The following is a 56,284-nucleotide window of genomic DNA, read 5'->3' on the forward strand; positions in this document are numbered from 1 at the left end:
CGGCACGCTCGCAGGCAGCACGCTGACCATGGATCAGGCGCTGCGCAATCTCGTCTCGCTGGGCATTCCGCTCGCGGACGTTTCGAATCGCTTGTCGCGCTATCCCGCCGACTATCTCGGGCTCGAAGACCGCGGCCGCATCGCGCGCGGAGCGTGGGCCGACATGGTCGTGCTCGACCGGGATTTCGCGCTGACCGCCACTTATGTCGAAGGAGAATCGATTGTCGAATATGCTCACTGAGGCGCTGGAGTCCGCGGACGTCGTCGCGGCCCAACTCGCCGACACCTCGCGCATCGAGGCGCTCGCCGTGAAGCTCGCGGAGCAGCCGCGTCATGTCGCGTTGACCGTCGCTCGCGGCAGTTCGGACCACGCCGCGAGTTACTTCGCCAGCCTGACGATGAGCCGCATCGGCGTGCCCGTCGCGTCGCTGCCCATGTCGGTCGCCACGTTGCAGCAAGCGCCGCTGCGCGTGTCCGGCCAACTCGCCGTCGCGTTCTCGCAGTCGGGCAAGAGCCCGGACCTCGTCGGCACCATGCAGGCGCTGCGCGAAGCCGGCGCGTTCACCGTCGCGGCGGTCAACGTCGCGGGCTCGCCGCTGGAAACCGCCTGCGAATACTATTTGCCGCTGCTCGCCGGACCGGAGCTTTCCGTGGCCGCCACGAAGAGCTATATCGCGATGCTGTCGCTGTCGGCCATCGTGATCGCGCACGTTCAGCGCGACCCCGAACTGCTGAACGCGCTGAAGACGCTGCCGGACGCGCTGCGCGCGGCGGGCAAGCTCGACTGGACGCGCGCCGTCGACGAACTGAAGGGCATCGACCGCATGATCGTCGTCGGGCGCGGGCTCGGGCTCGCCATCGCGCAGGAAGCGGCGCTCAAGCTGAAGGAAACGTCGGGCATTCAGGCCGAAGCGTTCTCGAGCGCGGAAGTGCGTCACGGCCCGATGGAAATCATCGACCGCGACTATCCGCTGCTCGTCTTCGCGCCGCGCGGGCCGGAGCAGGCGGGTCTCGTCCAGTTGGCTTCGGACATGCGCGCGCGCGGCGCACGCGTGCTGCTCGCAGCACCTGACGACGTGCCGGGCGCCGAGTTGCCGCTCATCGCCACCGATCACCCGGCGCTCGATCCGATCGCCGCGATCCTTTCGTTCTACGTGATGGCCGCGGGTCTCGCCGCCGCGCGCGGGCGCAACCCCGACGCGCCGCGCCACCTGAACAAGGTCACCGAAACCCATTGAGTGAGACAGACAATGCGCCGTGCCGAGGAGTCCGTGTTGAACCATTCCACCGATAACGCGAGCGATATCGTTCTGCTCGCTCCGTTTACCGGCCCCGTCGTGCCGCTCGCCGACGTGCCCGACCCCGTGTTCGCCGAGGGGATGTTCGGTGACGGCATCGGCATCGATCCGCTCGATAACGTGCTTCTGTCCCCGTGCGACGGCACGGTCACGCATCTCGCGCGCACGCATCACGCGGTCACGCTGCGCACCGCGCAGGGCGCGGAGATTCTCGTGCATATCGGCATCGACACGGTCGAGCTGGGCGGCGAGGGCTTCGCGCCGATGGTCGAGCAGGGCGCGACCGTGCGCGCGGGCCAGCCGCTGATCGAATTCAACGCGGACTTCGTCGCGCAGCACGCGCCGAGTCTCGTTTCCGTGATCGCGGTCGCGAACGGCGACGCGTTCGAAGTCGCCGACCGCGCGGGCCGTGGCGTGCTGAAGGCGGGCGCGCGCATGCTGGTGCTGCGCGCGAAAGACGGCGCGGCGGCGCACGTGGCGCGCTCGTCGTCGAACGTGATGACCGAAGCGCGGCGCACCGTCACGCTGGCGCACGCAGGCGGCTTGCACGCGCGGCCGGCGGCGCGGGCGCGCGAGGCGGCGCGCGGCCTCGACGCCAAGGTCGAAGTGCGCTTCGAAGGCCGCAAGGCGCCGGTCGAAAGCGTGGTCGGCCTGCTCGGGCTGGGCGCGGGCGAGGGCGCGACCATCGAACTGGTCGGCATGGGCGCACAGGCGCAGGAAGCGGTCGATGCCGTCGCCGCCGAACTGCTGCGCGCGGCGCAAGGCGAAGTGGAAGAAACGCCGGCGCGCGAAAAATCGCCCGCGCCGGTCGTGGCAGCCCGTGCGTCCGCCGGTCCGTTGCCGCCGAACACGCTCGCGGGCGTGTGCGCGGCGCCGGGCATCGCGGTCGGCAAGCTCGTGCGCTGGGACGATCAGGAAATCGTGCCGCCGGAGCAGGCGAGCGGTCCGTCGGCGGCGGAGAGCCGCGCGCTGGACAAAGCCATCGCGCAAGTCGACACCGAACTCGAAGTCACCGTCCGCACCGCATCGCAGCGCGGCGCGGTCGGCGAAGCGGGCATCTTCGCGGTGCATCGCGTGCTGCTTGAAGACCCGACGCTCGTCGATGCGGCCCGCGATCTCATCAGCCTCGGCAAGAGCGCGGGCTTCGCGTGGCGCGAGGCGATCCGCGCGCAGATCGCGCTGCTCAACAACGTGAATGACGCGCTACTCGCGGAACGCGCGGCCGACCTGCGCGACATCGAAAAGCGCGTGCTTCGCGCGCTCGGGCTCACGAACACGGCGGCGCGCGCGCTGCCGGATGAAGCGGTGCTCGCGGCCATCGAATTCACGCCGTCCGATCTGGCGTCGATCGACCGCACGCGCGTCACCGCGCTCGTGATGTCGCGCGGCGGCGCGACCTCGCACGCGGCGATCATCGCGCGGCAGATGGGCATTCCGGCGCTCGTCGCAATCGGCGATGCGCTGCACGCGGTTCCCGAAGACGCGCAGGTGGTCGTCGACGCGTCGGCGGGCCGCGTCGAATATGCGCCGAGCGCGCTGGATGTCGAGCGTGCGCGTCACGAGCGCGAGCGTCTCGCGGGCGTGCGCGAGGCGAACCGCAAGATGTCGCAGGAAGCGGCATCGACGCGCGACGGCCGGCACGTCGAGATCGCAGCGAACATCGCCACGCTCGACGACGCGAAAGCGGCTGTCGAAAACGGCGCGGACGCCGTGGGCCTCTTACGCACCGAATTGCTGTTCATCCATCGCCAGGCTGCGCCGACGGTCGCGGAGCACGCGTCGAGCTATCAGGAAATCGTCGAGGCGCTGGCCGGACGCAGCGCGATCATCCGCACGCTGGATGTCGGCGCGGACAAGGAAGTGGACTATCTGACGCTGCCGCCCGAAGAAAACCCGGCGCTGGGCCTGCGCGGCATCCGCCTCGCGCAAGTACGCCCCGATCTGCTCGACGACCAGCTGCGCGGTCTGCTCGCCGTCAAGCCGGCGGGCGCCGTCCGCATTCTCCTGCCAATGGTGACGGACGCCGGCGAACTGCAACGCCTGCGCGCGCGCATCGACGAACTGGCGCGCGAAGCCGGACGCACCGATCCGGTGGAAGTGGGCGTGATGATCGAGGTGCCGTCGGCGGCGATGCTGGCCGACCAGCTCGCGAAGTACGCGGATTTCTTCTCGATCGGCACGAACGATCTGACGCAATACACGCTTGCAATGGACCGCTGCCAGCCCGATCTCGCCGCGCAATCCGACGGCTTGCATCCGGCCGTGCTGCGGCTCATCAAGATGACGGTGCAAGGCGCCGAAAAGCACGGCAAATGGGTCGGCGTCTGCGGCGCGCTCGGCGGCGATCCGCTCGCGGTGCCGCTGCTCGTCGGCCTCGGCGTGACGGAGCTGTCGGTGGATCCGTCCTCCGTGCCCGGCATCAAGGCGCGTGTGCGCAATCTCGATTACCACCTTTGCCGTCAGCGCGCGGAAGACGTGCTCGCGCTTGAATCGGCGCAGGCAGTGAGAGCGGCCAGCCGCGAAATCTGGCCGCAGGACTAGACGCTTCACGCTTCATTTCTGGCAACAACCCGAGCAGCAACGACAAGACCTATATTTTTTGGAGAACCCCCGATGGACGCTAACCCGTTTGCAAAGATGCAGCGCCTAGGCCGCGCCCTGATGCTGCCGATTGCCGTTTTACCGGTGGCCGGCCTGCTGTTGCGTCTAGGCCAGCCCGATGTCTTCAACATCAAGATGATCGCCGACGCGGGCGACGCAATCTTCTCGAACCTGCCGCTTCTCTTCGCAATCGGCGTGGCGGTGGGCTTCGCGAAGGACAACAACGGCACGGCGGGTCTCGCTGGCGCCATCGGCTATCTGATCGAAACCGCCGTGATGAAGGACATCAACGACAAGCTCAACATGGGCGTGTTGTCGGGGATCATCGCGGGTATGGTCGCGGGGTACATGTACAACCGCTTCAAGGACATCAAGCTGCCCGAGTATCTGGCGTTCTTCGGCGGCAAGCGGTTCGTGCCGATTGTCACGGGCGTCGCGTGTCTGTTTATCGGCATTGTGCTGGGGTACGTCTGGCAGCCGGTGCAGTCCGGCATCGACGCAGCCGGCACGTGGCTGACGACGGCCGGCGCGCTCGGCACGTTCGTGTTCGGCGTCCTGAACCGCATTTTGCTGGTGACGGGCCTGCATCACATCATCAACTCGCTCGCATGGTTCGTCTTCGGGTCGTTCACCCCGCCCGATGGCGGCGCGGTCGTACACGGCGACCTGCATCGCTTCTTCGCGGGCGACAAGACGGCGGGTGGCTTCATGACCGGCTTCTTCCCGATCATGATGTTCGGCTTGCCCGCTGCGTGTCTCGCCATGTTCCATGAAGCACCGAAGGAGCGCCGCGCGGTCGTCGGCGGCCTGCTGTTCTCCATGGCGCTGACCGCGTTCCTCACGGGCGTGACCGAGCCGATCGAATACAGCTTCATGTTCCTCGCGCCGGTTCTCTACGGCATCCACGCGGTGCTGACGGGCCTGTCGCTCGCGATCTGCTCGGCGCTCGGCATTCACCTCGGCTTCACGTTTTCGGCTGGCGCGATCGACTACGTGCTGAACTACGGCCTGTCGCAGCGCGGCTGGCTGGCGATTCCGATCGGCCTCGTGTACGGCATCGTGTATTACGGCCTGTTCCGCTTCTTCATCCGCAAGTTCAACATGGCGACGCCGGGCCGCGAGCCGGCCACGACCGACGCGCAAACGGATGCCACGCCCGTCGGCGGTTTCGCGCCGGGCAACGTCGCGCCGGCAGCGGCAAGCACGCGCGCAGCGAAGTACATCGCGGCGCTGGGCGGCGCGTCGAACCTGACGCTCGTCGATGCCTGCACGACGCGTCTGCGTCTGTCGGTGGTGGATACCGGCGCGGTGTCGGAGCCGCAACTGAAGACCATCGGCGCGCGCGGGGTGTTGAAGCGCGGCTCGACGAATGTGCAGGTCATCATTGGACCGGAAGCGGACCTGATCGCCGATGAAATTCGCGGCGAACTCGAGCATTCGTCGACGCGCGGCGCGACGCCCGCATCGTCGGCTCCTGCGCAGCCCGCGGTTGCGGCGGCAGGCGTTGCCGATCAGACGGCGGGCCCGCTCGATCCGGACCCGCTGCGCTGGCTGGCGGTGTTCGGCGGCGCGACGAACGTCGTTTCGCTCGATGCGGTCGCGCAGACGCGCCTGCGCGTGGTCGTGCGTGATCCGTCGTCGGTGGATCGTCAGCGTCTGTCGCAACTGGATGTCGCGTGGGTGTCGGCGGATACGTTCCACATCGTCGTCGGCTCGGCGGCGCAGCGGTACGCGGCGCAGATGGCCACGCGTCTCGCGGGCAATGGCGGCGGCGCAGCGCCGATGCCGGCCTGATGCGCGTGATGAGTTAAGCGGTTGTTCATGGAAACGGCGCCTTCGGGCGCCGTTTTTATTTCCGGCGCGCGTGCTCAGGCAAACAAAAACCCCGCTGTCTTTCGACAACGGGGTTCGAACACACTGGCGACCGTTTCGCCGCGGCGTTACGCGTAATCGTGCAGCGCGGTACGCATCTTCTTCATCGCGCTCGCCTCGATCTGGCGAATGCGCTCCGCCGACACGCCGAACTCGTCGGCCAGTTCGTGCAGCGTCTTGCCGCCCGATCCGTCGTCCTGCACGTCAAGCCAGCGCGCCTTGATAATGCGGCGGCTGCGTTCGTCGAGCGATTCCAGTGCCGTCGAAAGGCCGTCGCTTTGCAGCTTGTCGAACTGGCGCGAGGCGATCACGTTCGTCGGCTCGTTATGCGAGTCCGCCAGATAGGCGATCGGTGCGAACGCTTCCTCGCCGTCTTCCACCTGGCCTTCCAGCGCGATGTCGCCGCCCGACAGCCGCGTTTCCATCTCCGCGACTTCCTCGCGCTTCACATTCAGTTCGCTCGCCAAGCCCTCGATCTCGTCCGGCGTGAACGCCGCGTGACCGGTCTTGTGACTGCGCAGGTTGAAGAACAGTTTGCGCTGCGCCTTGGTCGTCGCGACCTTCACCATGCGCCAGTTGCGCAGGATGTACTCGTGAATCTCGGCCTTGATCCAGTGCATGGCGTACGACACGAGGCGCACGTTTTGCTCAGGGTCGAACCGCTTCACGGCCTTCATCAGACCGATATTGCCTTCCTGGATCAGGTCCGCATGCGGCAGGCCGTAGCCCAGATAGTTGCGGGCGATGGACACGACGAGACGCAGGTGCGACAGAACGAGCTGCCGCGCCGCGTTCAGGTTGCCGTGCTCGCGAAATTCGGTGGCGTACTGACGTTCCTCCGCCGGCGAAAGCATCGGAATACGGTTCACTGCTTGTATGTAGGAATCGATGTTGCCGATCTGGCCGGTCAGCATCGACGACTGTGCGTACGTCAGCGCGCCTGCCGAAGATGCCTTGGCAGGTGCCGAGCCTACAACATTCGGAAGGGTCATCGCATTGGTCACGCTCATAAGCTCCTTGTCAACAAACGCCTGCGGCCGCAAGGGCGGCGGCAGGCCAGTCACGATATTAGCACTCCGTTCATCTGAGTGCTAAGTGTTAGAGGGGAACGACGTGTGAGAGTTCCCACATAACTATCGATTTTGTGGGTCTGATAGGCGGCAAGACCTGAAGAACAAGCCGAAATTACCGGAGAAACGCGTTTGATCGAATGAATTACCGAAATCACAGGGGAAAGCAACGGATTATTCAATCAAACGGACGAGAAACGCTGGATTGTGCAAATATATGTCAGCGGAAATACAATGCGCCGACAACCGCTCGGCGGGACAACCACACCCTCATATGAGGCGCTCATGCAGAAAAACCAAGCTCTTTGGCGCAGTTTTTTGTCTCACGGCGCCATCGCTCTTTCGCTCGGTCTTGTTTCGGCGGTGGCGCATGCCGACCGTTTCGGTCTTCAGATAGCAGGCGGGGTCGCGAATCACGACTTCAAGAAAGCGGATCTCGGCGTGGTTTGGGATCCCGATCTGACATGGTGGGAAATCGGCGGCTTTCACTTCACGCTGCTCGGCGAAGGACACGTCGCCTACTGGCATACCAAGGAAAGCAACGCGGTAAATCCGAACATCTGGGAATTCGGCGTGACACCAGTGCTGCGTTTCGTGAAAAGCTCAGGCTATATTCGGCCGTTCTTCGAGGCGGGCGTCGGCGTGCGGCTGCTGTCGCACACGCGCATCACGGAAAACTTCACGGTGTCCACTGCGTTCCAGTTCGCCGATATGGTCGGCGTGGGTGCGATCTTCGGCGAGAAGCAGAACTACCAGGCCGGTTTTCGCTTCCAGCATCTTTCGAACGCGAGTATCAAAGAGCCGAATCCTGGTATAAATTTCAGCCAGCTATATCTGCAATACAACTTCTGACGGGGCCCCGGCGCATCGGTTCCCCGACACAAGGGGGACCGACAGATGCCGGCAAGAACCTTTGAGGCCATCCGCGGCCTAGAGCGCGACCGTTTCCGGGCGATGGTCGAGAGCGACGGTGCCGCGCTCGAGGCGCTGCTGGCCGAGAACGTCAGCTACGTCCACACCAACGGCAAGCGCGAGACGAAGCGTCAGTTCATCGACGCGATCACCGCCGGGCGCCGCCGCTATCGCCAGATCGAGATCCAGACGCAAGACGTGGTGTCCGCCGGCCCCGAGACCTGTCTCGTGTCGGGGCGCGCGCTGGTCGAGATGGAATCGAAGAACGGCGCGCTGCTCTTTCCCATTGCCTACACGGCGATTCACGTGCAGACCGGCGGCCAGTGGCAACTGCTCGCGCTTCAGGCGACGCGCGTGGCGCTGGAATAGCGCGCCGCCGCCGCATCGTCAGGCTTCGACCGCCTCGTCCTCTTGAATCTTCCGCGCGATTCCCTTTGAGCGATTCACCGCGCTCACGACTGCATCGACGACCGCGAGCGCTGGGTTCGCATGCACCGCGACGCCGAAGCGCATCGGTTCGTCGGCGACGCGGCAGCCCACGAAGACCACGGTCTCGCCGTTCGCCGTCACCGTCGATTCGAACCAGTTCGCGCTCGCGCCGACGTCCAGGCTCGATGCGACCGACTGCGCGTAATGCTCCTCGCTCGCGGCGCTCGAAGCGGGCGGCATCGCGATGTTTCGTCCGAAGACCGAAAGCGCCGCCGCGTCGACGCGCGAAACCGGCCCGCCCGCGTCGAAGTATTCGCGTTTGAAGAGGGCGCAGAGGGCTTCGCCGCTGATTTCCTCGCCCGATTCGTCCGCGACCGCCTGCACCGCATGACTGAACTCGATCTGCACGCGGCGCGGCGGCGTGAACCCCAGCCCGCGTTCGAGCAGATACGTCGCGCCGCCCTTGCCCGATTGGCTGTTCACGCGAATCACGGCGTCGTAGCTGCGGCCGAGATCGGCGGGATCGATCGGCAGATATGGCACTTCCCACGGCGTGCCGGGCACGCGCTGCGCGAAGCCCTTCCGGATGGCGTCCTGATGCGAACCGGAAAACGCGGTGAACACGAGATCGCCCGCGTACGGATGGCGCGGATGCACCGGAAGCTGATTGCAGCGTTCGACGACGCGCCGCACCGCGTCGATGTCCGAAAAGTCGAGACCGGGATCGACGCCCTGCGTGTAGAGATTGAGCGCGAGCGTGACGAGATCGACGTTGCCCGTGCGCTCGCCGTTGCCGAAAAGACAGCCTTCCACGCGATCCGCGCCCGCGAGCAGCGCGAGTTCCGCCGCCGCGACCGCCGTGCCGCGATCGTTGTGCGGATGCACCGAGAGCACGATGCTGTCGCGATAGCCCATGTTGCGGTCCATCCATTCGATCTGGTCGGCGAAGACATTCGGCGTGGCGGATTCCACCGTCGCCGGGAGATTGACGATCATCTTGTGATCTGGCGTCGGACGCCAGACTTGCGCGACCGCGTCGCACACTTCACGCGCGAATGGCAGTTCCGTCATGCTGAACGTCTCGGGCGAATACTGGTAGATCCAGTGCGTGTCCGGCCGCGCCGCCGCGCATTCCTTGATGATGCGCGTGCCAACGACGGCAAGCGCCTTCACGTCTTCCTTCGACTGATCGAACACGATCCGGCGAAACGACGGCGCGATCGCGTTATAGAGATGCACGATGACCTTGCTCGCGCCTTCGACCGCTTCGAACGTGCGCTCGATCAGCTCGCGCCGCGACTGCACGAGCACTTCGATGGTGACGTCGTCGGGAATGCGCTTCTCGTCGATCAGCTTGCGCACGAAGTCGAAATCCGTCTGCGACGCCGACGGAAAGCCCACCTCGATTTCCTTGAAACCCGTCGCCACCAGCATCTCGAAGAATTCGAGCTTCGCTGCGATGCCCATCGGTTCGATCAGCGACTGGTTGCCGTCGCGCAGATCGGTGCTCATCCAGATGGGCGCTTTCTCGATCGTGCGATTCGGCCAGCGTCGGCCATGAAGACGGACTTGCGGGAACGGGCGGTATTTCTCGGCGGGGCTCGGCATCATGATCGTCGATCTCTTTCAGGACGGTTTGCGTAGCGCCTGCGAGAGCGGCTGTCGCCGGCGGCTGGCCGGCTGTGGCGCGATGCACGAAAGGCCAGGCCGCGCGCACGGTCCCATTGCGCACCGGCGACGGCGACGCCTGTGACCAACGTGAACGTGCGCGAAGCAGCGTGCATGTGACCCTCGCGATTTCGTTTCGCGGGATGCGCGAACGAAACACTGACGACTACAAGGTGGTAAGGAAGGAACTGCGGGAACGGCTGGCAGGAGCGCGCGCCTGGCGACGCGCGTCGCTACGTCTGGCGACTTACGCTAGACGTAGCGATAGGGGCCGCGCTAGGCGGCCCGAAATAATTCGGAGGGAGGAGACTTGGGCGAAACGCATTTGCCTACTGTAAACCAGCGTTGAAGAACGTGTCAAATGCGGATTTTCCTATTGCGGCGGCGAAAGCGTTGGCTGGCTATAGCGGCCGGCGCACGACCTCGGCGATCAGTTCCACCTGTCGCGCGATGGCGGGCGGCACGGGCACGTCGCCCCGCATCACGTCTTCGATCCAGCGCGCGGTGGTCGCGGCATCCAGCGATTCGGGCAGCTCGACGGCGGGCGCATCCGCCTGCGAACGCTCGGCCGAGACGAGCGTCTCGGCGTGGCCGTCGTGGAACCAGTCGATCTGCACCTGGCGGCGCATGTCGGCGACCGCCTCGCCTTCGGTGCCGCGCGCGAGCAGCGCGCCGCCCTGCGCCGCCTCCGGATGTTCGGTGAAGAGCGTGGTCAGGCTGTCGCGATACTCCGGGTGCGTGTAGTTGACGAGCCGCAGGCCCGGCTCCGCGAACGGCTGAAGAATCTTGACGAGCGTATGCGTCGAATTGCGCACGCCCATCACGCGCCGAAGGTCCAGTAGCCGCGCGAGCTTCGGCGCAAGCGATGTTATCGGCGCGAACGCGAGGCGGCGCGAGGCGAGGCTGTCTTCGATCTCATCGGGCGACGCGGCGTGCGGAATACCCACTTCCGCGAAGATCGCGGCGCTCGTCACGCGGCCCGGATCGTCGACGACGCCATGCACCAGCACCGGCACGCCTTCGCGCGCGAGCAACAGCGCAAGAAGCGGCGTGAGGTTCGGCTGCTTGCGCGCGCCGTTGTAGCTCGGAATCGACACGGGCCGCGCGTGCTCGCGGCCTTCCTGCACGTGCAGCGGCTCGAACGAGCGATGCGCCGCCGCGAGCATCGCGGCGAGCTCGGCGGCAGTCTCGCCCTTCACGCGATACGCGAGCAGCACCGCGCCGAGTTCGAGGTCAGAGACGCGGCCATCGAGCATGGCTTCATAGAGCGAATAGGTATCGTCACGCGACAGCGCACGGGCGCCGTTCGGGCCGCGCCCGATTTCCTTGATATAGCGCGCGCAGGAGAAAGAAGGAGGTGGAGTGTCGGTCATCGGAAGCGTGCGCAAAGCGGGCGTTTCATTTCCGTGGTCCTGAGCGGCGCCGTCGCGGGTTGAGATGCGGTCATGACACTCAGTATCGCATTTAAGCGCCGCTTGCAAGTTCGGGGAAAGGCGTCCGATGAAATTTCGCGGCGGTCCGAAGGATTGCCGCAGGGCAGGCGAAAGCTCGCACGCCCGCGCCGGACAAGGCTCGCCACGATTCGCGCGGGCACGTTACACTCGCTTTTGCGGTCGGCTGCGAGCGCCCGATGCGTTCATAGCGTTCAATGCGTTCAATGCGCCGGCTATCGAATAACACCAAACAGGAGAGCGGGATGACTTACGTGTTTCCCCCGGCGCCGGCGACGGCCGTTCCGGTCGCGGGTTCGAACGAGCAATTTCCCGTGCGCCGCATTTACTGCGTCGGGCGCAACTACGAAGCGCATGCGCGGGAAATGGGCCACGATCCCGACCGCGAGCCGCCGTTCTTCTTCAGCAAGCCCGCCGATGCCGTGTTGTACGTCGCGCCGGGTTCCACCGGCGAATTTCCGTATCCGCCGCAGACCAAAAATCTGCACTTCGAAATGGAACTGGTCGCGGCCATCGGCAAGCAGGGCAAGGACATTCCCGCCGAAAAGGGTCTCGACTACGTGTACGGCTATGCGCTCGGCCTCGACATGACACGTCGCGACCTGCAAGCCGAAGCGAAGAAGCTCGGCCGTCCGTGGGATACCGCGAAGGGCTTCGATCATTCGGCGCCGCTCGGCCCGATTCATCCGGTGTCGACGGTCGGCCATCTGGAAAAGAGCGCGATCTGGCTCACCGTCAACGGTGAGGAAAAGCAGCGTTCGGACATTTCGCAACTGATCTGGTCGGTCGGCGAGACGGTGGCGTATCTGTCGACGCTCTTCGAGCTCTTCCCCGGCGATCTCATCTTCACCGGCACGCCCGAAGGCGTCGGCGCGGTCGTGAAGGGCGACTTGCTGAAGGGCGGCGTGGACGGCATCGGCGAATTCTCCGTGCGCGTGGTCTGAGGCGGCGTGCGGACAATGAAGCTCTACAGCTATTTTCGAAGCTCGGCGGCGTATCGCGTGCGGATCGCGCTGAATCTGAAGGGCCTCGACTACGAGTATGAGGCCGTTCATCTGCTGCGCGAGGGCGGCGTGCAATTGAAGCCCGACTATCGCGCGCTGAATCCGGACGGCATCGTGCCGACGCTGGTCGTTGACGGCGACGTGCTCACGCAATCGCTCGCGATCATCGAATATCTCGACGAGACGCATCCCGAGCCGCCGCTTTTGCCGCGCGGCGCGTCGGACCGCGCGTTCGTCCGGTCGGTGGCGTTGCAGGTCGCGTGCGAGATTCATCCGCTCGATAACCTGCGCGTGCTGAAGTACCTCAAGCATCAGGTGAAAGTGCCGGACGAGGCGAAGGACGCGTGGTACCGGCATTGGGTCGAGACGGGCTTCGAATCGCTCGAAAAGCGGCTCGCGGCGGATTCGCGCGTCGGCACGCTGACGTTCGGCGACACGCCGACCATCGCCGATCTCTGCATCGTGCCGCAGGTGTTCAACGCGCGGCGCTTCGGCATCGATCTCGCGCCTTATCCGACCATCGCGCGTATCGCCGATTCCGCGAACCAGATCGACGGCTTCATGCGCGCCGCCCCCGCGCAGCAGCCGGACGCCGAATGACGGCGGCCGTATCTGCGGGAGCCCTGTCGAGTTACTTGTCGGGTGCGGGACTGGGAGCGAGCCTGATCGTCGCGATCGGCGCGCAGAATGCGTTCGTGCTGCGGCAGGGGCTCAAGCGCCGCCACGTGGGCATCGTGGTGGCGATCTGCGCGTTTATCGACGTGATGTTGATCGCGCTCGGTGTCGGCGGGATGGGCGCGCTCATCGCGCGCGCGCCGTTTCTGCTCGACGTGATTCGTTGGGCGGGCGCGGTCTTCCTGTTCCTCTACGGGCTGCGTGCGTTCATCGCGGCGTGGCGCGGTCCCGGGCATCTGAACGCCTCCGACGGCGATTCGCAGACGGCGCTAGCGGCGGCGTCCACCGTGCTCGCGCTCTCGCTGCTGAATCCGCACGTTTATCTGGATACGGTCGTGCTGCTGGGCGGCATCGGCGCGCGGCACGCTTGGCCGGGCAACGCGTGGTTCGCGGCGGGCGCGATGTGCTCGTCGATCGTCTGGTTCACGGCGCTCGGCTATGGCGCGCGTCTCTTGGAGCCGTGGTTCGAGAAGGACGTGTCGTGGCGCGTGCTCGACGTGATCGTCGGCTGCGTCATGTGGTGGATCGCCGGGGCGCTGGTGTTTTCGCGCTGAGGAGTCCGGCTACGGGATGTGGCCAACGAACTGGTTCGATGAATCGCCCGGTTACACGAGCCGACTTAGCCGACGGTAAACGCTCCGCAGTATGTCGACCGTCTCATCGCCCATGAACACAACGGCTGACTCGCCGTTCCGCTCGGACGATGCGAAGAGCGGTTCAGCGTCCGCGACGGAAAGAAAAAGGGCGCCTCGCGAACGCCCTTTTTTCCTCGCAAAGATCAGCCGAGCAACGCGTCGGCGAATTCGTCCGCCTTGAACGGCTGCAAGTCCTCGACTTTCTCGCCCACGCCGATGAAGTACACCGGAATCGGCCGCTGCCGCGCGATTGCCGCGAGAATGCCGCCTTTCGCCGTGCCGTCGAGTTTGGTGACGATCAGGCCGGTCAAGCCGAGCGCATCGTCGAACGCCTTCACTTGCGCGAGCGCGTTCTGACCCGTGTTTGCGTCGATCACGAGCAGCACTTCGTGCGGCGCGTCCGGCATGGCTTTCGCGATCACGCGGCGCACCTTGCGCAGTTCTTCCATCAGATGCAGCTGCGTCGGCAGACGGCCGGCCGTGTCGGCCATCATCACGTCGATCTTGCGGGCGCGCGCCGCGCCGACCGCGTCGAAAATGACGGCGGCCGCATCGCCGCTTTCCTGCGCGATCACCGTCACGTTGTTGCGCTCGCCCCAGACGGTGAGCTGTTCGCGGGCGGCGGCGCGGAACGTGTCGCCGGCAGCAAGCAGCACCGACTGGTTGAAGCTCTGCAGATGCTTCGCCAGCTTGCCGATGCTCGTCGTCTTGCCGACGCCGTTCACGCCCGCGATCATCATCACGAGCGGCTGAGCGCGGCCGAGCATCAGCGACTTCTCGAGCGGACGCAGCAAATCGACGAGCAGGGTACGCAACGCAGCCTTCACCTGTGAAGCGTCCGTCAGCCGGTCGGCGCGTACCTTCTCGCGCAGCGATTCGAGCAGGAATTCGGTCGCGTCGACGCCCGCGTCGGACATGAGCAGCGCGGTTTCGAGTTCTTCGTACAGGTCTTCGTCGATCTTCGCGCCGACGAAGATGCCGGTCAGGCTGGAACTCGTCTTCGAAAGACCGTTCCTTAGCCGCGAGAGCCACGACTTCTTCGCGGCGGCGTCGGGTTCGGGCGGCGGCAGGACTTCTTCGCTCGCCTCGTCGGTTTCCGGCGCGCGGAGCCACTGCGATTGCGTGCGGCCTTGCCAATACGGCTTGGCTTCCTCACTCGCCGCGGGCTGCGCGGGCGCGTGCGGCTGTTCGGGCTCCGGTTCCTGCTCCGGTTCCGCAGACGGCGCTTCGGACGGAATCGCAGCGTCGACGGCGGGCTCGCGCTCCAGTTCGGCCTCGATGATGGGAGCGGACGCTTCTTCGTCCTCGACGGCTTCGGGCGTGTCCTCGGCGGATGGGTCGAGCGGCGCGTCAGCCGGCTTTTTGAATCGTTTGAAGAAGCTGAACATGATCTCGGACGATGATGCGCGCGTCTTTCGACGGCCGGCGCGCTCGAAGAAGAACGCCGCGCGATGGCCCGCGCAGGAAGAAGTAAGCCGCGTATTTTATCAGGCGTGGCCTGATGCGCTTGTGCGCCAGCCGCCTGTGGTAACGTTGGCTCTCATTACACGCGCCGCTCATTCGAAGCGCGCGCGTCCGATTCCAACGCTCCTTTTATGCCCCGTTCCTCCGCATCACGCCCGGCCGCTTCGGCCACCTCTCGCCGCGCGCCTTCGCACAGCGGCAAGCCGCATACCATCCGCATCATCGGCGGCAACTGGAAGCGCACGCCGCTGCCCGTGCTCGATCTCGAAGGTCTGCGTCCCACGCCGGATCGCGTGCGCGAGACGCTTTTCAACTGGCTCGGCCAGGATCTCGACGGGCAGCGTTGTCTCGACCTGTTCGCCGGGAGTGGCGCGCTCGGATTCGAAGCCGCGTCGCGTGGTGCGTCGCGCGTGCTGATGGTCGAGCGCAGCGCGCGCGCCGCCGCGCAACTTCGCGCAAATCAGGACCGGCTCGCCGCGCGCAACATCGAAATCGCCGAAGCGGATGCGCTCCGGCTCGCCGCTGGCCTCGCACCCGGATCGTTCGACGTGATCTTTCTCGATCCTCCGTTCGGCGATCAGGCGCTGCTCGCGCGCGCGCTCGAACTCGCGGCGCCGCTCGCCGCGCCGGATGGCGCCATTTACGTCGAATGCGGCGAGCCGCTGGAGCCCGCCGCCATCGAAGCGTTAGCGGGCTGGATCGTGGCGCGGGAAGGCAAGGCGGGCGCCGTTCGGTATCATTTGCTGCGCCGCCAAAATGAGGAATAATGCGCCTGCCGCATCCGGGCGCCGAGGCGTATCGGAAGGGGTATCGAGCGGAAATGGCGGTCGCGCCCACGCGGCCCGAAGTCAATAAAAGAGGAGAAGCTCATGGTTGTCGCCGTGTACCCGGGAACATTCGACCCGCTGACGCGCGGGCATGAAGACATCGTGCGGCGCGCATCGAGCATTTTCGATACGCTGGTCGTGGGCGTGGCCGACAGCCGCGCGAAGAAGCCGTTTTTCACGCTGCAAGAGCGGCTCGATATCGCGCATGACGTCCTCGGGCATTATCCGAACGTACAGGTGAGCAGCTTCACCGGGCTACTGAAGGACTTCGTGCGCAAGAACAATGCGCGCGTGATCGTGCGCGGTTTGCGCGCCGTGTCGGACTTCGAATACGAGTTTCAGATGGCCGGCATGAACCGCTATCTGTTGCCCGACGTCGAGACCATGTTCATGACGCCGTCCGATCAGTACCAGTTCATCTCCGGCACCATCGTGCGCGAGATCGCGCAACTCGGCGGCGACGTCAGCAAGTTCGTGTTTCCTTCGGTCGAGAAGCGGCTGATCGACAAGGTCGCGGGCGCGCCTCAAAAGGATGCCGCCGCGCCGTGAGCGCAAGTGCGGGCCGGTTACTTCGGCGCGCTGTCCTTGTTCGCTGCCTTGACGAAGGCTTCAGCGAGCTTGTCGAAATGGCGTAGCGCGCCGGGCGTCAGCTCGATCTGCTTGCGGCGCGCGTCTTCGGTATCGGTCAGGACGATCCAGCCTTTCTCGCGCATCGACGTGATGCGCGCGTGCAGCGTCGCGGGCGATCCGAACTGGTGTTGCGCCATCATGTCTCGCACGGAGAGCCGCTCTTTTTGCTGGCTCATGCGCGCGACGAAGTCGAGGATGCGCTCTTCCAGCGGATCGAGCGCGGGCAGGCCGCGCAGCGCCTCGGCAAGCTGAAGGAATCGGAGATAGATATCGGCAGGGCGGGTCATGCCTGTGCATCGTCCAGTGTGACGGCTCGCTCGGGATCAACCGCGTGAGCTAAGATGCAACCCGATAACAACGGGTGGCGGCCATTTTACTCCCATGTCCAATCTGCGCTTGCACGTCGTCTCCGTGATCGGCACTGCGGCCGTGTTCGTGCTGTCTCTATGGCTCAACGAACGCGTCTTCGCGCACACCGAGTTCGTCCGGGGCGTCAACTGGATCTATCTGCCGTCGGGCGTCAGGCTGCTGAGCACGCTGCTCCTCGGCAGCGACGGCGCGCTCGGCTTGCTGATCGCGAGCTGGCTCGTCGACTTCTTCTACTTCTTTCCGCACGACCCGGTGCGCTCGTTCGCCGGCGGCATCATCGCGACGGTGGCGCCTTATGCGGTGTATCGGCTCGCGAGAGAGTGGTACGGGCTCAAGGCGTCCTTGGCGAATCTCACCGCGAACCGTCTGCTGATCCTCGCGCTCGCGTATTCCATCGCGAATCCGCTTCTGCATCACATCTGGTTCGCGCTGCGAGGGGACACGCAGAATATCGTCGAGCGATTCTTCGTGATGGTCGCAGGCGATCTCGCTGGCGCGTTGATCGTGCTGTACGCGGCAAAAGCGTTACTGGCCATGCTATTCAGAAACGGCGTGCCTCGCGGCGGACGGCTCGAAGAATAGTGCGCGTCGCCGTTATCCCGCGTGATGCATGAACGCGCTCGGGTACAAGAGAGACAGCGCGATGACCACGACGCAAAACACCCAGCAGACGAGATAGAGCGTGCTGCCCAACGCCGTGAGCGTGCGTTTGCGATTCGACAACGTGATGACGGTGAAGAGTCTCACTCCCGGCTGGCGGCATGTCACGCAGACCAGAAGCAGCGAAAAGCACCCAACCAGGCCGGGAAGCGCAAGCATAAGTCGCTCAAACAGTGATGAAATTCCGCTGACATCGATATAAAAACTATATCGAAAGGGTCGCGCGACGGGCACGCATTGTTCATTGCTGGTTTACGGCAATACTTGGTGGAAATTCAGCGCCTGGCGCGATATCGTCGGCGGCGCACGTCGGCAATCGGCGCGCCGCGGAGCTATAATCGCTTGTTTTTTAACGAAAAGCGGGCTGCGACATGTCCCTGATCATCACCGACGAGTGCATCAACTGCGACGTCTGCGAGCCCGAGTGCCCCAATGACGCCATTTCGATGGGTACGGACATCTACGTGATCGATCCGAACAAGTGCACGGAATGCGTCGGCCATTTCGATGAACCGCAATGCCAGCAGGTCTGCCCGGTCGAGTGCATTCCGCGCGATCCGGCGCACGTCGAAACGCCGGAGCAATTGCTGACGAAGTATCACGCGTTGATGGCGGCAAAGGGCCGATAACCCTAACCGTCGATCAGTTCTCCGAGCGACGCCGTAAGCGCATCACATTCCGCGTCCGTGCCAATGGAAATGCGCAGATGCTGGTCGATGCGCGGCAGCCTGAAATGCCGCACGAAAATCTCGCGTTGCCGAAGTGCGGCGGCGAGCGCGGCGGCATCATGAGCCGGATGCTTCGCGAACACGAAGTTGGCTGCCGACGGCACCACGTCGAATCCCATGCTTTTCAACTGCGCGTTCAGCTTTTCGCGGCTCGCCACGACCTTCGCGCAGCATTCTTCGAACCACGCGCGGTCTTCGTATGACGCGAGCGCCGCCGCTTGTGCAAGCCGGTCGAGCGGATACGAGTTGAAACTGTCCTTCACGCGCGTCAGCCCTTCGATCAACGCCGCATCGCCGAACGCGAAGCCGACGCGCATGCCCGCGAGCGAGCGCGCCTTCGACGTCGTCTGCACCACGAGCAGATTCGGATAAGCGTCGATGAGACCCACGGCCGATTGCGCGCCGAAATCGACATACGCCTCATCGATGATGACCGGCACGTCCGCATTCGCCTTCAACAACGCTTCGATGTCCGCGAGCGGCAGGGCGCGGCCGGTCGGCGCGTTCGGATTCGGCAGCAGCACGCCGCCGTTCGGCGCGCGATAGGCGTCGATATCGATCGCGAAATCGGCATCCAGCGGAACCGTTTCGTACGCGACGCCGTAGAGCTGCGCGTAGACCGGGTAGAAGCTGTATGTGATATCCGGGAAACGGATGGGCATGTCGCGCTTGAGCAGCGCCTGAAAGGCGTGCGCGAGGACTTCGTCCGAACCGTTACCCGCGAAAACCTGCTCGACGCGCACGCCGTGATGCGCCGCCACCGCCTCGCGCAGCGCGCGGGCCGTCGGGTCCGGATACTTGCGCAGCGATGCGCCATCGTCGCCGAGTTCGCGGCGGATCGCTTCCACCACGCGCGGCGAAGGCGGATACGGATTCTCGTTCGTGTTCAGCTTGATCGGATGCGTCAGCGCGGGTTGCTCGCCCGGCACATACGGCGTCAGACGATGAACGATATCGCTCCAGAAACGGCTCACGGCGGGCTCCAGATTTCGTGGTCAGGGATTGCGGTGCAGGTTCATCATCGCGCGTTCAGCTTCGCCCGCGACGACGAAAGGCATGACGGCGAGCGCGCGTTCGATCGACTGCTCGATGACGTCCTGCTCCTCGCGTCGCGGCGGCTTGAGCACGAAATTGGCGACGTCGGGCTTCGCGCCCGCCCGCGCGCCATCGGGAATCAGATCGCGTGGATGCCCGATGCCGATGCGCAAGCGCCAATACTGCTGCGACGACAGATGCGCCGAGATGTCCTTCAGCCCGTTGTGGCCACCGCTGCCGCCGCCGAGCTTCATCTTGACGGTGCCGGGCGGAAGGTCGAGCTCGTCGTGCGCCACGAGAATCTCGTCGGGCAGGATCTTGAAGAACTGCGCGACCGCGACAACCGACTGGCCGGAGCGGTTCATGAACGTCTGCGGTTCGAGAAGATGAATCTCGTGGCCATGCAGACGCCCTTTGCCGTAGTGGCCGTGAAAACGCCGTTCGTCGCGCAATGTCGCGCCGGCATCGCGCGCCAGTTGATCGACGAACCAGAAGCCCGCGTTATGGCGCGTCGCCGTATATTCGGCGCCGGGATTGCCGAGGCCAACGATCAGCTTGATCATGTCGAATCGTCGCGAGCCGCAGCCCGCGTGTTGTCATGCGAAAAAAAACCCGCCGGGGCTTGCACACCGGCGGGTCACGTCGACCGTTCTGTGAACGGATCGAGAGGATACTGCAGCGCCGTTAGGCACCCTAGGCAGCTTAGGCAGCTTAGGCAGCTTAGGCAGCTTAGGCAGCTCAGGCAGCCGGCGTTTCGCCTTCCGCTGCGTCGCCTGCCGCGTCGGACTGCTTCGCAGCCGGCACGGTTGCCGATGCCACCACCGGGTTTTCCGCCTCGACGTGCGCGGTCAGCGCGACGCCCTTCGGCAGCGGAATGTCCTTCGCGTGCATCGTCTGGCCGGCTTCGATCTTCGCCAGATCGATTTCGAGGAATTCCGGCAGGTCGCCCGGCAGGCATTCCACTTCCAGTTCGGTGACGACGTGCGAGATCACGGCGCCCGACAGCTTCACGGCCGGATTCGATTCCTGATTCATGAAGTGCAGCGGCACCTTGGTGTGCAGCTTCTTCGTCGCATCGACGCGCTGGAAATCCACGTGCAGCACCAGTTGCTTGAACGGGTGATATTGCACGTCGCGCAGCAGCACTTGTTGCGAGTTGCCAGCGACTTCCAGGTCGAGAATCGACGAATGGAACACTTCCTTCTTCAGGGCGTGCCACAGGGCGTTGTGGTCGAGTTCGACCAGTTGAACGTCCGCAGCACCGCCATACACGATACCCGGGGTCTTGCCCGAGTTACGCAGGCGGCGGCTCGCACCCGTACCTTGCTTGCTACGCTCGAAAGCGACGACTTTCATTTGAAACTCCTATAACTGCCCGCGACCAGGCAGGGAAACCGGGATCATCAAAAGCGACGATCCCATGACAAACGGCGCGAACCTTCGTACGTTCGCGCCGATCATGCAAGAACGCGAAGCGTGAGCCTCGCGTGTGTTGCCAATGCTTTAGCCTTCGGCGAAGAGTGACATCACCGAGTCGCCGCGCCGGATGCGCGAGAACGTCTCCGCGAGGAGACCTGCGCTCGACAGCGGACGAATCTTCGAACATGCCAGCGATTCGGCCGACAGCGGAATGGTGTCCGTGACGACGAGCTCGTCCAGTTGCGACGCCGAAAGGCGCTCCGCCGCGCCGCCCGATAGCACCGGGTGCGTCGCGTAGGCGAAGACCTGCTTCGCGCCGCGATCCTTCAGCACTTGCGCAGCCTTGCACAGCGTGCCGGCGGTATCGACCATGTCGTCCATGATGACGCACGTGCGGCCTTCGACTTCACCGATGACATTCATCACCTCGGCGACGTTCGCCTTCGGACGACGCTTGTCGATGATCGCCAGATCGGTGTTCATCTGCTTGGCGAGTGCGCGAGCGCGCACGACGCCGCCGACGTCCGGCGACACGATCAGCAGATGATCATGGTTCTGCTTGCGCAGATCGCCGAGCAGAACGGGCGTGGCGTAGATGTTGTCGACGGGGATGTCGAAGAAACCTTGAATCTGGTCGGCGTGAAGGTCCATGGTGATCACGCGATCGACGCCGGCAATTTCCAGCATGTTCGCGACGACCTTCGCCGAGATAGCGACGCGCGCGGAACGCGGACGGCGGTCCTGACGCGCATAGCCGAAGTAGGGGATGGCTGCGGTGATCCGGCCTGCGGATGCGCGCTTGAGCGCATCGACCATGATCATGAGTTCCATCAGGTTATCGTTCGTCGGTGCACACGTGGACTGAAGAACGAAGACGTCTTTGCCCCGAACGTTTTCCTGGATCTCGACCATGATTTCGCCGTCGGAGAAACGGCTGACCATCGCTTTGCCGAGAGGAATTCCAAGAATTTTGACGACTTCCTGAGCAAGCGCGGGATTCGCGTTGCCAGTAAAAACCATCAGGCCGTCACTGCTCATCGTGCACCTGTCTGCGGCTGGAGGCGTGAGGAAAACGCGAGAAAAGAATGGCAGGGGAGGAAGGACTCGAACCCTCGCATGCCGGAATCAAAATCCGGTGCCTTGACCAACTTGGCGACTCCCCTACACTTAACCTTGAATCTTGCCGGGAAGTGTAGGACATACCCGACAAAACTAAATCTATGACGCGAAAGCGAAGAGAGGATGAGAATCCAGACTGCTTGTCACCACACTGCTCCAGCTTGCCGGTAGCTTGGCTTGCGCCAACTCCGCTTCGGCCTGGCTGGGGAAAGCGGCAAACACACTTGCTCCAGATCCGGTCATTCGCGCCGGTGCGAGATTGGAAAACCACTCGAGCACCTTTGCAACTTCCGCGTACTTTCCTGCAACTACAGCCTGCATGTCGTTCCGACCGAAGCTGTCTGGCCAGTTAGTGTCTGACCTTTGCTGTGCAAGAAAGTCCATTATTGTGGCGACTTTCGTATTCCGTGTCAAGCTTTTCTCGGAAAAAATCGCCGCGGTCGGAACGTGTACATCGGGTGTGACAACCAGGAAGAAACGTTTCGGCAGTTCCACCGCCTGCAGCGCCTCGCCCACACCTTCCGCAAATGCATTTTGCCCGAAGACAAAAAACGGCACGTCCGCGCCGAGTTGCAGGGCGAGATTCTGCAGAGTTCCACGCGAAAGGTCAACTCCCCAGAGACGATTCAGCGCCAAAAGAGTCGTCGCCGCGTCGGAACTGCCTCCGCCCAGGCCCGCGCCCATCGGCAGACGCTTGTCGATCTCGATCTCGACGCCAAAGCGGCTGCCCGTGTGCTTCTGGAGCAACCGCGCGGCCCGCACGACGAGATCATCGTCCTCGGCCACGCCGGGCACGTCTGTCTTGCGCGTGACCACGGCATCTTCGCGGCGCGTGAAGTGCAGCACGTCGCCCCAGTCGAGCAACTGGAAGACGGTTTGCAACGCGTGATAGCCATCCGGGCGACGGCCCGTGATGTGGAGGAACAGATTCAGCTTCGCGGGCGCGAGGCAATCGCGCATCGAATCATTGATTGAAGACATGCGGCAGGCGAGAAAGCGTTACTGGTCGATGACGAGCTTGATGTCGAGCGGCGGCTCGCTGCGCGCGAGATTGACGCGCTTGACGCCGGTCGCAGGCGGTTCGGCATAGGCCAGATAGTCGATCGTCCAGCCGTCCTGCTTGATCTCCTTGGGACGGCCGTTATCCGATTCGGGGTCGAGCGTCGTCTGCGCGCGCGAACTGGGCGCCGCCGACGGCTGCAGCCAGTAGCGCAAGCCTTCGACGGGAAGCGCGAAGCCGAGCGCGTTTTGCATCAAATCGGAGACGTTGTCCGCGTTGAGGGGCTGCCGGTTCGGCAGTTCGAGCGTCGCGAGAGAAGGCGACGACGTGACGATCGCCATGGTCTGCCCGAGCGGATTGCGCAACTGAAGCGTGACCGTATCGCCGGTTTCCTGCCAGTCGAAGTTGCCATAGGCGTTGCGCTGCACGCCGTTCTGATCGTTGTACTGCACCGCGAAGCGCCCGTGATACATGCGGCTCGTCTGCGTGGCAAGCGATGTCGAGGCTTCCGATGTGGTCGGCAGGCGCGGCTGAAGCGCACAGCCGGAGAGAACGAGCGCGGCAGCCGCCGCGAATCCGAGCGCGCAGCGTCGAACCCCGATCCCCTTCGCGCCGACGAAGAAGTCAAGTGCCATCAAAGATCGTTTACCTGAAGTCGTTTTAGCGTTTTGACGAGCGTGTCGTTGCCCGGTTCGAGCTTCTGCGCCTGCCGCCAAGTGGCGCGCGCCTGATCCTGCTGACCGGACTTCCACTGCACTTCGCCGAGATGCGCGCCGATTTCGGCATTCGGCTGAAGGTCGTAAGCATTCTTGAGGATTTTCTCGGCTTCGGCTGCATTTCCCTGACGGAAGCGCGCCCAGCCGAGGCTGTCCATGATGAACGCGTCGTTCGGCGCAAGCGACACCGCCTTCTCGATCAGGTGCACCGCTTCGTCCAGCCGCACATTGCGATCGACGAGCGAATAGCCGAGCGCGTTATACGCCTGCGGATTGTTCGGCTGCGTGCGCATCAGCGTGCGCAGTTGCGTTTCCATCACGTCGTAGTGGCCGTTCTTTTCGGCGGCCATCGCGTAGTCGTACACGAGGTCGGGATCGTCGGGGAAAGCGGCGACCGCTTTCGCCAGATTATCTTCGGCTTCCGTGTAGCGATGCGCTTCGAAAAGAATCGCCGAGTCGGTGCGCGCGAGCAGCGCGAGATCGCGCGGATCGGAGCTTTGCAGACTGTTGATGAGCGCGCGGGCGTCATCCACCTTGCCTTGCTTGGCGAGCAGTTGCGCACGCGTGATCTGCGCGGGCAAATACTGCTGGCTCGTGCGCGGAATCTTGTCGAGCCATTGCGCGGCGGCCGCTTCGTCTTTCTGCTCCAGCGCGAGCTGCGCAAGATAGATGTAAGCCTGCCCCGGGTCCGCGCCCGGCGTGCTCTCCGCGGCCTTCGCGTACTGGTTCAGGTAGTCCTTCGCCTTGTCGAACTGCTTCTTCTGGATGTCGATGAGCGCGAGCGCCATCAATGGCGTCAAGTCCTTCGAGTCGTTCTTACGCATGATCTCGAACTGCTTTTGCGCGTCGTCGAGCCGGTCGGACGACAGGTACAGTTGCGCGAGCGCGAGCCGCGCATCATGCGACTTCGGGTTCTTGTCCAGATACTTCTCGAACGAAGCGATGCCTTCCGCGCGCTCCTGCGGTCCCATGCGCGCGAGCGTCAACGCAGCCGGCAGGTAGTCGGGCCGCAATTGCAGCGCCTTTTCGAGCGATGCCTTCGCGCCCGGCTGGTCGTCCGCGAGCAATTGCTGCCGCGCGAGCGCGAGTTGCGCCTCCGGGCGATCCTGGTCGTTCGCGATGAGATCCTTCAGCACGTTGAGCCCGCCGACGCGGTTCGGACCGCGCGCGAGCAGCGATTGCAGCGAAAGAAGCGCCTCACCGCGCTGCTCGGGCGGCACCTTCGCGAGTTCGCGCGCGAGCGTGGGCTTGGCGTCGTCGGGCTTGCCCGACACGATCATGAGCGATGCGCTCAACTGCGCCGCGCGCTCCGAATGCGGCGCGAACTGCTCCCACAACTGGGCCGACGTCAGCGCGTCGTTCGGGCTTTGCGCCGCGATGGCGATTTCGGTCGCGCGCTGAGCGAAGCGCGGATCGTGCGTGTCGCGGGCGAGCGAGAGATACGTCTGAAAAGCGGGCGCGGCTTGTCCGCGCTGGAGTGCGACTTCGGCAGCCAGCACCTGAAACACGATCTGGCTCGACATCGCCACGTTCGGCAGGTCTTGCTGCTCCGCGCCGCTGACCGGCGCGGTCAGCGCGTCGGCGGCGGTCTGGGCAGCGGAATCGTCGTCGCTCGGAACGGGTGTCGCGTTAGGCGACTGTGCGTGCGCGGGCGCAAACGCCAGCGCGGCGAGTGCCAGCGCCACCGCGCGGGCGGCGCGCGACATTGGCATCGCGAACGATTGCGTCAAGCCGGCCTGACGCTTCGCAAACAGCTTCATGACGAACGAGTTCATGGAAATCCAGACGATGTTTCGGTCGATTGTAACGCGGTCGCTAAAATACCGGCACAACCGCTGAAGCAAGTCTCTCTCCAGAAAATGCCCGAACTTCCGGAAGTCGAAGTCACCCGCCGGGGAATCGAACCCTACGTCGCGGGAAGGCGCGTCGAGCATGTCGACGTACGCACGCCGGCGCTGCGCTGGCCCATCCCGAAGCATCTCGCGAAGACGCTCGGGCATCTGAAAATCGAGAAGGTCGAGCGGCGCGGCAAGTATCTGTTGTTCGAAACCGCCGAAGGCTGGCTGATCGTCCATCTCGGAATGACCGGGACGCTGCGCGTGCTGCGCAACGTGCCGCGGCCGCCGGACGCCGCGAAGCACGATCACGTCGATCTTGTCTTCGACGACTTCATCCTGCGTTTTCGCGATCCGCGCCGCTTCGGCGCGATGCTCTGGCATCCGCGCGAAGACGGCGACGTGCTCGCTCATCCGCTGCTCGCGAATCTTGGCGTGGAGCCGTTCTCGCCGGAGTTCTCGGGCGCGCTGCTGTTTCGCGAGACACGCGGGCGGAAGGTGTCGGTGAAGCAGGCGCTGCTCGCGGGCGGTATCGTCGTGGGCGTCGGGAACATTTATGCGTCGGAGAGCCTCTTTCGCGCGGGCATCCGGCCGACGACCGCCGCCGGCCGCATTTCGCTCGTGCGCTATGACCTGCTCGCGGACGCGGTGCGCGTGACGCTCGCGGCGGCCATCGACAAAGGCGGCAGCACGCTGCGCGATTTCGTCGGCAGCAATGGCGAATCCGGCTACTTCCAGCTCGACTACTTCGTCTATGATCGCGCCGGTCTGGCCTGCCACGTCTGCGGCACGGCGATCCGCCAGATCGTCCAGGGTCAGCGTTCGACTTACTTTTGCCCGCGCTGCCAACGCTAATTCCGATGCTCGCACTTACCGACTTCTCCGCGCGCCTGATCGCGTGGCAACGCATTCATGGCCGCCACGATCTGCCTTGGCAGAACACGCGCGACGCGTACCGCATCTGGCTTTCGGAAATCATGCTGCAGCAGACGCAGGTAACGACCGTCATTCCGTACTACGCGCGCTTTCTCGACCGCTTTCCGACCGTGACTGCGCTCGCGGACGCGCCCATCGATGACGTGATGGCGCTGTGGGCCGGCCTGGGCTATTACTCGCGCGCCCGCAATTTGCATCGCTGCGCGCAAGTCGTGGCGCACGAGCATGGCGGCGCGTTTCCGCAGACCGTCGATGAACTCGCGGCGTTGCCCGGCATCGGCCGATCGACGGCGGCGGCAATCGCGTCGTTCGCGTTCGGCGCGCGCGCGACGATTCTCGACGGCAACGTGAAGCGCGTGCTTGCCCGCGTGTTCGGCGTGGAAGGCTTTCCGGGGGAGAAGCGCGTCGAAAACGCGATGTGGACGCTGGCTGAATCGCTGTTGCCCGCCGCCGCCGAAAAAGACGATGTCACCGCGTACACGCAAGGGCTGATGGACCTTGGCGCAACGCTTTGCGTGCGCGGCAAGCCGGACTGCGTGCGGTGTCCGTTCGCATCCGATTGCGTCGCGAATGTCAAAGGGCGGCAGCGCGAACTGCCGGCGGCGCGCCCGAAAAAGACGGTGCCGACGCGCAAGACGTGGATGCTGGTGCTGAAAGACGGCGATTCGATCCTGCTGGAGAAGCGCCCGCCGACGGGCATCTGGGGCGGCCTGTGGAGCCTGCCCGAAGCGGCCGACGAGGCGGCGCTCGCGGTCGTCGCGCACGACAACGGCTGCGACGCGGACTTGCAGCGTCTCGCGCCGTTCTCGCACACCTTCACGCACTTCAAGCTGGATATCGAGCCGCGCCTCGGCGAAATGCACGCCGCGCCACCCGAGGCAACGGACGCGCGCACCGTCTGGGCGCCGCTTTCGCGCATCGATTCGTTCGGCGTGCCCGCGCCGGTGCGCAAGCTGCTCGACGCGCTGACCGGCACGCTGCTCTAAAGCAGTTGATGATGCTGCATGTAGTGGTGCACCACGTCGATGCGCGCGCCCGCGTCCAGCAGTTCCATCAGTTTTTGGCGTGAGCGCATGGGAATCGGCAGGATTTCGGAGAGCCGGTTCGACACCCACGTGGGATCGTCCAGCAGGAACGGCTCGACAAACGGCAGGTTCTCGGGCTCGCGCGTCTTGATCGCGTCGATGATCCGCTCCAGCACTTCCGCGCACGCGCCGAACTTGGCGAGCGTCTCGGCGCCTTGCAGCGGCCGGTCATCGCCATATAGCTCGGCTGTGCCGACGAGTAGATTGCTCGCCTCCACGCGATGCGAGAGCAGCCGGAAACGCTCGGTGCCGCGCGCCTGCACGAGCAGCAGCCCGAAGGTATCGACATCGCATTCGATGATTTCAGCGAGGCAGCCCACGCTCTCCGGCACCGACGGATCGCCGGGCGACGCGATCTCGTGCCCGCTCTTCAAGAGACACACGCCGAACGGCGTGTTTTCCCGCAGGCAGCCGCGCGCCATGTCGAGATAGCGCGCCTCGAAAATTTTGAGCGGCAAAAGCCCGCCGGGGAAAAGAACCGTGTGCAGCGGAAACAGCGGCAAGTCGGCCAGAACCGAAGCTTCACGACTCGCAGGATTCGCGGGATTCGAGGACATCGCACCCCTCCAGAGTGGACCGCCGCGCGGCGATCAGGTTCGCGTGGTGCTGGCGCTCTCATCCACGGGGATGGGCGCATCACGATGCCGCACGATCACGGTTGCCTCGTCGCGAAAGCGCGCGGCGAGCGCCTCCGCGATATACACCGAGCGATGCTGTCCACCCGTGCAGCCAATGGCGACGGTGAGATAGCTGCGGTTGTCGTCCCGAAAACGCGGCAGCCACTTGCCGACGAAGCCGCCGATATCGTCGATCATCTCGCCCACCATCGGCTGGGCCGAAAGGTAGTCGATGATCGGCTGATCGCAGCCGGTGTACGGGCGCAACTCACGGTCGTAGTACGGATTCGGCAGCGTGCGGACGTCGAAGACGAGATCGGCGTCGAGCGGCACGCCGCGCTTGAAGCCGAACGATTCGAACATCAGCGTGAGATCGGCGGCGTCGGTTTCGACGAAACGCCGCACCCATGCGCGCAGCACGTTCGCGCGCAGATTGCTCGTGTCGATCTGATGCCCGTATTCCGCGAGCCCCGCGACGAGTTCGCGCTCCCGCTCGATGGCTTCGGCGAGCGAGTTCAGGACGCCCACGCTCGCGTCATGCCCCGGCGGACCCGACAGCGGATGGCGGCGGCGCGTCTCGGAGAAGCGTTGAATGAGCGCCTGCGTGCTGGCGTTGAGAAACAGCACGCGTAAATCGTAGGCGCTCGTGAGGTTGTCGATGATCGAAGGAACTTCGTCGAGCGAAAGGCTCGAACGGGCGTCGATTGCGACGGCGAGACGCTTTTGCCCCTCGCTCGCGAGATACGCGGCGAGGTCGGGCAGAAAGCGCGGAGGCAGGTTGTCGACGCAGTAGTAGCCGCCGTCTTCGAGCGCGTTGAGCGCAACGGATTTGCCAGAGCCGGAAGTGCCGGTAATCAGGATGATACGCATGGAAGTGTGCTCGTTCGCTTCATCTTAGCACCTGCATATCGTCCGGACCGGGTGCCGGTTCCGTGAGAATGCGCGGGCTTCAGATGAGTTTGCCGGGAAACTGGCTGTCCGGGTCCTGCATGGCAAGCCGCTGACGGTCCATGAAATCGCGCAAGGTGTCGATGCCGCGCAATTGCAGGATGGTGTTGCGCACCGCCGCCTCGACCAGCACAGCAAGGTTGCGGCCTGCCGCGACCTGAATCGTCACTTTGCTGATCGGCAGACCGAGAACGTCGACGGTCTGGCTTTCGAGCGGCAGACGCTGGAATTCACCGTCGGGACGGCGCACGAGTTGCACGATGAGCTTCAGCTTCATCTTCCGGCGCACCGCGGTCTCGCCGAAGATGGTCTTGATATCGAGCAGGCCGAGGCCGCGCACTTCCAGCAGGTTTTGCAGAAGCGGCGGGCAGCGTCCTTCGACGAAATCTGGACCGAGACGCACGAAATCGACGGCGTCGTCGGCAACGAGTCCGTGGCCGCGGCTGATGAGTTCGAGACCGAGTTCGCTCTTGCCGAGTCCGGAGTCGCCGGTCAGCAGCACGCCCATGCCCAAAATGTCGATGAACACGCCGTGCAACGTGGCGCGCGGCGCGAGGATGCGCGACATGTACGCGCGCAGGCTGTCGATGACTGCCGCCGCCGACATGCGCGTGGTGAAAAGCGGCGTCGACGAGCGCGTGCAGCGAAGCACGAGTTCCGGCGGCGCGCCCACTTCGCCCGCCACGACCAGAAATGGCGGCTCCAGCGCGATCAACTCGGCCATGTGGCGCGAGCGGTCTTCGTCGGATTGACGCTGGTAGTAGTTGATTTCGGCGTCGCCGAGCACCTGAATGCGGTTCGGGTGAATCAGGTTCAAGTGGCCGACGAGGTCGGCGCTCGACGTTGCGTTCGCCACCGTTTCGCTCGAAAAGCCGCGTTCCCAGCCTTCGTGCCCGGTGAGCCAACTGAGCTTCAGCGCGGCGGCGTTGTCGTCGAAAATACTTTGGGCGTTGATGCTGGACGTATCCATGAGGCCGGAACTCCGTTGGAAGCCGGGAGCAGCCTTCGCGTGACGAAGCCGTGTGCTTCGATTCGCCGCATGGCGCTGCGTTTGACCGATTGTGCCGCAGAAGCACCGCGCACGCGAGGCGCGCTAAAGGCGCGCGAGCGGCGCGGCGCCTTGTCAGGAGCGGTTGCCCGCGTCTATGCGGCGGTCAGGGTTGCCATTGCGTGAGCACCTGATGCAGCGCCTCACGGTTCTCTTCCTTGTGCAGACGCTCGCGCGCTTCACTATCGGAGAGCAATTGCGCGATCTCCGAGAGAATTTCGAGATGCTGCTGCGTGGCCTGTTCGGGCACGAGCAGGAAGATGAGCAGCGAGACCGGCTGACCGTCCGGCGATTCGAAAGCGACCGGTTCGGCCAGGCGCACGAAGGCGGCGAGCGGCTGCTTCAGCCCCTTGATGCGGCCGTGCGGAATGGCGACGCCTTCGCCGAGCCCGGTCGACCCCAGGCGCTCGCGAGCAAACAGGTTGTCGGTGACGATGCTGCGGGCGATGCCGTTCTGGTTCTCGAAAATCAGGCCCGCTTGCTCGAAAACACGCTTCTTGCTGGTAACGGACAGTCCGAGAACCACGTTCTCGATGGGAAGAAATTTGGCTAAACGATTCATGTTGGCAGGCTGATGCGTGGCCTGATAGCTCCTCATCGTGGCTGCTGTCTGAAAGCGCTCACGGCGATGGTGATACGGAAGATGCGCTTACGGCGTTCCCTGCAGCGTTCCTGTACTGCGACCCCGATCATAACCGGCTCATTATAGAACAGGGGAAAGCGCGATGGTGCGGCGCGCCATTACGGTCGCCGCAGTCGAATGTGCAGTACAAAGTCCGGAAAATCAATGCGTTGTGCCACGCCGCCATGCACTATGCAACAAAAAGCCGCCAACAGGCGGCGTTTGTCCGAAGCGGGCGTTTCTCTGGCGCTTCTGTGACGTTTTGTTCGGCATTTGCTGAATTCGAGGAATGCCTCGAATCGCGCCCGCCGGTCGGCGGCGGGCTGCGCCGTTTCGCGTTCCTGCCGCTCAGGGCGAGGGCGCTTCCAGTCCGTGCGCTTCTTCGCGGTACTTCGCGGCTTCGTGGGCGTGACCCTGGATCTTGTCCTTGTGGCGGATCACCTGCCGGTCAAGCTTGTCGACCATCAGGTCGATGGCCGCGTACATATCAGCGTCACAACTCTCGATGAAAATGTCCTTGCCCTTCAGGTGCAGATTGATTTCCGCCTTGTTCCGCTTGTCCTTGTCCCTATGAGTGTCGACCGAGAGGACAACGTTGCCATCCATCACCTGATCAAAATGACGGAGCACTCTGTCCAGCTTCGTGATCACGAACTCGCGCAACGCAGGCGTCAATTCGAGGTGGTGTCCACTGATCTTCAGATTCATAGTTGCTCTCCAAGCTAAGGGCCGTTGAACCACGGCGGCTCGTCCGGTACCGGTCGGCTACGCGTCCCGCCGTGCACGATGTTTGTACGCGCAAGGAACGGGCCGCTTGGCCGGCACGTCCGCGCTGTCGCGATGCGGCCGGTAAATGTCCATCGCGGTATGCGATGAACCACAGAGACGGGTCAAAGAGACTTGCGCAGATTGACTGCGGGGATTTTGAGCGCCTCGCGGTATTTGGCGACGGTTCGCCGCGCAACAACGAAGCCTTGTTCCGCCAGCAGTTCGGCGATGCGGCTGTCTGAAAGAGGAGTTTTGGGGTCTTCCGCTCCTATCAGTTGCTTGATGAGGGCCCGGATCGCCGTGGACGATGCGGCGCCACCCGTGTCGGTGGAAACGTGCGATCCGAAGAAGTACTTAAATTCAAGCGTCCCGAATGGGGTGAGCATGTACTTCCCGGTGGTCACACGAGAAACCGTTGATTCGTGTAAACCCAGCGTATCAGCAATCTCCCGCAAAACCAAGGGCCGCATGGCGATTTCACCATGCGCAAAAAAGTTCTTCTGACGTTCGACAATCGCTTGTGCGACACGAAGAATCGTCTCGAAACGCTGCTGGATGTTCTTGATCAGCCAGCGTGCTTCCTGAAGCTGCTGACGCAGCGATCCGCTGCCCGGATCGCCACGGTTATTGCGCAGAATGTTCGCATACAGATGGTTGATCCGGAGCTTCGGCACGATCTCCGGGTTCAGCTCCGCCGTCCATCCGCTCGCGGACTTGCGCACCAGAATGTCCGGCACTACGTAATCTGCTTCGCTCTTGCCGTACGCGGCGCCCGGAAACGGCTCCAGCGACCGGATCAGCACATGCGCGTCCCGCAGCGCGTCGTCGCTTGCCTTCAGCTGCTTTCGCAGGCGCGTGAAGTCGCGCGCGGCGAGCAGTTCCAGATGATTCGTAACGATTTCCAGCGCAAGCGTGCGGGTGGGCGACGCATCGAGCCTCAGCAACTGGAGCTTGAGACACTCGGACGCCGACCGGCCGCCGACACCCGGCGGGTCGAAACTCTGGAGCAAGGCCAGTGCCGCGCTCAGTTCGTCAACATCGACTTCGAGTTCGTCCGGTAAATCCGCCTGGATTTCTTCGAGCGACGACGTGAGATAGCCGTCCTCGTCCAGCGATTCGATCAGGAACGTGATGAGCGCACGATCGCGCTGATTCGCCTGCGTCATGCGCAGTTGCGCGGTCAGATGATCGCGCAGCGTTGTCGTCGATTCGTGAATTTGCAGCGGCGGCAGGTCGTCGTCGTCGGACGCGTTGCTGGAGCGGCCGTAGTCTTCGAGATTCCAGTTGCTGGAGTCGGCGCCACCGTCCGAGGCCATGCCGTTGTATTCGTCCACGCCCTGCGGCTCGCTACTTTCCGAGCGTTCGGAACTCGACGAGCTCGATGCCGAGCCGTTGCTCATCATCGGTTCCGGGGCCGCGTTGCTCGCGCCGGCCGAGGCAATGAGCGAGCCGTCCGCGGCCACGCGCAGCGGGCTTGCGATCCAGTCGTCGTCGTTTTCGAGAAGCGGGTTCTGCGCGACGGCCATGGCCACTTCCTGCTGCAATTCGAGCGTCGACAACTGCAGCAGCCGGATGGACTGCTGCAGTTGCGGGGTGAGCGCAAGATGCTGCGATAGGCGAAGTTGGAGGCTGGCTTTCATGGCAAGGTTTTATTTCATTGTAGAGAGTTTGCCACGCGCGCGAAACCTCGCGGCCAATCGAAAAAAGCGTAGAAAAGCGCGTGCCGCCTCGAGGGCGGCACGTAAGTTTTGCTGTGTTCGCGCGGTGCGGTGCGGTAATTCATCGCATGCGCCGCCCGGGGTCGCGTCGGCGCTACATGCGGAAATGCTCGCCGAGATACACGCGCCGCACGTTCTCATTCTCGATGATCTCGCTCGGTGCGCCGGCTGCGAGCACGCTGCCGTCGCTGATGATGTACGCGTGATCGCAAATGCCGAGCGTCTCGCGCACGTTGTGGTCCGTGATCAGCACGCCGATGTTGCGCTGCTTCAGGAACTTCACGATCTTCTGAATCTCGAGCACGGCAATCGGATCGACGCCCGCGAAGGGTTCATCGAGCAGGATGAAGCTCGGGTTCGTCGCGAGCGCCCGCGCGATTTCGACGCGCCGCCGCTCGCCGCCCGATAGCGACAGCGCCGGATTCTCGCGCAGATGCGCGATTTGCAATTCGTCGAGCAGCGCCTCCGTGCGCTGGCGGATGGCGTCTTTCGACAGCCGCTTGCCGGAATCGTCCGTCTGGAGTTCCAGCACTGCGCGAATGTTCTGCTCGACGGTGAGCTTGCGGAACACCGACGCTTCCTGCGGCAAATACGACAGCCCGAGATGCGCGCGCTGATGAATCGGCAGCAGGCTGATGGAATTGCCGTCGAGGTCGATTTCGCCGGCGTCGAGCGGCACGAGGCCGACGATCATGTAGAACGACGTGGTCTTGCCCGCGCCGTTCGGCCCGAGCAGACCGACGACTTCGCCGCTCTTCACGTCGAGCGAGACGTCCTTCACGACGGTGCGCGATCCGTACCGCTTCTTCAGGTTGCGGACGACGAGCGAGCTCGACTTGCCGTCCGGCTTGCTTTGGGGCATGGCGGGCGCGTTCACTGCTGCGGCGTTCCTTGAATGGTGTTCGACGGCGCGAGCGTCGCGGGCGAGCCGTTGAGCGGCGCGGCACCGCCGGAGCGGGGCGCGAGCATGGCGCGAACGCGGCCGCTCGGATTGCCCGGGCTCGCCACATCCTTGCCCGCGCTCGCCGTGTAGAAGTCCTTCTGCCCGTCATACGTGATGACGCTGCCGCGCACTTCGTCCTGAACGGTCGTCAGACCTTGCAGGCGGCGCACCACGGCGCGCGTGGTGAGCTTCGTGAAGTCGTTCTTGCCGTCATAATCGATACGCACGGCATTGCCTTCGATGTACTCATCCACGCCGTCGCGCTTCTGGCGGAAGTACGAGAGATTGTTGCCGGTGGACGTGCCGGTCGCGTACTGATAGCCCTGCGGGTCTTGCGTGACATCCACGCGATCCGCCTTGATGACGATCGTGCCCTTGGTCGCGACGACGTGACCCGTGAAGACGTTCTTCTGGTTCAGGTCGTCGTAGGACATGTTGTCCGCTTCGATGTTGAGCGGCTTGTCGCGGTCGGCCTTTTCAGCGTGCGCGGCTGGCGCGAAGCCCGCGAGCGGAAGCGCGACGAGCGGCAACGCGACCACGGCGGCGGCAGCCAGCGCGGCCCGCATCACACGCCTCACGCGCGCGGTGGTGCGATGCGCGAACGTTGCGCCCGCGGGGCCGCCATCGGGACGAGGGAAGCTGTGGTTCATGCAGTCAAGATCAGGATGGAATCCCGGGTTCACTTGGAGGAGCCGCCATTGATATCCGTGGCCGCGATCGCGCCGCGCACGTTACCGAAGAGCTTCATTTCCCGGGTGACGTTGTTGTAGTTCATGCCGTTGGCGGTCATCACCGACGGACCGCGCTGAAGTTTAACCGGCTTTTCCGTTTCGATGACATCGTCGTTCACCAGCACGCGAAAATGCTGTGAATCCGCCTGCATCTGCGGATCGCCGAAGCCGGCCGCGCGCAGGATGCGGGCGTCGTCGTAGAGATCGACGATAGACACGTCACCGTTCACCGTGCCGCGCTGCGCCGTGGCGGTCACGGTCGGCTTCTGCGGCTGGAACATGCGAACGGCGGGCAGCGAGAGATCGCTGTTCTCGTCGTCCTCGTAATGAACCATGGACTTGGCCGTCAGACGATATTGCGTCGTCCCGGTGGCATCCAGTTCGGAGACGGAGAAATTGTCTGCGAAGTAGTCGGGCGTATGACGTTTCGGCTGCTCGGGCGCCTGCGGCGCGGAAGGCAGCGTCGCCTGCAACAGCCAGTACGTGATGCCCGCGAGCGCCGCCATGGCTAGAAGCGGCAATAGCGAGGCGAGGCGTCGGGTGGGCGGCATGGCATCAGTCTCCGAGCGCCGCCGCGAGCAGCGCGTCGTAGCGATTCTGCGCGCGCAGGATCGCATCGCAGACTTCGCGCACGGCGCCGTGGCCGCCGCGGGCTTCAGCGACCCAATGCACGCGCTCTTTCACTTCGGCATGGGCGTTCGCGGGCGCGGCGGTGAATCCGCAGCGGCGCATGACGGCGAGATCGGGCCAGTCGTCGCCCATGTAACCGCACGCGGCGGCGGAGATGCCCGTTGCGTCGAGCAATTGCGCAAGCGCGACCGTCTTGTCCGCGACGCCCTGATACAGATGCGTGATGCCCAGTTCCTTCGCCCGCGCCGCGACGATTCCGGACTGCCGGCCGGTGATGATCGCCGTCTGCACGCCGATACGTTCGAGCAGCTTGACGCCGTGGCCGTCGAGCGAGTTGAACGATTTCATGGTGTCGCCTTCGGCGCTGAAGTACAGGCTGCCGTCGGTGAAAACGCCGTCGACATCGAAAACCATCAGCTTGATGCCGCTCGCGCGCTCGGTGGGGAAAGGCTTTGGCGCCATCAGATTACCTTCTTGGAGAAGAGGTCGTGCATGTTCAGTGCGCCGATCAGCGTCGCGTCGGCGTCGACGACCAGCATCTGATTGATGCGATGGCGCTCCATCAGTTCCACGGCTTCGACCGCGAGATGGTCCGGACCGATGGTGCGCGGGTTCCGCGTCATCACGTCAGCGAGCTTGAGCGAGCGGAAATCGCCGTCGCGCTGAAGGATGCGGCGCAGGTCGCCGTCGGTGAAGATGCCTTCCACGTGACGATCGCCGTTGATGACCGCAGTCATGCCCATGCGCTTGGCGGTGATCTGGAAGAGCGCGTCGGAGACCGTTGCGTCGAGCGGCACGACGGGAACCTCGTCGCCCACGCGCATCACGTCGCGCACGTACGTGAGCAGACGCCGGCCGAGCGCGCCGCCGGGATGCGAGCGCGCGAAATCGTCAGGGCCGAAGCCGCGTGCGTCGAGCACCGCGACGGCGAGCGCGTCGCCGAGCGCGAGCGCCGCCGTCGTGCTGGCAGTCGGCGCGAGGTTCATCGGGCAGGCTTCTTTTTCGACGCGTGCGTTCAGGTGCATGTCCGCGAGTTGCGCGAGGCTCGACTCGGCGCGGCCTGTAATGGCGATGAGTTTCGCGCCGAGGCGCTTGATGAGCGGCAGAATGGCGACGAGTTCTTCGGTCTCGCCGGAGTTCGATAGCGCGATGAAAATGTCGTCGGCGGTGACCATGCCGAGATCGCCGTGGCTGGCTTCGGCCGGATGCACGAAAAACGCCGGCGTGCCGGTGGAGGCGAGCGTCGCGGCGAACTTGCGCGCGACGTGTCCGGACTTGCCGATACCCGATACGACCACGCGGCCGCGGCAGCCGAGCAGGACTTCGACTGCATTGGTGAAGTTGTCGTCGAGAAGGTCCGAGAGACCGCGAACCGCGTCCGCTTCGATCTGGATTACGCTGCGAGCCAGCGCCAGTGCCCGGTCGCCATTGATTTTCGCTATCATTCGCGGAGTATAGCAAAGGCGATTCTGCGCCGCGCCTTACGGTGCGCGGCGCGCCGCCGCTTATCCGCCCCCGCGAGCCCTGGCATCAGGGGCTTCCCACGACACCGAAAACGCCGCGCCGGCCCGTTCCGGCACGCTGACGAACGAGGACGCTGGACGGATGACTTCTCCGCTCGAAATGACGCTGTTGTTGCTGCTCTGTTCGGTGGCGGGCGTCGTCGTATTTCGTTTTCTGAACTTGCCGCCGATGCTCGGCTATCTGGCGGTCGGCATCATCGTCGGTCCGCACGCGGCGGGTATTGCACCGGATACCGAGCGCGCCCAGCACCTCGCCGAATTCGGCGTGGTGTTCCTGATGTTCTCCATCGGTCTCGAATTTTCGCTGGCGAAGCTGCGCTCCATGCGGCGCATCGTCTTCGGGCTCGGCGCGAGCCAGGTCGGCGCGACGATCGTGCTCGCGCTCGTCGTCGGCTGGATCGCGCATTTCTGGACCACCATGTCGTGGCAGGCGAGCTTCGCCCTCGGCGGCGCGCTTTCCATGTCTTCCACGGCCATCGTGAGCAAGCTGCTCGCGGAGCGGCTCGAACTGGAATCGGAGCATGGCCGCAATATCTTCGGCGTGCTGCTCTTTCAGGATCTCGCGGTCGTGCCGTTGCTCATCATCATCGCGGCGTTCGCCAACGGCAATTCGTCGCAACTCGTGATGTGGCTCGGCATCGCGGCGGTGAAGATCGTCGTCGCGCTGACGGTGCTGCTCTTTCTCGGCCAGAAGTTCATGACGCGCTGGTTCGATCTGGTCGCGCGGCGGCGTTCGCAAGAGCTTTTCATGCTGAACCTGCTGCTCGTGACCCTCGGCGCGGCGTTCATCACGGACAAATTCGGGCTGTCGCTCGCGCTCGGCGCGTTCATCGCGGGGATGCTGATCGCGGAAACGCCGTACCGGCATCAGGTGGAAGAGGACATCAAGCCGTTCCGGGACGTGCTGCTCGGCGTGTTCTTCGTGACGACGGGCATGCTGCTCAATCCGCGCGTGATCTGGGAACATCCGGTTCTCGTGCTTGCGTTCTTCGTCGTGCCGATTCTCCTGAAAGCCGTGATGATCACCGGCCTCGCGCGCCTGTTCGGCTCGCCGCCCGGCGTCGCCATGCGGACCGGGCTCGGTCTCGCGCAGGCGGGCGAGTTCGGTTTCGTGCTGCTGAACCTGATTCTGGATTCGCATCTGGTCGATGCCACCATCCTCCAGGCGCTGCTTTCCGCGATGCTGCTGTCGATGCTCGCCGCGCCGTTCATCATTCAGAACGCGGACCGGATCGTGCTGCGCTTGTCGTCGACGGAATGGATGCTGCAATCGCTGCAAATGACGAAGATCGCGACGCAAAGCCTCAAGCAAAGCGGCCACGTCATCATTTGCGGATACGGCCGCGCCGGGCAGAACCTCGCGCGCATGCTCGAGCAGGAAGGCATTTCGTATGTCGCGCTCGATCTCGACCCCGATCGCGTCGCGGCGGCCGCGGCGGCGGGCGAATCGGTCGTGTTCGGCGATGCCGGGCGGCGCGAATCGCTCGTCGCGGCGGGATTGAATCGCGCGGCGACGATTGCGATCACATACGCGAACACGCCGTCCGCCATGCGCGTGCTGCACAACATCCACGAACTCGCGCCGACGCTGCCGGTGATCGTGCGAACCGTGGACGACGCCGATCTCGAAAAGCTGACCGCCGCCGGCGCGACGGAAGTGATTCCGGAGATCGTCGAAGGCAGTCTGATGCTCGCCTCGCATACGCTCGTGCTGATGGGCGTGCCGATGCGCCGCGTGGTGCGGCGCGTCGAAGAAATGCGCGATGCGCGTTACAGCCTGCTGCGCGGCTATTTCCACGGCGCCGACGACCTCGACGACGACGATGGCCACGAGCAGGTGCGGCTACAATCCGTACCGATCGACGAACATTCTGAGGCGGTCGGGCATTCGCTCGACGATCTCGGACTCGTCGGCAACGGTGTCGAAGTGACCGCCATTCGCCGTCACGGCATCCGGGGCGTCCAGCCGGACCCCGAAACCAGGCTCCGCGCGAACGACATCGTCGTGTTGCGCGGTCTGCCCGAAGTGCTGGCGCTTGCCGAGGAACGGCTATCGCGCAATCGCCGGGCAGCCTAGCGTTTTCTTATCAGGCGAGCGCGGCCTCACAGCGCGGATTTCCGGAGAAGTCATGTCCACCATTTCATCGAGCGCATCGTCCGCCTCGGCCGCATCGTCTGATACGGCGCGTTTCATCAAGGAACGCGTGCGGACGGTCGCAGACTGGCCGCAAGCCGGCGTGCAGTTTCGCGACATCACGCCCGTCTTGCAGGATCGCCGCGCGCTGCGCACGCTCATCGACCTGTTCGTGCAGCGTTATATCGACGCGAACCTGAACGTCATCGCGGGCATGGACGCGCGCGGTTTCATCATCGGGCCGATTCTCGCGTACGAACTGAGTCTCGGTTTCGTGCCGATTCGCAAGAAGGGCAAGCTGCCGTACAAGACGCTCTCGCAGTCGTACGAACTGGAGTACGGCAGCGCGACGGTCGAGATTCACGAGGACGCGTGTCAGCCGGGCGATCGCGTGGTGATCGTCGATGATCTCGTCGCCACCGGCGGCACGATGATGGCCGGCAAGATTCTGCTCGAGCGCCTCGGCGCGGAAGTGGTGGAAGCGGCGGCGATCATCGACCTGCCCGATCTCGGCGGCTCGAAACTCCTGCGCGACGGCGGCTTGCCGCTCTATACCGTCTGCGAGTTCGGAGGACACTGATGCCGCACGTACTTTTATTTCTCGCGGCATCGGTTGCGATCACCATCGCGCCGGGGCCCGACAATCTTCAGGTGCTCGCGCGCGGCATTTCGCAGGGACGGCTCGCGGGCGTGGTCGCGGCGTTGGGCTTCGCGTGCGGCGTGATCTTTCACACGACGCTCGCCGCACTCGGCGTCGCTGCGCTCTTGCGCTCGTCGCCGGTCGCGTTCCAGGCGGTGAAGCTCGCGGGCGCGGCGTATCTCGTGTGGATCGGCATCAAGGCGCTGCGAAGTCACGGCCTCGCGTCCGCGCACGCGCGCCCGAGTCAGCCGCTTTCCACCGTGTTTCGTCAGAGCGTGCTCGGCAACATGCTGAACCCGAAAGTAACGCTGTTCTTCATCGTGTTTCTGCCGCAATTCGTCGATCCGCACGGCGAGCACAGCGTGATGCTGCAAATGTTCGAACTGGGTGGCGTGTTCATGCTGCAAACGGTCGCGGTGTTCTCGCTCTTCGGCTTTGGCGCGGGCATGATCGGCGCGTGGCTCAAGCGCCGTCCGCGCGTGGGCGTCTGGCTCGACCGGCTCGCGGGCATGACGTTCATCGCGCTCGGGATTCGCGTGGCGCTGCGCGACTGAGTTCGCTTTCTCGCACGGCGCGCACGCGTCGGTGCTTTCTTTGCCACGGTCCCGCCGGAGCCTTCATGACTTCGCCTTGCCTCGTCGCCGCCCGCCGTTTCGACGCCGCCGCGCATGCGCCGTTCTTCATCGGCGATGAACGCGTCGGCTGGATTCGCAGGACCGACGTGCACGTGCTCGCGCGCTGGCCGGAAACCTTCGCTATCGACGACGAAGCCGTGCGCCTGAATCCGTCGCTCGACCACATCGACGCGCGCAGCGCGGCGCTCGCCACCGTGATCGCCGTGCTGCACGCCGACGGCAACATCCCCGGCTGGCGCGACGAAATCTACGCGATCCGCAATCACTTCGACGCCGCGCCGCTCGCGTTCATCGAGCGCGCGGCCTCGCGCTTTTTCGGCACGACGACTTACGCGGTGCATGTGAACGGCATCGTAAAATATCGGGATAACGCGCCGCGGCTGTGGATCGCGCGCCGCAGCGATACGAAGTCAACCGATCCCGGCATGCTGGACAACGTGGTCGCGGGCGGCATCGGCTGGGGCTACGGGCTCATGCCGACGCTCGCGAAAGAGTGCTGGGAAGAGGCGGGCATGCCGGCGGAACTCGCCTTGACCGCCACGCCGGGCGGCACGTTCTACGTCCTGCAATCGGCGCCGGAAGGCACGCAGGCCGAACAGATCTTCGTGTACGACATCGCGTTGCCGCCGGACTTCACGCCGCGCAATCAGGATGGCGAAGTCGCCGAGCACCGCGAGGCGAGCATCGACGAGGTGGCGCGCTGGATCGAAGAGGGCGAGATGACCGTCGATGCGAGCCTCGCCACGCTCGATTGCCTGCTGCGCCATCGCTGGATCGACGAAGACGCCTGTCAGGGCATCGCCGCGCTCTACGCGCCGCCGTCCGTTTGAATTTCGAGCATCAACGCATTGAGGAAGGAGTAACCGGTTCATGTCGACCGAACATAGTTTCATCCTGAAGTTGTCGTGCCCGGACCGGCCGGGAATCGTGCATGCCGTCTCCGGTTTTCTGTTCGATCTCGGCGCGAACATTCTGGATTCGGCGCAATTCGGCGACAGCCGCACCGGCGAATTCTTCATGCGGGTGCATTTTCAGGAAGTGGGCGGCGATCCGGGGCTCGACGCGCTGCGCAAGTCGTTCGCCACGCTCGCCGATGAATTCGGCATGCGCTGGGAGTTGCACGATGCATCGGCGAAACCGCGCGTCGTCATCATGGTATCGAAGATCGGCCATTGCCTGAACGATCTGCTGTTTCGCTATCGCACGGGACAGTTGCAGATCGAGATTCCGGCGATCGTCTCGAACCACAAGGATTTTTACCAGCTCGCCGCGAGCTACGACATTCCGTTCCATCACTTGCCGCTCAACGGCGGCACGCCGCAGGCGAAAGCCGCGCAGGAAGCGCGCGTGATGGAGATCATCGACCAGCACGATACCGATCTCGTCGTTCTCGCGCGCTACATGCAGATTCTGTCGCCGGACATGTGCGACAAGCTCGCCGGCCGCGCGATCAACATCCACCACTCGTTCCTGCCGAGCTTCAAGGGCGCGAAGCCGTACTATCAGGCGTTCGACCGCGGCGTGAAGCTGATCGGCGCAACGGCGCACTACGTGACGACGGATCTCGACGAAGGCCCGATCATCGAGCAGGAAGTGGAGCGGGTGGACCACAGCATGACGCCGGATCAACTGACGGCGATCGGTCGCGACGTCGAATGCGTGACGCTCGCGCGTGCGGTGAAATGGCACGTGGAGCATCGGATCGTGCTGAACGGAAGCAAGACGGTGGTTTTCCGCTAAGCGCCGCTTAACGCCGGACGCGAAAGAGCCCGCTGATTTTCGGATCAAGCGGGCTTTTGCCTTTTCGGGCGCCAGTCAGACGAGCCGCAAATAAATCAGCTCGCGCTTGATGTACGCATAGAAGATCGGCGCGGCGATCACCCCCGGCAGCCCGAACGCGGCTTCCATCGCGAGCATGACGAGCAGCAGTTCCCACGCGCGCGCCTCGATTTGCCCGCCGATGATGCGCGCGTTGAGGAAATATTCGAGCTTGTGAATGACGATGAGAAAGCCGAGCGACGCGACCGCCGTGCCGAACGACACCGAAAACGAGATCGCGACGATGATGGTGTTCGAAATCAGATTGCCGATCACCGGCAGCAGACCGACGATGAACGTGATCAGCACGAGCGTCTTGGAGAGCGGCAGGCGCTCGTGAAAGAGCGGCAACGCGACCAGGAGATAGATCGCGGTGAACGCGGCGTTGATCGCCGAAATCTTGATCTGCGCGAACACGATGCGCCGGAAGGCGTCCGCGAAACGCGAGACGCGCGTGACGAGCGCCGTCGAGAGCGGCAGCCGATGCGTCTGCTTGGGCGCGCCGACCGCGATGATCGCGCCGATGATCATGCCGATCAGAACGTGCCCGAAGCCGCGCGCCATGTCCCGGCCGCCTTCCTGCAATTGCTCGGAATGCTTGCGCATGAGTTCGGCGGCGCGCTCCTTCATCTGTCCGGCGTCGACCGGCAGATAGTTCGCGATCCAGTCCGGCACGCGCAGCCGCGCATGCGACGTGACGCTCACCAGTTGGTCCAGCAGCCGCTGAAGGCTCGGGACGTCGTGCTCGAAATGCTCGATCGTCGCGATGGTCGCGCCGGTCAGCCCGCCGATGATGATCGCCGAGATCAGCACCACCGCGATCAGCCGCGCGCCCTTGCTCATGACGTGCCGCTCGATGACGGGCGCGATCATGTGCACCAGCTGGAACACGAGCATGCCGGCGAGCAGCGCGCCCAGGAGCTTCAGATGCAGCACGAGGAACATGGCGAGAAACGCCGCGATGTAGCTGCCAATCTCCACGGCGGGGAGCTTCGGCAGGCTCATATCGCTCGTCAGCCTGACGGGGCGCGCCGGCAAGTCCCGTACGCGCCGCTCCTCGTTGGCCGCTTCGTTGCGCTTCCCCATGACTGCGTTTCCTTTTCGCTGCTGCCTACCACGGTTGTTCGTGCCGCCGCGCCGCGCGGCGCGTCACGCCGCCGACTTCGCACGCTGCAGCAGCGGCGCGAGATAACGGCCGGTGAAGCTCGCCTTCGACTTCGCGACCTGCTCCGGCGTCCCCTGCGCGATGATCTGCCCGCCGCCCGCGCCGCCTTCCGGACCGAGGTCGATGACCCAGTCGGCGGTTTTGATCACGTCCAGATTATGCTCGATGATGACGAGTGTGTTGCCCTGATCGCGCAGCCGGTGAATCACTTCCAGCAGAAGCGCGATGTCGTGGAAGTGCAGGCCGGTCGTCGGTTCGTCGAGGATATACAGCGTCCGACCCGTATCGCGCTTGCTCAGTTCCAGCGAAAGCTTGACGCGCTGCGCTTCGCCGCCGGAAAGCGTGGTCGCCGACTGGCCGAGGCGGATATAGCCGAGGCCTACGTCGAGCAGCGTCTTCAGCTTGCGCGCGACGACCGGCACCGGCTTGAAGAACTCGTGCGCCGCTTCCACCGTGAGGTCGAGCACTTCGCTGATGTTCTTGCCTTTGTACTGAATGTCGAGCGTCTCGCGGTTGTAACGCTTGCCGTGACACACGTCGCAGGGCACGTAGACGTCCGGCAGGAAGTGCATCTCCACCTTGAGCACGCCGTCGCCCTGACACGCTTCGCAGCGACCGCCCTTGACGTTGAAGGAGAAGCGGCCGGCCTCGTAGCCGCGTTCCTTCGCCGCCGGCACGCCTGCGAACAGTTCGCGGATCGGCGTGAACAGGCCGGTATAAGTGGCCGGATTCGAGCGCGGCGTGCGGCCGATCGGCGATTGATCGACGGCGATCACCTTGTCGAAGTGTTCCAGCCCTTCGATGGATTCGTACGGCGCCGGCTCCGTCGACGAGCCATACAAGTGCTGCGCGACCGCGTGCTGGAGCGTGTCGTTGATGAGCGTCGACTTTCCCGAGCCGGAGACGCCCGTCACGCACGTCAACAAGCCGACCGGAAGATCGAGCGTGACGTGCTTCAGATTATTGCCGTGCGCCTCGACGATGCGCAGCCGCCGCTCGTCCGGCGCGTTGCGCTTGTCCGGATAGCTGATCGTGCGTTTGCCGGACAGATACTGCCCGGTGACGGAGTTCGGATCTTTCTGCACCTGAAGCGGTGTGCCCTGCGCGACGATCACGCCGCCGTGCTCGCCCGCGCCCGGTCCCATGTCAACGACGTAATCGGCCATGCGGATCATGTCCTCGTCGTGCTCGACGACGATCACCGAATTGCCGATATCGCGCAAATGCTTGAGCGTGTCGATCAGGCGGTCGTTGTCGCGCTGATGCAGGCCGATGGACGGTTCGTCCAGCACGTACATCACGCCCGTCAGACCCGAGCCGATCTGAGACGCGAGCCGGATGCGCTGGGCCTCGCCGCCCGACAGCGTTTCCGCGCTGCGCTCGAGCGACAGGTAATCCAGCCCGACGTTATTCAGAAACGACAGCCGCGCGACGATTTCCTTGATGACCTTGTCGGCGATTTCGCCCTTCGCGCCGTCCAGACGCAGCGTCTGGAAGTAGCCGAGGGTGTCGCGCAGCGGCCAGCCGCTCACTTCGTAGATGCCGCGTGCGTGATCGCCCGAGCCGACTTTGACGAAACGCGCCTCGCGCCGCAGTCGCGTGCCGTCGCACGCCGGGCACGGCTGATTGTTCTGATACTTGGCGAGCTCTTCGCGCACGGCGGTCGAATCCGTCTCACGATAGCGCCGCTCCAGATTCGGGATGATGCCTTCGAACGCATGCTCGCGCACCGAAGCGCGACCGCGCTCGTTGATGTACGAGAACGGAATGGCCTGCTTGCCCGATCCGTAGAGCAGCGTCTTGCGCACTTTCTCCGGCAATTCCTCGAACGGCGCGTCGGTGTCGAATTCATAGAACGCGGCGAGGCTTTGCAGCATCTGGAAGTAGAACTGGTTGCGCCGGTCCCAGCCCTTCACTGCGCCCGCCGCGAGCGACAGCGACGGATGCGCGACTACGCGCTTCGGATCGAAAAAGGTGATCTGGCCGAGTCCGTCGCACTCGGGGCACGCGCCCATCGGATTATTGAACGAGAAAAGACGCGGCTCGAGTTCCTGCAGCGAATACGAACAGATCGGGCACGCGAACTTCGAGCTGAAGAGCTTTTCGTGGTCCGTGTCCATTTCCAGCGCGATGGCGCGGCCGTCGGCGAGGCGCAGCGCGGTCTCGAACGACTCCGCGAGACGCTGCTTCATGTCCGGGCGCACTTTCAGCCGGTCGATCACCACGTCGATCGTGTGCTTGTCGTTCTTCTTCAGCTTCGGGAGCGAATCGACTTCATAGATTTTCGCGACGCCCTCGTTCGCCGTGCCGCCGCCCGAGCGAATCCGAAAGCGGATAAAGCCCTGCGCCTGCATTTCCTCGAACAGTTCGACGTGTTCGCCTTTGCGGTCCGCGACCACGGGCGCGAGAATCATCAGCTTGGTTTCTTCGGGCAGCGCGAGCGCGGCGTCCACCATTTGCGAAACGCTTTGCGCTTCCAGCGGAATCAGATGGTCGGGGCAATACGGCGTGCCGACGCGCGCGTATAAGAGACGCAGATAATCGTGGATCTCCGTGACCGTGCCGACCGTCGAGCGCGGATTATGCGACGTGGCTTTTTGTTCGATGGAAATGGCAGGGGACAAACCTTCGATCAGATCGACGTCCGGCTTTTCCATCAACTGCAAGAATTGCCGCGCGTAGGCCGAGAGACTTTCGACGTAACGGCGCTGGCCTTCGGCGTACAGCGTGTCGAACGCGAGCGACGATTTGCCCGACCCGGACAACCCCGTGATCACGATCAGCTTGTGACGCGGCAAGTCGAGATTGACGTTCTTCAGATTGTGGGTGCGAGCCCCACGAATACGAATTTCTTCCACGAGTTTGTTCCGGCGGCGAGCGGGGAATGAGGGGGGCCAAACCTGCTACTATAACGACTTTTGCAGGGCGCGGCGCCCGCGCACCCCGTGCCGCGGACGGGCCCAAGCCACCCGCCGAGGGCCATGCGGCGGTCTTGCCGGCGCGGCGGCTGCGGCCATGCGCGTCGAGCCGTCCGCTGCATATGGTGCCGTTTCGAGCAAGAACAAGGCGGCCGCGCCTGACGTCGCAACAGGCCGGGCCAGACGCGACCCTCATTCATTTCCCGTCCCTGATGTCCAATCCGTCTGCCACGTCCGCACGTCTCTCCGCGCCGGAATTGCGCGCGACCGTGTCGCTCGCTGCCATCTTCGCGCTGCGCATGCTCGGTCTCTTCATGATCATGCCGGTGTTCTCCATCTACGCGAGAACGATTCCCGGCGGCGACAATGTCCTGCTGGTCGGCATCGCGCTGGGCGCTTACGGCGTCACGCAGTCGATGCTCTACATCTTCTACGGCTGGATCTCCGACAAGCTCGGGCGCAAGCCGGTCATCGCGTTCGGGCTGCTGGTGTTCGCGCTCGGCAGCTTCGTCGCGGCGGTTGGACATTCGATGTCGTGGATCATCGCCGGGCGCGTGATTCAGGGCATGGGCGCGGTGTCGTCGGCGGTCATCGCGTTCATCGCGGATCTCACGCACGAGGAAAACCGCACGAAAGCAATGGCGATGGTGGGCGGCAGCATCGGCGTGTCGTTCGCGGTGGCGATCGTGGGCGCGCCGATCGTCTTTCAATGGGTCGGCATGAGCGGGCTTTTCACCGTGATCGGCGTGCTGTCGATCGTGGCAGTCGGCGTGGTGCTCTGGATCGTCCCCGATCCGCCGGCGCGCCCGGTGCACGTCAAGGCGCCCTTCAGCGAAGTCCTTCATAACGTCGAACTGCTGCGCCTGAATTTCGGCGTGCTCGTTCTTCACGCGACCCAGACGGCGCTCTTTCTCGTCGTCCCGCGCATTCTGGAGGCGGGCGGGCTGCCGGTGGCGTCGCACTGGAAGATCTATCTGCCGGTCATGGGGCTCGCTTTCGTCATGATGGTGCCGGCGATCATCGCGGCCGAGAAGCGCGGCAAGATGAAGGCCGTCATGCTCAGTGCAATCGGGCTTATCCTGTTCGGACAGTTGTTATTGGGCGCGGCTCCCCATACGCTATGGTCCGTGGCCGCGATCCTGTTCGTGTACTTCCTGGGCTTCAACGTGCTGGAGGCGTCCCAGCCGTCGCTCGTGTCCAAGCTTGCTCCGGGCACGCGAAAGGGTGCGGCGGCGGGGGTGTACAACACGACGCAGTCCATCGGCCTCGCTCTGGGTGGTGTCGTCGGCGGCTGGCTGTTGAAGCTGGACGGACCGAGCGCGGTTTTCTTCTCGTGCTCGGCGCTCGTGCTGGCGTGGCTTGTCGTTGCAATGTGGATGAAGCCGCCGCCGCGCAAAGCCGGGCGCGCGGCTTAAGCGAAACGTTTAATCATTTGAATTGAATCAGCCGTGCTGTGTGGCTTCGCTTCAACGCGACGGCAGCGCGAACAGCGCCGCACGGCTGACAGTCGGCAAAGAATCAACCGGAGAAATCATGGCATCTGTCAACAAGGTCATTCTCGTAGGCAATCTGGGCGCGGACCCGGAAACGCGCTACCTTCCGAGCGGCGACGCCGTGGCCAACATTCGTCTCGCGACGACCGACCGCTACAAGGACAAGGCGTCCGGCGAGATGAAGGAACTCACCGAATGGCACCGCGTGGCGTTCTTCGGGCGGCTCGCGGAAATCGTCAATGAATACCTGAAGAAAGGCTCGTCGGTGTATATCGAGGGGCGCATCCGTACGCGTAAATGGACCGACCAGGCGGGACAGGAACGCTATTCGACCGAAATCGTCGCTGACCAGATGCAAATGCTGGGCGGGCGCGGCGGTGCCGGCGGCGGCGATGACGGCGGCTACAGCCGCAGCGCCCCGATGGAGCGTTCCGGCGGTGGCGGCGGTGGCCGCGCGCCTTCGGCCTCGGGCGGTGGACGCGCGGGCAGCTCGGGCGGCGGCGCGAGCCGTCCTAGCGCGCCTGCGGGCGGCGGTTTCGACGACATGGACGACGACATTCCGTTCTGACACGCGCCTATCCGCGCTTCGTATTAAGAAAACGGGTCTTCCGCTTCAGCGGGGACCCGTTTTTTTATTGGCAATTTCTGTTGATGTTTCCCGGCGGACTATCCTAATCCGTGGCTCGAAAATCGACGCAGGCAAACTGCCTGTCATTCGTCATATATTCAAATCTAGCTAATCGGACTAGTCCGATGGTTTCAAAATAGCGCGCATCTTATTTTGATGGAAACTATTTTGAAATACTGAGAGAGCACTGATTGCGTATTGTCATCTAATTTAGACAAACGCAAACCTGCGACCACGCGCAGTCGAATAACCGCTTCCGCACGCGCTCGGCTATTCCGAGCGCGTCGTTGCGCGTATTCGCGCGCAATAACGGCGCCTCGATGCCACACGCGTTGAGAAGCGCCTTTCATAAAAACAATATAACCAGAGGCGTAGTGATGCTTCGTGTAGTGTTGGCCGACGACCATCCTTTCGTAGTCCTTGGAATGAAGGCGCTCTTCAATGCAGACGACGGTTTGTGCGTGACAGGCGAAGCAAGGAATGCGAGCACTCTGCTCACTGAGCTTCGAAAAACGCCGTGCGACGTGCTCGTGACCGATTTTGCCATGCCCGAGCCGGGGCACGAAGCGCAGGACGGACTCTGCCTGATCCGCAAAGTGAAGCAGGACTGGCCGGGTATTGGCATTGTCGTGCTGACCAGCGTCAGCAATGTCGCCATTCTCCGCTCCATTCTGAATGCGGGCGCAATGGGCCTCGTCGACAAAGCCGAATCCATCGAGCTGGTGCCGAGTGCCGTCAAGCAGGCAAGCGCCGGCCGCCGCTACGTGAGTGCGTCGTTCCGCGCGGCGCTTGCCGAGGCCGGTGCCGAAACGCATTTCTCGCCGGATGCGCCTCGCCTCTCGCCGAGAGAAATCGAGGTAGTGAGACTATTCGCGAAAGGCCGATCCATTACCGAGATTGCAAAAGAGTTGCAGCGCGACGTGCGTACCATCAGCCGACAAAAGCGCGATGCAATGAACAAGCTCGGTGTAAAGAACGATCCGGGTCTCTTTGCATTCGTACGGGCACGCGGACTATGCTGATTTGCGTAGCACCGTATTTCCATTTCGGATGCATCTTATGTCTTTTGGGAGGGGAGTGCCCGATGCTTATCTTCGGGATCAGATGTGCAGATCACATTGCGTAACTAAGGGTTTGTGTCGATGGAATTCGGGAATGGTAGCGAGGTTTTCTCGCGTGTGAGGCGGTTGCGGTTAGCGATAGCGGATGACCATCCGCTTGTCATTCTGGCAATTGAGCGGCTTGCGGCGAATTTTCCCAATGTGGAAGTCGTCAGCCGAAGCGCAAATTCCACGCAGCTGGATGAATCGCTGGCACGCGGCGATTGCGATGTCGCTCTCGTGGATTTTTACATGCCTGGTGGCCGATATGGCGATGGCATACAGCTTATTCAGCACATCGCGCATTGCTATCCAGGCGTTCGAATTATCGTTCTGTCGCGCAATGATAACGCGGCGCTCGTCAGGCAAGCCCTCGACGCCGGCGCGCATGCGTTTCTCAGCAAGGAAGACCGGCTGGATCTGGTCTACGTTGCCATCGTGTCGGCTATTGCCAACGAAACGTATCTCGGTCCGGCTGTCCGCCGGACCATGGCGGCGGCAAATGTGGAAAGCCGCGCACGGTTTATCAGGCAGCGTTTGACGACGCGCGAGCTCGAAGTGATCGAGCGTTACGCGCGCGGCGCCAACGTAACCGAAATCGCGAAAGAACTGGAGCGCAGCGTAAAGACCATTAGCGCCCAAAAATGCGCAGCCATGCGCAAACTGAATTTGTCGACGGACGCTGATCTTTACCGTTTCATTGCCGACAGTGATCTCGCCTGATTACGCGCAGTTATCGGCTGCACAATAGTGCGAGCGGGGAAACGAAACAAGGCTGTTAGAAAAGCAGTCGCTCGCGACTAGACGAATAAAAAATAAAATGAGAGATAAATCACCGCTGCGGGCCGTCGTCGCAGACGACCATCCCGCAGTCGTCAAAGGCATTAAAGATTTTTTGGAGCGGGACGGCGCTATTCGAGTCGTTGCCACTGCCGAGAACACGCTGCAGTTGGCCGAAGCAGTCGACTCTGTGCCGTGCGACTACATTTTCGCCGATATCGGCATGCAAGGCATTGACGGAGAGAGCAATTCCATTGCGTTTCTCAAGCGTTTCCTGTGGCAGAAAACACGGCCGCGGGTAATCGTCGTCACCATGATGTCGCATGGCCGCATGTTGGCCGGTTTGATCGAACTGGGAATCGACGGCATCATCGACAAACGCGATTCTCTCGAATGTCTGTTCGAAGCCGTATCGGTTGCGCAGACAGGTGGCTGCTACCTTTCGCCTTGCGCGAGCGAAGCGGTAGGCCGCCTCGCCGGTTCTTCGCCGGCGCTCGCGGGCGTGTTGAGCAAGCGCGAGTGGGAGGTCTTCCGTCTGTACGCCAGCGGCCTGCTCGTGCACGAAATCGCCAAGCGTTTCGGGCGAAGCAGCAAGACCATCGCCACGCAGAAGCGAAGCGGCATGCGCAAGCTCGGCCTCGAGTCGGAAGGCGAACTCGTCGAGTACTTGCGGCAAGTCGGGCTCGTCTGACCACGCCGCGCGCGCAATTTTCGGAGCGTCATAAGAAGTATTTCGGACCCCTCTGATTTTCCTCCGTTGCACGCACGATCAGACTCTTAGGTCGGTCATCGAGATTTCTCGGTGCATCCGCGCCATGAGGCAGCGCATAACAACGCGCATCTTCCGAGAGAGTCGAATTGAGAACGTTGCTTGCACGCTGTTGGTTCGTCGTCAGCTTCCTTCTGTCGCCGCTTTGCCGCGCGGCCGACTCAGCCGCGTCGCGGCCCGCAAGCGCGCTTCCTGCGGCGGTCTGGGATATCAGCGCGCTTCGCCTGCTGCCTGTGCTCATCGGCATCGCGGCCGTTCTGCTGGTGACGCTGCGCGCCTTCATTGTCCTGCAACGCGAGATGAATCGGCGCATTCAGACCGAGCAGCGTCTCGCCACCCAACTGAGCTTCCAGCAGACGATGATGGAAGTCGTTCCCTATCCGCTCGTCGCGAAGGATATGGACAATCGCTACATCGCGGTCAACCGCGCGTTCGAAGCGGCGCTCGGCGTGCGGCGCGAGGACGTGATCGGACGCACGAGCATCGAAGCGGGCGCGTGGGGCGAGAAGCATAGCCGGCTCGTGAACGAGATAACCGCAGCCACGCTGCAGTCCGGTCAGGGACAAGAAGTGGAGGCCGAGTTCGTCGATGATCGCGGCCGATCGCGTTACGGGCTCTTCTGGACGGGCGCGTTCTCGTCGTCGAACGGCGAGCGCGTGGGCGTCGTCGGGACGATGATCGACATCACCGACATTCGGGATGCCGAAATGCACGCGCGTCAGACCGAGCAGCGCCTTCACGACGTGACGCGCTCCCTGCCCGCGGTGGTCTTTCAGTTGCGCCGCACGAAGAGCGGCAGATACAGCCTCCCGTACATAGACGGCGACACGAGACAGTTGCTCGGCCTCGACCTCGCGGCGCTGGCCGCTGATCCCACCAGCATCCTCCGGCACGTCGATGCCCAAGACAGCGGGCGGCTGTTCCAGGAAATCGAAGCGTCGTCGCGCACGCTGGAGCCGGTGCGCACCGAATTCCGCGCCACCGTGAAAGGCGTCACCCGCTGGATACGCGCCGATCTGGTCGCGCATCGCGAAGAGGACGAGTCGGTTGTCTGGAGCGGGTACTGGGCCGATGCCAGCGTGGAGCGCGCGCGCGCCGAGGAGCTGGCGCGGGCGCGCGACGCAGCCGAAGCCGCCTCGCGCGCCAAGGACGATTTCCTCGCCATGATGAGCCACGAGATTCGAACGCCGATGAACGGCGTGCTCGGGCTCGTCGAAGTCATCGAGAATACGCCGCTCAATCCGGATCAGTCGCAAATGCTCGGCATGATCCAGGATTCGGCGAGTGCGCTGCTGCAAATTCTGGACGACCTGCTGGATTACACGAAGATCGAGGCCGGCCGGCTGGTCATCGAATCGATGCCTATCGATCTACGCGAACTCGTCGACAACGCCGTCGGCTTGCTGGCCGGACGCGCGCATGAGAAAGGTCTGCGCGTGCGCGTGGCCGTCGCGCCGGATGTCGCGGCGTCGCTTCGCAGCGACAGCGTGCGACTGCGTCAGATTCTCTTCAATCTGATGAGCAACGCGATCAAGTTCACCATCAAGGGCGAAGTCTCGCTGCATGTGCGCGCGGTCGAGCGGCGTGAATCCGAACAGGTCATCGAACTTTGCGTGAGCGATACGGGCATCGGCATCGATCCCGCAGCGCAGGCGCGGCTCTTCGAACCTTTCGTGCAAGCGGAGACGTCCACCACGCGCCGTTTTGGCGGCACGGGCCTCGGGCTCACCATTTGCAACCGGCTCGTCGATCTCATGGGCGGCACGCTCACGCTGCAAAGCGAAGTAGGCGTCGGTACGTCGATGACCGTTCGGCTCAAGATGCCGGTCGAGACGCAGCACTATCAAATGGAAGGATTGCGCGGCAGGCGCGGCATCGTCGCGATCGACGACACGCGCGTCGCGGCGGCGCTCGCCGGCTACGGCCAGGCGTTGGGGCTGGAACTGAAGCGCATGGAATCGGACGATCCGCGCCTGCGCCGGCTCGAAACGTTCGATGGCGTCGATCTCGTGTTCTTCAGCGATACGCGCAAGGATGCGCTGCCGCTGGGATCGCGCGTGATCCACGTCACCGAGAAGCCGAAGCCCACGGGCTACCGCATTCTGGAAGACGACATTCGCGTCAGCGTGAATCCGCTCTCGTGGCACGGCCTCGGCGCGGCGTGCGTGGCGGCGTGTACCGGCATGCCGCAAGTCGCGGTGCACGGAACGCTTGGCCAGGAACCTCTCCTTGAAGCGCCCGGCCGGGAAGACGCGCTGCACAACGGCAAGCTCGTGCTCGTGGCGGAAGATCATCCCGTGAATCAGGAACTGATCCGTCATCAGCTTTCGCTGCTCGGCTTTGCCTGCGATGTCGTGCAAGACGGCGCCGAAGCACTCGCGGCGTTGGAGACCACACGCTACGGCTTCCTGATTACCGATTGCCACATGCCGAACATGACCGGCTACGAGTTGGCGCGGCGCGTGCGTGCGAAGGAGAAAGGCACGTCGCGCCGGTTGCCGATTCTCGCGATTACCGCGAGCACGTGCTCAAGTGAGGCGACGCGATGCCGCGAAGCCGGCATGGACGACTTCCTCATCAAGCCGACGCGGCTCGCGACGTTGCGCGAGCATTTGAATCGCTGGAAAGCGTCGGAGCGTCCGGAGCATCGACACAAAGGGCGGAAGCATCGCGCCGAGGACGCGATGCAGAGCCGCGATGCGGAAATCGACCTGAGCGGCATGGCGCAGCTCTGGGGTAGCGAGGCGACCGTGAAGGCGTTGCTGGATGCCTTCGTCACATCTTTCCGCGACGACCTCAAGGCGCTCGAGCCCTTGCTCGAACGCGGCACCGTCGAGCATCTGCGCGAATGGCATCACCGCGTGGTGGGCGCGGCGAGCGTGTTGCAATACCGGCCGCTGCTGGACGCGCTCGAAGAATTCCGGCGCGACCTGCCGAAGAAGAGCCGCGAAGTGAGGCGGCGCGAAGGCTTCGCACTCATTGAGCGATGCACGCGCTTGCTGGAGCGCATCGAGGCGCAATGCGCCGCGCTTCAATAACCGCGCTTACTCCGCTACCGCGACGAGGCCGGCGTCGACAGGCGCGCGGTCCCGGAAATATGACAAGGCGAAATCCACGAAAGAACGGGTCTTCGCCGAAACGTGCCTGCGACCCGGGTACACGATGGATACTTCCTTGTCGGCGTCCTTGAGCCGGTAGCCGGCGAAGAGCCGCACGAGCGCGCCGGCTTTGATATCGTGCTCCACGTAGCTCGCAGGCAGCACGGCGATGCCCATGCCTGATACGGCTGCCTGACGCAGCATCGGCGAGCTGTTCACGGTGTACGCCGGATCCAGCGATACCTCTTCCGTTACGCCCGATGGCCCGGTGAAAGACCACGTCGAGCCGTGTATGTCCGCCGATGGCGCAAGAAAGTCGTGTTTCGCGAGCGACGCGGGCCGCGCGGGCGTGCCGTGGCGCTGCAGATATTCTGGCGACGCGACCACTGCCGCCGCGACCTTGAAGAGCGGCCGGCTGATCAGCGTGCCGCTGCTGACGAGGTGCGGCACGACAATGCCGACGTCGAAGCCCTCGTCGACGAGATCGACCGGACGGTGCAGCAGAGTCAGACGCAGCTTCACGGTCGGGTAGCGGTCGCGAAACGCACGCAGCATGGGCGTGAGTTCCAGCAACGAAAACGAAGCCGACGCCACGAGCTTGAGTGTTCCCGACGGATCGACGGAACTGTTCGCAACCGATGCCTCGATGGTCTCCACCTGTTCGATCACCGCGCGACAGCCGTCGGCGTAGCTCTTTCCGGCTTCGGTCAGCGACACGCTGCGCGTGGTGCGGTTCAGGAGGCGCGTGTTGAGATGCGCTTCGAGCAGCGAAACATAGCGCGTGACGACCGCATTGGAGAGATCGAGCGCCGCCGCGGCGCGCCCGAACGATTCGGTCTCTGCGACTTTGAGAAAGACGCGCATCGCTTGCAGTTGATTCATGGTGAGACGGCTTGCCGAGCGATGCGGGACGCTCTTTCCCTTGATTTGAACGAGCGGGAAGATGCGCCGCTTTCGCGTGCGCGATGTTAATCGGACCACGAATAGAAGGTAATCAGAGGAGTCCGACTGTTTCGGCCTGTCGTGTAGCGGCCACTGTCGCGTGTCCGCAACTGAATGCGCAAGCGAGCGTACGGGGCAAGTTCCTAGTGCTGCGGTAAGTGCAAGAAGCCTAAGCGTTTACTCATATTGAAATTCGATTTTTTGAATTCTTCGAAAAGCCTTTTGTGTGTCCTTGGGGTGGAAGCGGCAAGAGCCAGCCATACACTTTGGGCTGCCGAATATCGGTGGAAGGCATACGGCGGGAATTCATTCCGAGATGCCGAGACGCCGCGAGCAACCCTATCGAGTCGCATGACTCTTTCTATGGAACACACAATGAAGAAGACTCTGATTGTAGCGGCCGTCGCCGCATCGTTCGCAACTGCCGCGAGCGCGCAGAGCAGCGTTACGCTGTACGGCCTGGTCGATGCTGGTCTCACGTTCGTGAACAACGTGCAAGCGCCGGTTGGTGACGACCACTTGAAGAACAACTCGTGGAGCATGAGCGGCGGCAACGTCAACATGAGCCGTTGGGGCCTGCGCGGTGCGGAGGACCTGGGCGGCGGTATGAAGGCAATCTTCGTGCTGGAAAATGGCTTCGACGTGTCGAACGGCACGAGCGCAGATAGCCGCATGTTCGGCCGCCAGGCATATGTCGGTCTGTCGACGCAAGCCGGCACGCTGACGCTCGGTCGCCAGACCGACGCGGTTGCCGATTACCTCGGCCCGCTGAGCGCAACGGGCTCGTGGGGCGGCACGTACTTCGCCCATCCGGGTGATTTGGACAACCTGGACGGCAACGCTTTCCGTGTCAACAACGCCGTCAAGTTCGTGAGCGCGAACTACGCTGGCCTGTCCTTCGCGGGTGCCTATGCGTTCTCGAACGGCGCTGGCAGCTTCGCGGACAACCGTGCGTACAGCTTGGGCGCTGGCTATGCAAACGGCCCGTTCAAGGTCGGCGCAGCGTACACGCAAGCGAATGGCGCGAACGCAACCGCGACCGGTGCAATCGCGGAAGGCATTCCCCAATTTATCTCGCCGGCTAACCGTTACGACCGTCTGCGCACGTTTGGCGCGGGTGGCAGCTTCTCGGCCGGTGCGATGACGTTCGGTTTGCTGTGGACTCAGACGCGTGAAGA

The 56,284-nt window shown here is 63.7% G+C and carries 54 protein-coding genes and 1 tRNA gene (2 of these 55 running past the window's edge); 27 read left to right on the forward strand and 28 right to left on the reverse strand.

Translation table 11 applies throughout. The features are described 5' to 3' along the window. The 4 genes from nagA to nagE all read left to right on the forward strand — a co-directional run. Positions 1-241, forward strand: partial view of an N-acetylglucosamine-6-phosphate deacetylase gene (gene nagA, locus GV035_RS10915; protein ID WP_159835128.1) — the 3' portion only. 866 nt of this gene lie to the left of the window's left edge; only the last 241 of its 1,107 coding nucleotides appear in the window; the start codon falls outside the window, past its left edge; it ends in the stop codon at positions 239-241. Then, positions 231-1,238: an SIS domain-containing protein gene (locus GV035_RS10920; RefSeq protein WP_159837816.1), complete on the forward strand. Its 1,008-nt coding sequence runs from the start codon at positions 231-233 to the stop codon at positions 1,236-1,238. Before nagA ends, GV035_RS10920 begins: the two co-directional genes overlap by 11 nt. A 12-nt stretch (positions 1,239-1,250) precedes the next feature. Continuing rightward, the gene (gene ptsP, locus GV035_RS10925; protein WP_201304025.1) at positions 1,251-3,839 is read left to right on the forward strand and encodes a phosphoenolpyruvate--protein phosphotransferase; all 2,589 of its coding nucleotides are present in this window, start codon (positions 1,251-1,253) and stop codon (positions 3,837-3,839) included. 72 nt (positions 3,840-3,911) lie between these two features. Beyond that, positions 3,912-5,693 (forward strand): N-acetylglucosamine-specific PTS transporter subunit IIBC, encoded by a 1,782-nt coding sequence (nagE, locus tag GV035_RS10930; RefSeq protein ID WP_159835130.1) that lies wholly within the window; start codon positions 3,912-3,914, stop codon positions 5,691-5,693. Positions 5,694-5,839: 146 nt separating this feature from the next. Here the strand turns inward: nagE and rpoH are convergent, their stop codons facing one another. Beyond that, positions 5,840-6,775 carry an RNA polymerase sigma factor RpoH gene (rpoH, locus tag GV035_RS10935; protein ID WP_159837818.1) on the reverse strand — a complete coding sequence of 312 codons (936 nt, stop codon included), beginning with the start codon at positions 6,773-6,775 and terminating at the stop codon, positions 5,840-5,842. 351 nt (positions 6,776-7,126) lie between these two features. Between rpoH and GV035_RS10940 the strand changes: the two genes are divergently transcribed. Together GV035_RS10940 and GV035_RS10945 are read left to right on the forward strand one after the other, a co-directional pair. Beyond that, positions 7,127-7,693 (forward strand): acyloxyacyl hydrolase, encoded by a 567-nt coding sequence (locus GV035_RS10940; protein WP_159835131.1) that lies wholly within the window; start codon positions 7,127-7,129, stop codon positions 7,691-7,693. A gap of 45 nt (positions 7,694-7,738) precedes the next feature. Further along, positions 7,739-8,122 (forward strand): nuclear transport factor 2 family protein, encoded by a 384-nt coding sequence (locus tag GV035_RS10945; protein ID WP_159835132.1) that lies wholly within the window; start codon positions 7,739-7,741, stop codon positions 8,120-8,122. Positions 8,123-8,140: 18 nt separating this feature from the next. Here the strand turns inward: GV035_RS10945 and leuA are convergent, their stop codons facing one another. After that, entirely contained in the window at positions 8,141-9,793 is a 1,653-nt protein-coding gene (leuA, locus tag GV035_RS10950; RefSeq protein WP_159835133.1) for a 2-isopropylmalate synthase, read from the reverse strand. A 458-nt stretch (positions 9,794-10,251) separates the two neighbouring features. Then, positions 10,252-11,223 (reverse strand): DNA-binding protein YbiB, encoded by a 972-nt coding sequence (gene ybiB, locus GV035_RS10955; protein ID WP_159835134.1) that lies wholly within the window; start codon positions 11,221-11,223, stop codon positions 10,252-10,254. A gap of 323 nt (positions 11,224-11,546) precedes the next feature. Here ybiB and GV035_RS10960 point away from each other — a divergent pair, with 323 nt between their 5' ends. From GV035_RS10960 to GV035_RS10970, 3 genes are read left to right on the forward strand one after another with little or no spacing between them, the layout of a single operon-like run. After that, on the forward strand, positions 11,547-12,245 hold the full coding sequence (locus GV035_RS10960; RefSeq protein WP_159835135.1) for a fumarylacetoacetate hydrolase family protein: 699 nt from the start codon (positions 11,547-11,549) through the stop codon (positions 12,243-12,245). 15 nt (positions 12,246-12,260) lie between these two features. Next, positions 12,261-12,905, forward strand: a complete 645-nt coding sequence (gene maiA, locus GV035_RS10965; protein WP_159835136.1) for a maleylacetoacetate isomerase — start codon at positions 12,261-12,263, stop codon at positions 12,903-12,905. Next, positions 12,902-13,534 (forward strand): LysE/ArgO family amino acid transporter, encoded by a 633-nt coding sequence (locus GV035_RS10970; protein ID WP_159835137.1) that lies wholly within the window; start codon positions 12,902-12,904, stop codon positions 13,532-13,534. Before maiA ends, GV035_RS10970 begins: the two co-directional genes overlap by 4 nt. 224 nt (positions 13,535-13,758) lie before the next feature. On the opposite strand, the gene ftsY is transcribed toward GV035_RS10970, so the two are convergent. Beyond that, entirely contained in the window at positions 13,759-15,003 is a 1,245-nt protein-coding gene (gene ftsY / locus GV035_RS10975) for a signal recognition particle-docking protein FtsY (RefSeq protein ID WP_159835138.1), read from the reverse strand. Between the two features lie 207 nt (positions 15,004-15,210). Between ftsY and rsmD the strand changes: the two genes are divergently transcribed. Together rsmD and coaD are read left to right on the forward strand one after the other, a co-directional pair. Further along, the gene (gene rsmD / locus GV035_RS10980; RefSeq protein WP_159835139.1) at positions 15,211-15,846 is read left to right on the forward strand and encodes a 16S rRNA (guanine(966)-N(2))-methyltransferase RsmD; all 636 of its coding nucleotides are present in this window, start codon (positions 15,211-15,213) and stop codon (positions 15,844-15,846) included. A 102-nt stretch (positions 15,847-15,948) separates the two neighbouring features. Beyond that, on the forward strand, positions 15,949-16,455 hold the full coding sequence (coaD, locus tag GV035_RS10985; RefSeq protein WP_159835140.1) for a pantetheine-phosphate adenylyltransferase: 507 nt from the start codon (positions 15,949-15,951) through the stop codon (positions 16,453-16,455). Positions 16,456-16,472: 17 nt separating this feature from the next. Here the strand turns inward: coaD and GV035_RS10990 are convergent, their stop codons facing one another. Next, a complete protein-coding gene (locus GV035_RS10990; protein ID WP_159835141.1) occupies positions 16,473-16,823 on the reverse strand; it encodes a winged helix-turn-helix domain-containing protein in 351 nt (116 codons plus the stop codon). Between the two features lie 94 nt (positions 16,824-16,917). Between GV035_RS10990 and GV035_RS10995 the strand changes: the two genes are divergently transcribed. Beyond that, the gene (locus GV035_RS10995; protein ID WP_159835142.1) at positions 16,918-17,487 is read left to right on the forward strand and encodes a hypothetical protein; all 570 of its coding nucleotides are present in this window, start codon (positions 16,918-16,920) and stop codon (positions 17,485-17,487) included. A 12-nt stretch (positions 17,488-17,499) separates the two neighbouring features. Here the strand turns inward: GV035_RS10995 and GV035_RS11000 are convergent, their stop codons facing one another. After that, on the reverse strand, positions 17,500-17,652 hold the full coding sequence (locus tag GV035_RS11000) for a hypothetical protein (RefSeq protein ID WP_159835143.1): 153 nt from the start codon (positions 17,650-17,652) through the stop codon (positions 17,500-17,502). Between the two features lie 284 nt (positions 17,653-17,936). Here GV035_RS11000 and GV035_RS11005 point away from each other — a divergent pair, with 284 nt between their 5' ends. Then, positions 17,937-18,194, forward strand: a complete 258-nt coding sequence (locus tag GV035_RS11005; RefSeq protein ID WP_159835144.1) for a YfhL family 4Fe-4S dicluster ferredoxin — start codon at positions 17,937-17,939, stop codon at positions 18,192-18,194. 2 nt (positions 18,195-18,196) lie between these two features. Here the strand turns inward: GV035_RS11005 and hisC are convergent, their stop codons facing one another. The 8 genes from hisC to GV035_RS11045 form a co-directional block, all read right to left on the reverse strand. After that, positions 18,197-19,267, reverse strand: a complete 1,071-nt coding sequence (gene hisC / locus GV035_RS11010) for a histidinol-phosphate transaminase (protein WP_159835145.1) — start codon at positions 19,265-19,267, stop codon at positions 18,197-18,199. A gap of 21 nt (positions 19,268-19,288) precedes the next feature. Then, positions 19,289-19,891, reverse strand: a complete 603-nt coding sequence (pth, locus tag GV035_RS11015; protein ID WP_159835146.1) for an aminoacyl-tRNA hydrolase — start codon at positions 19,889-19,891, stop codon at positions 19,289-19,291. 175 nt (positions 19,892-20,066) lie between these two features. Further along, positions 20,067-20,684 (reverse strand): 50S ribosomal protein L25/general stress protein Ctc, encoded by a 618-nt coding sequence (locus GV035_RS11020; RefSeq protein ID WP_159835147.1) that lies wholly within the window; start codon positions 20,682-20,684, stop codon positions 20,067-20,069. Positions 20,685-20,831: 147 nt separating this feature from the next. Beyond that, positions 20,832-21,785 carry a ribose-phosphate pyrophosphokinase gene (locus tag GV035_RS11025; protein WP_159835148.1) on the reverse strand — a complete coding sequence of 318 codons (954 nt, stop codon included), beginning with the start codon at positions 21,783-21,785 and terminating at the stop codon, positions 20,832-20,834. 48 nt (positions 21,786-21,833) lie between these two features. Further along, positions 21,834-21,910: transfer RNA gene (locus GV035_RS11030), tRNA-Gln, on the reverse strand. 55 nt (positions 21,911-21,965) lie between these two features. Beyond that, positions 21,966-22,847: a 4-(cytidine 5'-diphospho)-2-C-methyl-D-erythritol kinase gene (gene ispE, locus GV035_RS11035; RefSeq protein WP_159835149.1), complete on the reverse strand. Its 882-nt coding sequence runs from the start codon at positions 22,845-22,847 to the stop codon at positions 21,966-21,968. An 18-nt stretch (positions 22,848-22,865) separates the two neighbouring features. Then, positions 22,866-23,501 carry a lipoprotein insertase outer membrane protein LolB gene (gene lolB, locus GV035_RS11040; RefSeq protein WP_159835150.1) on the reverse strand — a complete coding sequence of 212 codons (636 nt, stop codon included), beginning with the start codon at positions 23,499-23,501 and terminating at the stop codon, positions 22,866-22,868. Then, complete coding sequence (locus GV035_RS11045) at positions 23,501-25,357, reverse strand: tetratricopeptide repeat protein (protein ID WP_159835151.1); 1,857 nt, start codon at positions 25,355-25,357, stop codon at positions 23,501-23,503. The genes lolB and GV035_RS11045 overlap by 1 nt, the downstream gene beginning before the upstream one ends. An 84-nt stretch (positions 25,358-25,441) precedes the next feature. Between GV035_RS11045 and mutM the strand changes: the two genes are divergently transcribed. Continuing rightward, entirely contained in the window at positions 25,442-26,272 is an 831-nt protein-coding gene (gene mutM / locus GV035_RS11050; RefSeq protein ID WP_159835152.1) for a bifunctional DNA-formamidopyrimidine glycosylase/DNA-(apurinic or apyrimidinic site) lyase, read from the forward strand. A 5-nt stretch (positions 26,273-26,277) separates the two neighbouring features. Continuing rightward, complete coding sequence (gene mutY / locus GV035_RS11055) at positions 26,278-27,339, forward strand: A/G-specific adenine glycosylase (protein WP_159835153.1); 1,062 nt, start codon at positions 26,278-26,280, stop codon at positions 27,337-27,339. On the opposite strand, the gene GV035_RS11060 is transcribed toward mutY, so the two are convergent. From GV035_RS11060 to kdsD, 11 genes are all read right to left on the reverse strand, one after another. Then, complete coding sequence (locus GV035_RS11060) at positions 27,336-27,995, reverse strand: LON peptidase substrate-binding domain-containing protein (RefSeq protein WP_159835154.1); 660 nt, start codon at positions 27,993-27,995, stop codon at positions 27,336-27,338. The two genes, mutY and GV035_RS11060, sit on opposite strands and share 4 nt — an antisense overlap. A gap of 33 nt (positions 27,996-28,028) precedes the next feature. Then, positions 28,029-28,925, reverse strand: coding sequence for an RNase adapter RapZ (gene rapZ, locus GV035_RS11065; protein WP_159835155.1), 897 nt, complete (start codon positions 28,923-28,925; stop codon positions 28,029-28,031). 79 nt (positions 28,926-29,004) lie between these two features. Next, a complete protein-coding gene (gene hprK / locus GV035_RS11070) occupies positions 29,005-29,973 on the reverse strand; it encodes an HPr(Ser) kinase/phosphatase (protein WP_008351692.1) in 969 nt (322 codons plus the stop codon). 184 nt (positions 29,974-30,157) lie between these two features. Next, positions 30,158-30,613 carry a PTS IIA-like nitrogen regulatory protein PtsN gene (gene ptsN / locus GV035_RS11075; RefSeq protein ID WP_159835156.1) on the reverse strand — a complete coding sequence of 152 codons (456 nt, stop codon included), beginning with the start codon at positions 30,611-30,613 and terminating at the stop codon, positions 30,158-30,160. Between the two features lie 408 nt (positions 30,614-31,021). Beyond that, on the reverse strand, positions 31,022-31,381 hold the full coding sequence (gene hpf / locus GV035_RS11080) for a ribosome hibernation-promoting factor, HPF/YfiA family (protein ID WP_159835157.1): 360 nt from the start codon (positions 31,379-31,381) through the stop codon (positions 31,022-31,024). Between the two features lie 182 nt (positions 31,382-31,563). Continuing rightward, complete coding sequence (locus GV035_RS11085) at positions 31,564-33,081, reverse strand: RNA polymerase factor sigma-54 (RefSeq protein ID WP_159835158.1); 1,518 nt, start codon at positions 33,079-33,081, stop codon at positions 31,564-31,566. 172 nt (positions 33,082-33,253) lie between these two features. Further along, on the reverse strand, positions 33,254-34,021 hold the full coding sequence (gene lptB, locus GV035_RS11090) for an LPS export ABC transporter ATP-binding protein (protein ID WP_159835159.1): 768 nt from the start codon (positions 34,019-34,021) through the stop codon (positions 33,254-33,256). A gap of 11 nt (positions 34,022-34,032) precedes the next feature. Next, complete coding sequence (gene lptA, locus GV035_RS11095; protein WP_159835160.1) at positions 34,033-34,752, reverse strand: lipopolysaccharide transport periplasmic protein LptA; 720 nt, start codon at positions 34,750-34,752, stop codon at positions 34,033-34,035. Between the two features lie 29 nt (positions 34,753-34,781). Next, complete coding sequence (lptC, locus tag GV035_RS11100; RefSeq protein ID WP_159835161.1) at positions 34,782-35,384, reverse strand: LPS export ABC transporter periplasmic protein LptC; 603 nt, start codon at positions 35,382-35,384, stop codon at positions 34,782-34,784. A gap of 4 nt (positions 35,385-35,388) precedes the next feature. Then, positions 35,389-35,925: a KdsC family phosphatase gene (locus GV035_RS11105; RefSeq protein ID WP_159835162.1), complete on the reverse strand. Its 537-nt coding sequence runs from the start codon at positions 35,923-35,925 to the stop codon at positions 35,389-35,391. Next, positions 35,925-36,908, reverse strand: coding sequence for an arabinose 5-phosphate isomerase KdsD (gene kdsD, locus GV035_RS11110; RefSeq protein ID WP_159835163.1), 984 nt, complete (start codon positions 36,906-36,908; stop codon positions 35,925-35,927). Before kdsD ends, GV035_RS11105 begins: the two co-directional genes overlap by 1 nt. Before the next feature lie 160 nt (positions 36,909-37,068). Here kdsD and GV035_RS11115 point away from each other — a divergent pair, with 160 nt between their 5' ends. From GV035_RS11115 to purU, 5 genes are all read left to right on the forward strand, one after another. Continuing rightward, a complete protein-coding gene (locus GV035_RS11115) occupies positions 37,069-39,063 on the forward strand; it encodes a cation:proton antiporter domain-containing protein (protein WP_159835164.1) in 1,995 nt (664 codons plus the stop codon). A 52-nt stretch (positions 39,064-39,115) separates the two neighbouring features. Further along, complete coding sequence (locus tag GV035_RS11120) at positions 39,116-39,700, forward strand: adenine phosphoribosyltransferase (protein WP_159835165.1); 585 nt, start codon at positions 39,116-39,118, stop codon at positions 39,698-39,700. Next, positions 39,700-40,314, forward strand: a complete 615-nt coding sequence (locus GV035_RS11125; protein ID WP_159835166.1) for a LysE family translocator — start codon at positions 39,700-39,702, stop codon at positions 40,312-40,314. The genes GV035_RS11120 and GV035_RS11125 overlap by 1 nt, the downstream gene beginning before the upstream one ends. Before the next feature lie 65 nt (positions 40,315-40,379). Continuing rightward, entirely contained in the window at positions 40,380-41,225 is an 846-nt protein-coding gene (locus GV035_RS11130; protein ID WP_159835167.1) for an NUDIX hydrolase, read from the forward strand. 40 nt (positions 41,226-41,265) lie between these two features. Further along, positions 41,266-42,135: a formyltetrahydrofolate deformylase gene (gene purU / locus GV035_RS11135; RefSeq protein ID WP_159835168.1), complete on the forward strand. Its 870-nt coding sequence runs from the start codon at positions 41,266-41,268 to the stop codon at positions 42,133-42,135. A gap of 75 nt (positions 42,136-42,210) precedes the next feature. On the opposite strand, the gene GV035_RS11140 is transcribed toward purU, so the two are convergent. Continuing rightward, on the reverse strand, positions 42,211-43,299 hold the full coding sequence (locus tag GV035_RS11140) for an AI-2E family transporter (protein ID WP_159835169.1): 1,089 nt from the start codon (positions 43,297-43,299) through the stop codon (positions 42,211-42,213). Positions 43,300-43,362: 63 nt separating this feature from the next. Beyond that, positions 43,363-46,236, reverse strand: coding sequence for an excinuclease ABC subunit UvrA (gene uvrA / locus GV035_RS11145; protein ID WP_159835170.1), 2,874 nt, complete (start codon positions 46,234-46,236; stop codon positions 43,363-43,365). Between the two features lie 272 nt (positions 46,237-46,508). Here uvrA and GV035_RS11150 point away from each other — a divergent pair, with 272 nt between their 5' ends. The 6 genes from GV035_RS11150 (at position 46,509) to GV035_RS11175 (ending at position 54,104) form a co-directional block, all read left to right on the forward strand. Continuing rightward, positions 46,509-47,711 carry an MFS transporter gene (locus tag GV035_RS11150; protein ID WP_159835171.1) on the forward strand — a complete coding sequence of 401 codons (1,203 nt, stop codon included), beginning with the start codon at positions 46,509-46,511 and terminating at the stop codon, positions 47,709-47,711. A gap of 118 nt (positions 47,712-47,829) precedes the next feature. Further along, positions 47,830-48,357 carry a single-stranded DNA-binding protein gene (locus tag GV035_RS11155; protein WP_159835172.1) on the forward strand — a complete coding sequence of 176 codons (528 nt, stop codon included), beginning with the start codon at positions 47,830-47,832 and terminating at the stop codon, positions 48,355-48,357. 347 nt (positions 48,358-48,704) lie between these two features. Continuing rightward, positions 48,705-49,439 carry a response regulator transcription factor gene (locus tag GV035_RS11160; protein ID WP_236572583.1) on the forward strand — a complete coding sequence of 245 codons (735 nt, stop codon included), beginning with the start codon at positions 48,705-48,707 and terminating at the stop codon, positions 49,437-49,439. A 120-nt stretch (positions 49,440-49,559) separates the two neighbouring features. Further along, positions 49,560-50,240, forward strand: coding sequence for a response regulator transcription factor (locus GV035_RS11165; RefSeq protein WP_159835173.1), 681 nt, complete (start codon positions 49,560-49,562; stop codon positions 50,238-50,240). A gap of 97 nt (positions 50,241-50,337) precedes the next feature. After that, a complete protein-coding gene (locus tag GV035_RS11170; protein WP_159835174.1) occupies positions 50,338-50,988 on the forward strand; it encodes a response regulator transcription factor in 651 nt (216 codons plus the stop codon). Positions 50,989-51,155: 167 nt separating this feature from the next. Further along, complete coding sequence (locus tag GV035_RS11175) at positions 51,156-54,104, forward strand: hybrid sensor histidine kinase/response regulator (protein ID WP_159835175.1); 2,949 nt, start codon at positions 51,156-51,158, stop codon at positions 54,102-54,104. Between the two features lie 6 nt (positions 54,105-54,110). Here the strand turns inward: GV035_RS11175 and GV035_RS11180 are convergent, their stop codons facing one another. Continuing rightward, entirely contained in the window at positions 54,111-55,046 is a 936-nt protein-coding gene (locus tag GV035_RS11180) for a LysR family transcriptional regulator (protein ID WP_159835176.1), read from the reverse strand. A gap of 435 nt (positions 55,047-55,481) precedes the next feature. Between GV035_RS11180 and GV035_RS11185 the strand changes: the two genes are divergently transcribed. Beyond that, positions 55,482-56,284 carry the 5' portion of a porin gene (locus GV035_RS11185; RefSeq protein ID WP_159837822.1) on the forward strand. Its footprint extends 343 nt past the window's final position, so 803 of the gene's 1,146 nt are visible here — the first part of the coding sequence; it begins with the start codon at positions 55,482-55,484; the stop codon falls past the right edge of the window.

The sequence above is a fragment of the Burkholderia sp. 8Y genome (assembly GCF_902506145.1).
Taxonomy (GTDB): domain Bacteria; phylum Pseudomonadota; class Gammaproteobacteria; order Burkholderiales; family Burkholderiaceae; genus Caballeronia.

What these genes read in the sequence shown, in the direction of transcription:
- GV035_RS10920 (WP_159837816.1), top strand. Translation starts at nt 231, where the DNA reads ATGCTCACTGAGGCGCTGGAGTCCGCGGACGTCGTCGCGGCCCAACTC.
- ptsP (WP_201304025.1), top strand. Translation starts at nt 1,251, where the DNA reads ATGCGCCGTGCCGAGGAGTCCGTGTTGAACCATTCCACCGATAACGCG.
- nagE (WP_159835130.1), top strand. Translation starts at nt 3,912, where the DNA reads ATGGACGCTAACCCGTTTGCAAAGATGCAGCGCCTAGGCCGCGCCCTG.
- GV035_RS10940 (WP_159835131.1), top strand. Translation starts at nt 7,127, where the DNA reads ATGCAGAAAAACCAAGCTCTTTGGCGCAGTTTTTTGTCTCACGGCGCC.
- GV035_RS10945 (WP_159835132.1), top strand. Translation starts at nt 7,739, where the DNA reads ATGCCGGCAAGAACCTTTGAGGCCATCCGCGGCCTAGAGCGCGACCGT.
- leuA (WP_159835133.1), bottom strand. Translation starts at nt 9,793, where the DNA reads ATGATGCCGAGCCCCGCCGAGAAATACCGCCCGTTCCCGCAAGTCCGT.
- ybiB (WP_159835134.1), bottom strand. Translation starts at nt 11,223, where the DNA reads ATGACCGACACTCCACCTCCTTCTTTCTCCTGCGCGCGCTATATCAAG.
- GV035_RS10960 (WP_159835135.1), top strand. Translation starts at nt 11,547, where the DNA reads ATGACTTACGTGTTTCCCCCGGCGCCGGCGACGGCCGTTCCGGTCGCG.
- maiA (WP_159835136.1), top strand. Translation starts at nt 12,261, where the DNA reads ATGAAGCTCTACAGCTATTTTCGAAGCTCGGCGGCGTATCGCGTGCGG.
- GV035_RS10970 (WP_159835137.1), top strand. Translation starts at nt 12,902, where the DNA reads ATGACGGCGGCCGTATCTGCGGGAGCCCTGTCGAGTTACTTGTCGGGT.
- ftsY (WP_159835138.1), bottom strand. Translation starts at nt 15,003, where the DNA reads ATGTTCAGCTTCTTCAAACGATTCAAAAAGCCGGCTGACGCGCCGCTC.
- rsmD (WP_159835139.1), top strand. Translation starts at nt 15,211, where the DNA reads ATGCCCCGTTCCTCCGCATCACGCCCGGCCGCTTCGGCCACCTCTCGC.
- coaD (WP_159835140.1), top strand. Translation starts at nt 15,949, where the DNA reads ATGGTTGTCGCCGTGTACCCGGGAACATTCGACCCGCTGACGCGCGGG.
- GV035_RS10990 (WP_159835141.1), bottom strand. Translation starts at nt 16,823, where the DNA reads ATGACCCGCCCTGCCGATATCTATCTCCGATTCCTTCAGCTTGCCGAG.
- GV035_RS10995 (WP_159835142.1), top strand. Translation starts at nt 16,918, where the DNA reads ATGTCCAATCTGCGCTTGCACGTCGTCTCCGTGATCGGCACTGCGGCC.
- GV035_RS11005 (WP_159835144.1), top strand. Translation starts at nt 17,937, where the DNA reads ATGTCCCTGATCATCACCGACGAGTGCATCAACTGCGACGTCTGCGAG.
- pth (WP_159835146.1), bottom strand. Translation starts at nt 19,891, where the DNA reads ATGATCAAGCTGATCGTTGGCCTCGGCAATCCCGGCGCCGAATATACG.
- GV035_RS11020 (WP_159835147.1), bottom strand. Translation starts at nt 20,684, where the DNA reads ATGAAAGTCGTCGCTTTCGAGCGTAGCAAGCAAGGTACGGGTGCGAGC.
- GV035_RS11025 (WP_159835148.1), bottom strand. Translation starts at nt 21,785, where the DNA reads ATGAGCAGTGACGGCCTGATGGTTTTTACTGGCAACGCGAATCCCGCG.
- ispE (WP_159835149.1), bottom strand. Translation starts at nt 22,847, where the DNA reads ATGTCTTCAATCAATGATTCGATGCGCGATTGCCTCGCGCCCGCGAAG.
- lolB (WP_159835150.1), bottom strand. Translation starts at nt 23,501, where the DNA reads ATGGCACTTGACTTCTTCGTCGGCGCGAAGGGGATCGGGGTTCGACGC.
- GV035_RS11045 (WP_159835151.1), bottom strand. Translation starts at nt 25,357, where the DNA reads ATGAACTCGTTCGTCATGAAGCTGTTTGCGAAGCGTCAGGCCGGCTTG.
- mutM (WP_159835152.1), top strand. Translation starts at nt 25,442, where the DNA reads ATGCCCGAACTTCCGGAAGTCGAAGTCACCCGCCGGGGAATCGAACCC.
- mutY (WP_159835153.1), top strand. Translation starts at nt 26,278, where the DNA reads ATGCTCGCACTTACCGACTTCTCCGCGCGCCTGATCGCGTGGCAACGC.
- GV035_RS11060 (WP_159835154.1), bottom strand. Translation starts at nt 27,995, where the DNA reads ATGTCCTCGAATCCCGCGAATCCTGCGAGTCGTGAAGCTTCGGTTCTG.
- rapZ (WP_159835155.1), bottom strand. Translation starts at nt 28,925, where the DNA reads ATGCGTATCATCCTGATTACCGGCACTTCCGGCTCTGGCAAATCCGTT.
- hprK (WP_008351692.1), bottom strand. Translation starts at nt 29,973, where the DNA reads ATGGATACGTCCAGCATCAACGCCCAAAGTATTTTCGACGACAACGCC.
- ptsN (WP_159835156.1), bottom strand. Translation starts at nt 30,613, where the DNA reads ATGAATCGTTTAGCCAAATTTCTTCCCATCGAGAACGTGGTTCTCGGA.
- hpf (WP_159835157.1), bottom strand. Translation starts at nt 31,381, where the DNA reads ATGAATCTGAAGATCAGTGGACACCACCTCGAATTGACGCCTGCGTTG.
- GV035_RS11085 (WP_159835158.1), bottom strand. Translation starts at nt 33,081, where the DNA reads ATGAAAGCCAGCCTCCAACTTCGCCTATCGCAGCATCTTGCGCTCACC.
- lptB (WP_159835159.1), bottom strand. Translation starts at nt 34,021, where the DNA reads ATGCCCCAAAGCAAGCCGGACGGCAAGTCGAGCTCGCTCGTCGTCCGC.
- lptA (WP_159835160.1), bottom strand. Translation starts at nt 34,752, where the DNA reads ATGAACCACAGCTTCCCTCGTCCCGATGGCGGCCCCGCGGGCGCAACG.
- lptC (WP_159835161.1), bottom strand. Translation starts at nt 35,384, where the DNA reads ATGCCGCCCACCCGACGCCTCGCCTCGCTATTGCCGCTTCTAGCCATG.
- GV035_RS11105 (WP_159835162.1), bottom strand. Translation starts at nt 35,925, where the DNA reads ATGGCGCCAAAGCCTTTCCCCACCGAGCGCGCGAGCGGCATCAAGCTG.
- kdsD (WP_159835163.1), bottom strand. Translation starts at nt 36,908, where the DNA reads ATGATAGCGAAAATCAATGGCGACCGGGCACTGGCGCTGGCTCGCAGC.
- GV035_RS11115 (WP_159835164.1), top strand. Translation starts at nt 37,069, where the DNA reads ATGACTTCTCCGCTCGAAATGACGCTGTTGTTGCTGCTCTGTTCGGTG.
- GV035_RS11120 (WP_159835165.1), top strand. Translation starts at nt 39,116, where the DNA reads ATGTCCACCATTTCATCGAGCGCATCGTCCGCCTCGGCCGCATCGTCT.
- GV035_RS11125 (WP_159835166.1), top strand. Translation starts at nt 39,700, where the DNA reads ATGCCGCACGTACTTTTATTTCTCGCGGCATCGGTTGCGATCACCATC.
- GV035_RS11130 (WP_159835167.1), top strand. Translation starts at nt 40,380, where the DNA reads ATGACTTCGCCTTGCCTCGTCGCCGCCCGCCGTTTCGACGCCGCCGCG.
- purU (WP_159835168.1), top strand. Translation starts at nt 41,266, where the DNA reads ATGTCGACCGAACATAGTTTCATCCTGAAGTTGTCGTGCCCGGACCGG.
- GV035_RS11140 (WP_159835169.1), bottom strand. Translation starts at nt 43,299, where the DNA reads ATGGGGAAGCGCAACGAAGCGGCCAACGAGGAGCGGCGCGTACGGGAC.
- GV035_RS11150 (WP_159835171.1), top strand. Translation starts at nt 46,509, where the DNA reads ATGTCCAATCCGTCTGCCACGTCCGCACGTCTCTCCGCGCCGGAATTG.
- GV035_RS11155 (WP_159835172.1), top strand. Translation starts at nt 47,830, where the DNA reads ATGGCATCTGTCAACAAGGTCATTCTCGTAGGCAATCTGGGCGCGGAC.
- GV035_RS11165 (WP_159835173.1), top strand. Translation starts at nt 49,560, where the DNA reads ATGGAATTCGGGAATGGTAGCGAGGTTTTCTCGCGTGTGAGGCGGTTG.
- GV035_RS11170 (WP_159835174.1), top strand. Translation starts at nt 50,338, where the DNA reads ATGAGAGATAAATCACCGCTGCGGGCCGTCGTCGCAGACGACCATCCC.
- GV035_RS11180 (WP_159835176.1), bottom strand. Translation starts at nt 55,046, where the DNA reads ATGAATCAACTGCAAGCGATGCGCGTCTTTCTCAAAGTCGCAGAGACC.